The organism is Halochromatium salexigens (assembly GCF_016653295.1).
Classification (GTDB): Bacteria; Pseudomonadota; Gammaproteobacteria; order Chromatiales; family Chromatiaceae; genus Lamprobacter; species Lamprobacter salexigens.
The window spans coordinates 1-57,501 of sequence record NZ_NHSF01000073.1; the positions used below are offsets into that span (position 1 = coordinate 1).

Sequence of the window (57,501 nt, forward strand, 5' to 3'; positions counted from 1 at the left end):
CCACCTCGACGACATAGCGCGCCAGGTGCCCTTCGGGCAGCCAGTCCTGTAACGACAGGGGCAGCTCTAATGGGCGGTCGCGATCGATCGAGCGGAAGTTGGGCATCGGCGTTTGTCCTGAAGGGGGACGACAGTCTACTAAGTCGGCAAGCGGGCGGCAGCAGTCAAGTCCGACGGGCTGCTAGTCCAGCAGACCACCGCCGAGTAGCTGGACGCTCGCGACAGCGAACATGCGTGTTGCTATCCTGATGTCAACTCATCTCATTCTGCGCGAACGGGTGCCTATGGCCACGCAACTCGACCGCATTACCCTGGATCCTGCCGTCATGGGAGGCAAGCCCTGCATTCGCGGTCTGCGGGTGACGGTGGGTACATTGCTCGGACTCATGGCAACGGGGGTTAGCCGGGAGCGCATCCTTGCCGCCTACCCTTACCTGGAGCCTGAGGATCTGGACGCAGCGCTCGCCGATGCCGCTTGGCAACTGGAGGAACGCGAAGAAGATCTGACGGCAGCTCGTCGAGTCACTACGGCGCTTCTGCGCCGACCTTGAGTCCGGTGCTTTGCTGCTGATCGAGCCCGGACGGAGCCGAGTGCGAGTACTTCCTCTTTGATCTCCGCCCACTATAACGAAGACACCCTGGTCCAGCAGACCACGGCCGACTATCTGCAACAGCAGCTCGGCTGGGAGTCGGTGCTGGCCTACAACCACGAGGACTTTGGGCCGGACAGCCTGCTCGGGCGTTTGTCCGACCATGAGGTGGTGCTCACGCGTCCACTGCGCGCTGCACTGGAGCGGCTGAATCCGGGCTTGCCGGAGCCGGCCTACGAGGACGCGGTGCGGCAGTTAACGACCAGGGTGGCATCGCAAGGCATCGTCGCCGCGAACCGTGATAAGTACGCGCTGATCCGTGATGGCGTGCCCGTGGCCTTCCGCAACGCCAAGGACGAGCGGGTGCGAGATCGGTTGCGCGTCATCGACTTCGACGATCCGGACAACAACGACTTCCTGTGCGTGCGCGAGCTCTGGGTGCAGGGCGATCTGTACCGGCGGCGGGCGGACATCGTCGGCTTCGTCAACGGGCTGCCGCTGTTGTTCGTCGAGTGCAAGGCGCTGCACAAGGATCTGCGCACCGCCTATGAGCAGAACTATTCGGCCTATCAGACCGAGATCCCGCACCTGTTCCATCACAACGCGGTCGTGTTGTTCGGCAACGGCCACCAGGCGAAGATCGGCTCCGTCACCAGCCAGTGGGGCCACTTTCACGACTGGAAGCGCCTGGCGGAGGAGGAGCCGGGTGCGGTGGATATGGAGACGCTGCTGAAGGGCGTCTGCGACCGGGTCAATTTCCTGGACCTGGTGGAGAACTTCATCTTGTTCGACGACGCCTCTGGCGAGACGCGCAAGATCCTAGCCCGCAATCACCAGTTTCTGGGCGTGAACCGGGCGGTGCAGGCGGTGCTGGAGCGCGATGCGCTGGCAAGGCGTCTCGGCGTGTTCTGGCACACCCAGGGCTCTGGCAAGAGCTTTTCGATGGTGATGTTCACCCGCAAGGTGCACCGCAAGCTGGGCGGCAACTTCACCTTCCTGGTGCTAACGGACCGAGACGATCTGGACACTCAGATCTACAAGACCTTCGCCGGCTGCGGGGTGGTGGATCACGACCGCGACCCCTGCCGTGCCGCCAACGGCGGTCACCTCCAACGGCTGCTGGGCCAGCACAAGTCTCACGTCTTTTCGCTGATTCAGAAGTTCCACAAGGACGCGGACACCGCCTATTCCGAGCGCGACGACATCATCGTCATCACGGACGAGGCGCACCGCACGCAATACGGCACGCTGGCGCTCAACCTGCGCAACGCGCTGCCCAATGCCAGCTATATCGGCTTCACCGGCACGCCGCTCTTCAAGGACGACGAGATCACCCGCCGCGTCTTCGGCGATTATGTGTCCACCTATGATTTCCAGCGCGCCGTGGACGACCGAGCCACGGTGCCGCTCTACTACGACGCCCGCGGCGACAAGCTGGGGCTAGCCATCGGCGACCTGAACGAGCGCATCGCGGAGACGCTGGAGGCACTCGAAGCGGACGACATCGACGTCGCCCAACGCCTAGAGCGCGAGCTAAAGCGCGACTATCACATCATCACCGCCGGCAAGCGCTTGGACCAGGTGGCGCGGGATTTCGTCGAGCATTACTCGACCGCCTGGGAGACCGGCAAGGCCATGCTGGTCTGCATCGACAAGGTCACTTGCGTGCGGATGCACAAGCTGATCGAGTTCTATTGGCAAGAGCGCATCAAGGCGCTCGACGCAGCGCTCAAGCCCGGGCGTCGCGAAGCTCGCATTTCGCGGCGAGGAGGTCAGGTCTGGGACGAGCAGGAGGATACCGACCTGGCCCGCCAGATCGCCTGGATGCGCGAGACCCGGACTGCGGTGGTGGTGAGTGAGGAGCAGGGCGAGGTGGCCAAGTTTCAGCAGTGGGACCTGGACATTGTCCCGCACCGCAAGCTCATGAAGGAGGGTATGGAGCTGCCGGCGGCGATGCGCGCGAAGCCCCAGTTCCAGCACATGCAGCGCATGGCGCTGGACGATGCCTTCAAGGAGGCCGAGCACCCGTTTCGCATCGCCATCGTCTGCGCCATGTGGCTGACCGGCTTTGACGTGCCGAGTCTGTCCACGCTCTATTTGGACAAGCCGCTCAAGGCCCACACGCTGATGCAGGCCATCGCCCGCGCCAACCGCGTGCACGAGGGTAAGAACAATGGCCTGATCGTCGACTACTGCGGCATCCTTAAGCATCTGCGGCGGGCGCTCGCAACCTTCGCCGGCACTGGACCTGATGGGGACGACGAGACCGACCCGGCCAAGCCCGACGATGCGTTGTTGGAGGAGCTGACAGAGGCGATCGCGTTGGTGCGCGGCTTTCTTAAAGAGCGTGGGGCAGCCTTGGATGACGTCATCGAGAAGACCGGCTTCGCCCGCAACGCCGCCATCCTCGCCTGCAAGGAGGCCGCCAACGAGAACGATGAGACCCGCAAGCACTTCGAGATCCTGTGTCGGCAGGTGCTCAAGACCTTCAAGGCCTGTATCAACGTCGCTGGCATCAATGCCCATCGGCCCGACCGTGATGCCATCAACGTGGTCTACAAACAGTTGCAGCAGGATCGAGAGCAGGCGGACATTACCGACATCATCCGCGAGCTACATCAGCTGGTGGACGAGGCCATCGAGACCAAGCCAGCGCGCGCGGACGAAGAATCCGCGACCTACGACATCAGCCGGATCGACTTCGAGCGGCTGAAACAGGAGTTTGAGCGCTCCCCTAGAAAGCAGACCACAGTCCAAAACCTGAAGAGCGCCGTCGAGCAACGACTCAAGCGGCTGCTCCAGCAGAACCCTCTTCGCACGGACTTTCAGCAACACTACGAGCAGATCGTCACCGATTACAATCGCGAGAAAGACCGCTTGAGCATCGAGCAGACCTTTGAGGCCCTGCTCAGATTGGTGCAGGAGCTGGATGCGGAAGAGGACCGAGCGGTACGCGAAGGCCTGGACGAGGAGTCGCTGGCGGTGTTCGATCTGTTGAAGAAGCCGGACCTCTCGGCAGGCGAGATCAAGCGCATCAAGGTCGTCGCGGTGGAGCTGCTGGAGACCCTCAAGGCTGAAAAGCTACGCGTCGATCACTGGAAAGACAAAGAGGCGACCCGCGATGCCGTTCGCCAGGCGATCCATGACCACCTGTGGAGCGACGACACCGGCCTGCCGGTGGCGCAGTACAGCGACGAGGATGTGCAGAGTCGGGCGGACGACGTCTACCGCCACGTATTCCGCGCCTACCCGATGGTCCCGTCACCCTTCTATCAAGCGCCGGCTGTGGCATAGATCGCGACGGACAGCATGATCCACCGCGAGGCGGTTGCAGTTTGTCTGGAAGAGATAGACCGGTGCATCGACCTGCTCGGAGCCGATCACAGCGATCATTTCGTCCTGACACAAGCTAGTGCTTCTATTGAGACCAGTAAAACGATGTTAACTTGAATTTAGTATCGAAAATTCAGATACTTTGGTCGATGCTAGCACCTCCTTCCAAATCCCGATGAGCGAATACCAATCTTTCGAATTCCAAGCCCTCGACCAGCCCTTGACGTCCGAAGAGATGGCCGAGCTGAGACGCTCGTCGTCACGTGCCGAGATCACGCCCACCCGGTTCTGGAACGAGTACAACTGGGGTGATTTCAAGGGCAACCCGCGGCGTTGGATGGAGCGCTATTTCGATGCCTTCCTCCACGTCGCCAACTGGGGCTCGCACTGGCTGATGGTGCGCCTGCCTCGTGCGCTGATGAGTGTGAGCGAGATTGGTGACTATCTGCTCGAAGACGGGCTGGAAGGCTGGGAGACCGAAGAGCATCTCGTGCTGTCCTTTCGGTCGGAGACGGAAGATCCGGGCTGGGAGGAGGGCAGTGGCTGGCTATCAGCCCTGATTGGTGTCCGCACGAGTCTGATGCGTGGCGACCGTCGCAGTCTTTATCTCGGCTGGCTGGCACAGGCCGGGGGTGGCTATCTGGATGAGTGCTCTGCTGAGCCGGCCGTTCCGCCCGGGCTGGGCGAGCTGGATGCCACCCATCGCGTCTTGGCCGACTTTCTTCGCATCCCGGACGATTTGGTTGTCGCCTCTGCTGAGTCGAGTGCGCCGCTGGAAACGCGAGGCGTCAGTGCAGCGGACATCGCGCGCTGGGTGGCCGAGCGTTCGGTCGCTGAGAAAGACGCCCTGCTCACGGAGCTGATCGTCGGCAACCAACCTCACCGTCTCGCGGTGCTGCGGCAGCGGCTTGAGCGCGAGCTGCATTCGGTCGATGCCGGAGAGGGGACGGATGTGCGCAGGACGGTGGGCGAGCTACTCGCGCGCGCCGATACCATCCGCCAAGAGCGCCAGGCACGCGAAGCGGCGGCACGGGCTGCCGAGCAGACCCGCAAGGCCGCCGAAGCCGCCGCGGCACGCAAGCGCTATCTCGCCGCGCTGCGCGGTCAAGAGGATGCGCTATGGCGCAAGGTCGATGACTTGATCGAGCACCGTCATGCATCCTCCTACCAAGAAGCGGTGGAGCGGCTCAAGGATCTGCGCGATCTCGCCGATGCCGATGACGCGCTCGACGCCTTTTCCGCTCGCCTTCGACGCCTTCGTGACCTACAGAGCCGCAAGTCAGCGTTCATCCGCAGACTTGATCAGGCCGGTTTGGTTGGTAAATGAATCGTCTCAATCTGATGGGTGAGACCGTGCGGGTGCTCGGCATGATCGGCAGCAACGATGAGTGTCTGACCGATATGGCGGTGGAGGTGGAATGGGCTGGGAGAACCTTTGGCGTTCCGCTCTCGAACCTGCAAGGAATCGATGTTGACGAGCACACGGCAGAAGCCATCGCGGATTGGCATTACTGGTTGGCGACCGGTCATCGGCTATGACGTCTGACGCACAGTGATGCGACTCGCTTGACAGACGCTGATGGACATCGACCAGGTCAAGACCTTCCTCGCGGTGGCCGCCAACGGCAGTTTCTCGAGGCCGCCGCGCAGGTGCATGTCACTCAGTCGACCGTGAGTGCGCGCATTCAGAGCCTGGAGCAGCAGTTCGGTACCCGCTTGTTCGTGCGCAATCGCTCTGGGGCCAGCCTCACCCATGCCGGCGAGCGGTTCCTACGTCACGCCAAGACACTGCTGTTGACTTACGAGCAGGCGCGCCATGAGGTCGGTCTGTCGAGCCGCTTTCGCACCAGCCTCACACTGGGCGCGCGCATTGCACTCTGGGACAGTCTGCTGCCGCGCTGGATCGGGCGCCTGCGCGCCAACCGGCCGGATGTGTCGCTGAACACCGAGATCGGCTTCGAGGAGGATCTGATGCGCCGGGTAATCGCCGGCACCATGGACCTGGCGCTGATGTACAGTCCGCGACAGGCCGCTGGCATCGAGGTGGAATACCTCTTCGATGAGACCCTAATACTGGTTGGTCCCGACCCGGAGCGGCGTCAGCTTGACGACAGCTATGTCTATGTCGACTGGGGGCCGACCTTCTTCGCTCAGCATCGTCAGGCCTATCCAGAGCTGGAGCGCCCGGCGCAGACCGCGAATATCGGCTGGCTCGGCCTGCAGCTAATCCTCGCCAACGGCGGGACCTGTTTCGTGCTGGAGCGGGTCGCGGCGTCCTATTTGGACGGCGGCTGCCTGCAGCGCATCACCGATAGCCCCAGCCTGCGGTTGCCGACCTATGTGGTCTATCCATCGGATGGCGCATCAGGCGTCATTGATACTGCGCTCGAGGAGCTGCGTGTGCTCATCGCCGCAGAGCAGACTGAGACTGACCCTCTGGGCTCCTATTATGAGTCAGCCGAGGTTGGCGAGGTCAGCTCGGAGTCCTAACCTCAGGTGAGCAACGGCTCGGTATGGCAGCCTTCCAAGGCGCCATCCGAGAGCCGCGGGGGGCCTGTGCCTGAGCGATAGGCGGCGAGGAAAACGCCCAGGAGATGCAGAATGTCACGCGGCGAGCAACATGAAGTTGGCTGCAGACACTCGTCAGAGGTCGACGAAGGGCTCTGGCCCTCGGCTGACAATCAGCAACAGGTTGAGCGTCTGCGCGCCGCCGTTGGCGAGATGATCTATGTCGCTGAGCTGCGCGAGACCGAGGTCCAGCTCGCCGTGCAGCTTAGCGATCATTCCTATCAGCTACTCGGCGTGATCGAATTTCCGCGGCCGGACCCGGAGCGGGGGCTAGCACCGCATCTGATCTTGCTCGATGACGGGCGCGGGGTTAACCTTGGACGTATCGTGCGCATCAGTTACCAGCCGTTCCAACCAGCCCCGGAGGAGGTGCTGTATCTGGATCGCGAGGCCGATCAGAAACTGCTGTTCGCCGATCGGAGGCTGTCGCAACGCTTCATCTCCGAGCGCAGGCAGTGCTCGGCCAAATGCTCGGGCACTTCGTCGATGCCATCGCCAGCTAAGCTCGAGCAGGCGGTATCGGTTGAGGCGGCAGCGGAGAGGGTGGTAGATGCAGGAGGCGGGGAAGCGCCCAACGGGACCGGCAAAGGTGATTCCAGCAGTGAAGAGGGCTCCTGATTAGGGGTGGGCCGGCGCACGACAGGCCTGCGGCCAGTGAAGCGCAGCGACCAGAATTCATGAGCTCGCGGGGCGAGCCACAACCTTCCTCGCCAACGCACTCGAGAACTCGGTCATTATCCAGGGCAGACCAATGCGGTGAGCACGAAGCCCGTTGAACACCAGAGACAATCTTGAGTTTTTTTTGATAGATGAGTCTGGAGATCAGGGTGCATGGAGGTTGCTTTCAGCATTCGCCATTGAGTGGAATGAGCGGTCAGCGAGCCCTTCTCGGCATCTGAGGCAGGCCGGTTAGCTTGAGAAAACTAGCGCTCGGTTTCCGTCTCACCATCCGCGTCCCGCGTACCCCGCTGGCCAGGTTTTTAGCCCCTTGGCCTTGCTTGCACATTGTTTCGATTTGAACGCGCCCAGGTCCACCTCGAAAACGCTGACCGCCACCTGTCCGCTACCGTGCACGTGGGCGATAACCTTGTCATAGCGCTCGCGGTAGGGTGCCTGCACCGTCGAGCCGCCGAACTGACCTGAATTAGCCAGCACCACGGGCTGGAACATGTGGTAATGAAGCGCCTGGACCATGGTGTCGAAGGTGGGAACGTCCTGGTTAAGGGCGGCGATGACTAGGCAGTCAGACTTGTTGCGCAGGTCGGCTGCCAGGCTGAGGTCGGTGGCGTCGTAGCAGATGGCACCGGCTAGGCGGTAGCGCTCGCCGTCTGGGCCGGCAAGCTCGATGAGGACCTGATGCTCGCCGAGCCCGACGATGCCCATGTCGCGTTCGAGCTTGGTCATATGCCGCTTTGCCTGGTGGACGCGGACGATCTCGCGTTGGCCATCCCGCTCTTGGTGCAACAGCCAGAGGGCTCGGTTGACAAGGCGGCCATCGCCGGTCTCTTGAAACGTGAGACCGACGAACAGATTTGCTTTAAGCACGTCCGACAGGCTGCGCAGCAGTCCGAGGTCGTCGGGATGGACCGACAGCTCGGGGAACACGATCAGGTCTAGGGCGTGACCCGACTTCACGCCGCCGCCGTCGTCGGACGCCGCCCGCTCTGTCTGAAAGTCCTGTGCGACCAGGCGGCAAACGGCAGCGAGATGCGCTCGATGCCGTGCCCGGAAGTCTCGGGACCAGAGGAGCGGGTTCTTGACGTCGAAGTCGCCGGTGCGCGGCAACAGGGTTTGAACTGTGGCGACGCGCAGGCTTTGTTCTTGCGCGCGCACGCCCCGGCTTGCAGGCACTACATAGACGGGCAGCTGCGATTGCACCGCGTAGAGGTCGCGCTGGCGCCGGCGCCGGGCATCGACGACGCGCAGTATCTGCCGAGGGTTGTGCGCGCCAGCAAGGGTTTCAGTCACTCCGTTGCCTAGGCGGAGGCCGGGCCATTGCAGCAGTGTCATGATCAGCTCGGTGATCCAGGGCGAAAGCGGAGCGGGCTCGCCGAGGAGTCCCTCTGGGGTATTTAGCAGCCCGAGGCGGCGCTTGTACCAGGACGACAACAGGCCGCAGTAGTGCGCCGCGTCTTCCCTCAGCAGGTGCCCACGGGCGGTGAAGTCCGGGTCGCCGACGATGCAGGCTCGCAGAATCCGGCCGAGGGCATAGGCCCAGCGCATGTCCGGCAGACACCAGCCGGGCGGTTGGTTGCGGGGGTCGGGCCGATCAGCTGCCTCGACCGCAATGCTGAAGCACGCATCCGGATGCTGTGGGTCGGACCAGCGGTTGCAGGTGACCATCAGGTCAAGCAGCCCCCATGACCCGCGGTCCGCGTCGGGCTCGGCGCGGATCATCGCCTCTAGCAGCGCGGCGGCGAGGCCCAAGATGGCGTTCTCCTGCCGAAATGGGTTGTCCCAGCGCAGCACGACCCGGACCAGCGGAATTGCCTCCGGCCCGAGTGCTGACCAGTCCTTCCAGATACCGGCGCGGTAGCTGGCGGGTTTTAAATAGCGCGGTAACTTGCCGGTCCAACCCCGGCGCTTGTCCGCGTGGGCGTCCCATATGGACCGGAACAGATCGGGGCGCATCTGCGCGACGGCCGTCACCAATGCCGCCCGCTTCGGATGGTGCGGTTGCGCATCTAGGATGTCGTCGGCCCAAATGGCAAAGCGCGCAGAGTCGGCGCCAAGCTGCTGTCCCACCAGGCCGGTAAAGAGTGCTTGCGGCGCATTTTCAGCAGATGGCGTGCGGAACAGCAGGGCATCGTGCAGCAGCTTGTAGTTTGCGAGCAAGGCATCTGCTTTCAGATCGGCGTCGGGCTGGAGCACAGAGGCCAGGAACAGCGCCGCCTGCTGGCGCAGATGCCAGGGCACGGCCTGACCTTCGCCAAGCACCTGACGGGCCAGACGGGCGAGTTGCTGTCGGAAGCCGCCGACATCAGCTGCACGTGGAATCAGCTCCGTATTCCGATAGCCGATGTCGACGGCGGCTGCGCGCAGCAGTTCGGCGACGACATAATCTGCCACCGCTCGCTGCCGCGGCTCGGCGTCGTCCCCCATCGAGCGTTTGACTGCCAGCGCATCCAACACCGGCGTCACCAGCAGTGGACTCGGAAATAGCTCCAGACCGCAGCGCAGCACCGGCACCAGTGCTGGGTTGCGGGACCAGCTGGCAATCAACTTACGTGCCGTGGCCTCCATCTCGTGCTCCAGGACTTGGCGCGATGCGCCGTCCTGCAACGGAACCTCGTCTGCGTTGAGGTCCGGCCCGTCCGTGGCCATGGACTGGCGCAGCCGGAACGACTTGAGCAGCCGGTAGGCGGCGAAGCGCTTTAGCGTGTCGTCGCGGACATCGAGCTTGGGCAGCGCGATGCGGGATAAGTGCAGTGGATTCGCCGGTGGCTTCCCCGCACCTTCTATGACTTCGGACAGCCACAGCAGTCCATCCAGACCCGCCGTTGCATGACGCAGGCTTTCCTGATCCGGCGTCGCGCTGATCAATCCCTGTAGCCAGACCATCTGCGCCGAGGCACTGCCCTGCAGCGCATAGTCGGCCCAGGGGATCACCTTAGTTTTCTCGGCGTTAATGGTCAGCTTGTGGGCCTCGTCCAGCATTGCGCAATAGCGAGCCAGCAAGGCTGTGATTTGTTTGCTGACCCTCTCAGCGACCTCAGCGGGGTCAGTAGTCGCATCCACCTCCACCACCAGCCGAATGTCGTCGACGTACCGGCAATAATCGTGAATCACTAGTGCGCTGTTACCACCGAGCCGCCGGCCCATCCAGCGGTCGAAGCGCAGGAGATAGGCGTTGGACAGGAAACCCGAGGCCGCTAGGCCCTGTGGCAAGCCATCTGGAAGGCCTGCGTCGAACAACTCGGCCTGGGCCTGCGACGTCGGCGACCAATGCCAGTTCATGATGCGGTACATGGCTTCCAGTAGAGCCGGATCGAGCCTGCCGCCATCGCGATGACCCGCGCGGCGGGCATAAAGGCGCCAGATGGCACCGAGCCGCGTCCGGAGGTGTGCGCGGTCGATCCGGTCGAAAAACTCCTTGAGGTCCAGCTCGATGACGTAGATCGCCCGGTCGCTACGGCGCCTGCCGTTGGCCAACCGCGCGGCTTCCGCCGGTCGGGCGAGGAAGCGCCGGTAGTCTTCGAAATAGGCCGTGTAGGTCGCGACGCTGCCCCAGCGGAAGCGGGCCTGCGGCGGCTCGACCTCAGGATCGGACGCATCGGTCCAGTCGCACCAGAGCCGGTTACCATAGCTGAAGACACCCCGGGTGCGAGCGGTTGCGGCATCAGGCTGGTCGGTAGGCCCTTGCAGGGTCTCGACCGCGTCGGCAAAGCAGAGCACCAGCGCCATGGCTAGGCTCTGATCGCGTACGCCAATATGCGCCAACGGGCGTAGTGGCTGCTCCTTAGCGTTAGCGGGTACCCAGTCCGTCGCGCTCGGGTCCTCGGCCTTAGATTCGGGAAAGTCCCAGGTTTGGTTTTTGGGGGCAGGTACCAGCTCCATTGGGGTGGGCTGGAACGTGGGGGCTCGAACTTCACTCGCCCAGTCGTTTAGGTCCGTTTCGATGCTCAGCATCGCCAGGTCCCACGCCAGCACGTCCGCGCACCAGTTCTGGAGCCGACAGTAGCGCTCCGCCTTCTTCCATGCCTGGGCCAGAACGACCTCATCTGCTAGCAGGTCTAGCCGTGGCGTCAAGCGTTCGTAGCGAGGATTAACCGATCTCACGGTCAATTACCCATCAGGATGCAGGGAGCGTAGTACCAAGGGTGCGCCTGGGTGGGCTCGGTCCCGCCTTGCAGCGCCTTTGCGTCATTGTCGCTAACAGTCTGCGCACCGTTGTGCTCGAATCCGTGATCATGCTGCGTACTGGTTCCGATTCTTAAAGGGGATGGTAAGGGCTGGACTCGGGGCGCGACAACGATGTCATCGATTGCTCTTGCAAAATCCAGTGCGACTGTTGATGGGACTCTGTCGGCTTCTCATCGGATCAATCCTGCTCGATCTGGGACTAAAGAGGTCCAATCCTGAGAGAGTGGCAATACCATTCGCAAATGCATTGGGATACGCGAAGACCAGCAGAGCTGGCCGGACCGAGTACCCGCTTTGAATATCAGGAGCGAGGCCGGTAAAGCGACGAGCGAAGGAGGTTCAGATCAAGAAGGCGCCTGCCGCATGGACTGAAGCCGCTCGAGGAACGTATCCGATAGCCACAGACCGCCGCGCCGGCGGAGCTCCTCCAAGACGACAAAGGGATCTTCGACTAGACCTGATTGACCTGCCGCCAGGACGATGCCCACGGTTCCCGTGATTGTCAGCTCCAGACGGCGAGCGAGCAGTCGTCCCGCCATGTCGTCGATGATCAGAAGCTCGCTGCCAAGCCGCTGAGCGAGGGCGATCGCTGCAGCCTCACCGAGATCGACCTCGGCTGCTGCCAGCGTCAGAACGGGGTCGTTCGCCACAGGCTCAGCGATCACAATGAAAGACAGCTGGTCGCGCCAATTTGCATGGATTGCGCCGGCTTGATCCAGCTCTGCGGCGACCTCAGGGGGAATTGCGACACGATCGAAGAGCTTCTGAAGCAAATCGGTTCGCCCGATCTTCAGCAGGCATGACAGGGGTGTCGTGTTGCAGACGATCAACGTCGTTCGGGCGGCACGGCTGCCTGTGCTGCTTGCATATCGTCGATCACTTCTTCCGGCGAGCCGCCCCAAGCCACTTGGCGTCGCGCCAGCAGAGCCTGGAAGGCTAAGCGATCCATGTCGGCGATGGTTCTGGCTTGGCTTGGCCCGAGCAAGCCCTCCTGGACCAAGAATATTGCAAACTCGCGACGAAGCTCCTCTTCAGCGCGGCCAGAGGGGAGCTTCAGCGCATTGAAGGCGTCGTCGGGTATTGGTAGGCAATACATCGATTTTGTGTGCGCAGCGTGAAAGGCTGATAGAAGGTTAGCATGTTTGGCCGTAACCGCTGGTCGCCGGCAATTGCTGGCGGCAGGCGGGAACGCCTTTACCGGGCTCGGGGGCCTGCGTACCATAGACTGATTTGAATCAAGGTGTGTTGGAGTTTTTGATCATGAGCGACACCAAGCATTGCCAGCTGCTGATCCTCGGCTCGGGGCCGGCTGGCTATACGGCGGCGGTCTATGCGGCGCGTGCCAATTTGGCGCCGGTCCTGGTGACCGGCATGGAGCAGGGCGGGCAGTTGATGACCACCACGGAGGTCGAGAATTGGCCGGGTGACCCGGACGATCTGCAGGGGCCGGATCTGATGGATCGCATGCGCCGCCACGCCGAGCAGGTCGGCGCCGAGATCCTGTTCGATCACATCAACAAGGTCGCCTTGGATCAGCGCCCGTTCGTGCTGACCGGGGACTCGGCGACCTACAGCTGCGATGCGCTGATCATCGCCACCGGTGCGAGCGCCATGTACCTTGGGCTCGCGTCCGAGGAGCAGTTTCGCGGCCGCGGCGTCTCGGCCTGCGCGACCTGCGATGGGTTCTTCTATAAGAATCAGAAGGTGGCGGTGATCGGCGGCGGTAATACCGCCGTTGAAGAGGCGCTGTATCTGGCCAACATCGCCGCCGAGGTCACCCTCGTGCATCGCCGCGATGCGCTGCGGGCCGAGAAGGTGCTCCAGGATCGGCTGCTGGAGAAGGCCGAATCCGGCAATGTCAAGATCGCCTGGAACCATGTGCTCGACGAGGTGCTCGGTGATCAGAGCGGCGTGACCGGCATGCGCATCAAGCATGTGCAGCAGGGCACCACCGAGGACATCGATCTGCAGGGGGTGTTCATCGCCATCGGCCATAAGCCGAATACCGGCATCTTCGAGGGCCAGCTCGAGATGAACAACGGCTACATCAAGGTCAAATCCGGCACCGATGGCAATGCCACCGCGGCCTCGGTGCCTGGCGTGTTCGCCGCCGGCGATGTCATGGATCACGTCTATCGGCAGGCGATCACCTCGGCCGGCAGCGGCTGTATGGCGGCCTTGGACGCCGAGAAGTATCTCGACGGGCTGCTGGACGCCTAAGCATCCGCCGGATGAAACGCCAGCATTTTCCAATCATCGCCCTGACCTTGGCGGTGCCCTTGCTAGGGCTGCTCTGGGTGGGGGGCGAACCGCGCGCGGCCGCTCCCGAGGCCGGCCCCCTCTTGCCCTGGCTGACGCTGCTGATCGTCAGCGAGTTCGGCCTGATCCTGGGTGCGGTCGGTGCGCTCCTGGGGGTCCAGCATGGGCGCCAGCAGGGTTGGAGCGGGCGTGATGCGCTGATCACCTTGGGGTGCGCGCTCGCGGCCGTGGCCTTTCTGTTGCAACTGATCCGATGGTGGCCGCTCTAAGCGTCGATGTATCAACTGCGTGTGCATTCTTCCATCGATCAGCTCGCGGCCGCCGACTGGAATCGGCTCGCCGGCGATGATCTGCCGCATCTGCGCCATGAGTTCCTGGCCGCGATGGAGCACCACGGCTGCGTGGGCGAGCGCTTCGGTTGGCTGCCGCGCCATCTCGGGCTCTACGATCAGTCCGAGCAACTGGTGGCGGTTGCGCCCTGTTACCTGAAATTCAATTCCTACGGGGAGTTCGTCTTCGACTGGGCCTGGGCCGATGCCTATCGGCGCGCGGGCCTGGCCTATTATCCGAAGCTGGTGATTGCCTCGCCCTACACGCCGGCGACCGGCCAGCGCGTCCTCACTGGCGAGGCCGCCAACCGCGCCGAGCTGGCGACGGCCTTGGCACGGGGCTCGATCGCGGTGGCCAAGGAGCTGGGCACCTCGGGCGTCCACTGGCTGTTCAGCAGCGAGGAGGAGGCGGGCTGGATGCGCGCCGAGGGCCTGATGCCAAGGCTCGGCTGTCAGTTCCACTGGCAGCGCCAGGGCGAGGCCGATTTCGATGCCTTGCTGGCCGGTTTCAGCGCCGAGAAGCGCAAGAAGATCAAGCGTGAACGCCGTCGGGTGGACGAGGCGGGGGTGCGGATTCGCCGGCTAGCGGGCAGTGAGGCCAGTGCCGAGGAGTGGGCGATCTTCCACCGGCTCTATGAGGACACCTTCGATAAGCGCGGCGGCATCCCGACCCTCTCCTTGCCCTTCTTTCGCGAGATCGGCGCGCGCATGGGCGAGCACACGCTGTTGATCCTGGCCGAGCATGGCGGTGACATCGTCGCCGCCGCCTTCTGCCTGGTCGGCGCGCGCACCCTCTATGGGCGTCACTGGGGCTGCTCGCAGGCGTTCCACAGCCTGCATTTCGAGGCCTGTTATTACCAGGGCCTCGAGCATTGCCTCGACCATGGGCTGACGGCCTTCGAGCCTGGCGCGCAGGGTGAGCACAAGGTCGCGCGCGGCTTCCTGCCGACCCGCACCTGGTCGGCGCATTGGCTGGCCGAGCCTGGGTTTCGCGAGCCGATCGGTCACTTTCTCGACCATGAGATCGAGGCGGTCGAGGACTACATCGGCGAGATGAACGCACGCAGTCCCTACCGGCGCGATGCCGGCTGAGAGGCCGACGTGCCGCCCGACGCACCGATGTCGATGCCGTATCTGCTGGCGCCGAACGATCCCACCGGGGCCTTCCCCGATCCGGCCGAGGCCATGCGCGAGCCCGATGGTCTGCTCGCGGTCGGCGGCGATCTGAGCACCCGGCGCCTGATCAATGCCTATCGGCATGGCATCTTCCCCTGGTATAGCGAAGGCGACCCGATCCTGTGGTGGTCGCCCGATCCGCGCACGGTGTTGCTGCCGACTCGGCTGCATCGCGCGCGCAGTCTGCGCAAGCTGCTGCGCCGGCGTCCGTTCGGAGTCACCATGGATCGCGATTTTCCGGCGGTGATCCACGCCTGCGCCGGGCCGCGCGCCGATAGCCAGGGCACCTGGCTGCTGCCGGAGATGATCAGCGCCTACTGTGCCCTGCATGTGCATGGGATCGCCCATTCGGTCGAGGTCTGGCAGGCCGGGCAGTTGGTCGGCGGACTCTATGGCGTCGCCATCGGCGGTGTCTTCTTTGGCGAATCGATGTTCAGCCGGGTCGATAATGCCTCGAAGGTGGCGCTGGTCCATCTGTGCGAGCATGCCATCGGCTTGGACATCGAGCTGATCGATTGTCAGGTGCTGACCGCGCACATCAGGCGCATGGGGGCGCAGCTGATGGCGCGCGCGCAGTTCATGGCGCGCTTGCAGGCGCTGCGCGATCGCCCGCTCGCGCTCGGCACCTGGGATGATGGTCGGGTCCATTATCCGGGAGGGGAATCCTGATGAACGCGAATCGCAATCTACCGGGCCATCTGCAGCTCTACCTGACCGGCGAGCACGACTGTTCCTATCTCGATGGGCTGCGCGCTCGGACGTTGTTCGTCGACCCGATGGCGCGCATCGATCGGGAGCGCGCGCAATGGCTGCAGCAAATCGGTTTCCGGCGCAGCGGCATGCACTTCTATCGACCGGCCTGTCGCGGCTGTCAACGCTGTGTGCCGGTGCGGATTCCTGTGTCCGCGCTGCGGCTGAATCGCTCACAGCGGCGCACTGCGGCGCGCAACGACAGCGAGGTGCGCATCGCCTTCAAGCCCGCGCAACTGCGCCCGATCCATTATCGGCTCTACGAACGCTACATCCTGGCGCGCCATGGCGATGGCGACATGGCCGACGATGTCTCGATCGAGACCTATATGCGCTTCCTGCTCAGCCCTTGGGGCGGGCAGACCTGGCTGATCGAGGCCTTTCTCGGTGAACGGCTGATGTCGGTGGCGGTGACCGATGTGTTCCCGGATGGGCTCTCGGCGCTCTATACCTTCTTCGACCCGGATCTCTCGGACCGTGCCCCCGGCACCTATGCGGTGCTGACCCAGGCGCGCGAAGCGGCTCGGCTCGGGCTGCGGTCGCTGTATCTGGGATATTGGATCGAGGACAGCCCGAAGATGGCCTACAAGGAGCGGTTTCGACCGATCGAGGCCTGGGACGGCCAGCACTGGCGATGGTTTGAGCGCGGCGAGCCGATCCGCGTCCTATGATATACTTTTTCGGTTCTACAGCGGCGATTGGCCAGGGCGGCGCCTTAACCGATGCCGCGCTCGTTCGCGACATCACGAGACAGATTTCACATACATGGCAAAAGAAGACGTTATTCAGATGGAAGGCGTGGTCGTCGAGACCCTGCCGAACACCGTATTCCGCGTCGAACTCGAGAATGGTCACACGGTCACGGCCCATATCTCCGGCAAGATGCGCAAGCACTACATCCGCATTCTCACCGGCGATAAGGTGACCGTGGAGCTGACCCCGTATGACCTGACCAAGGGCCGCATCACCTATCGCGTGCGCTGAGGTGAGCGACCCAAGCGGGTTCAAGCCAGGCTCTTCTCGGTCTCGAAGCTGAATGTTAGATCATCGTTCTCGCCGAGCCGGACGATCACGGTCCCGCCCCCGCTGAGTTCGCCGAACAGCAGCTCGCTGGCGAGTGGCTTCTTGATGTGGTCCTTGATCACGCGCGCCATTGGTCGCGCGCCCATCTTCGGGTCGTAGCCCTTCTCGGCGAGCCAGGCCCGAGCCTCGGGCTCGACCATGAGCGCGACCTTCTTCTCGGCCAACTGCGCCTCGAGTTCGAAGAGGAACTTATCCACCACGCTGGCGATGGTCTTGGTGTCCAGTGAGGCGAACTGCACGGTCGCATCGAGCCGATTGCGGAACTCGGGCGTGAAGTATGTCTTCAACGCCTCCATGCCGTCGCTGGAGTGATCCTGCTCGATGAAGCCGACCGAACGGCGGCTGGTCTCCTCGGCCCCGGCGTTGGTGGTCATCACCAGCACGATGTTGCGGAAGTCCGCCTTGCGGCCGTTGTTGTCGGTCAGGCTGCCATGGTCCATCACCTGCAGCAGCAGGTTGAACACATCCGGGTGCGCTTTCTCGATCTCGTCGAGCAGCAAGACCGCGTGTGGGTGCTTGGTGACCTCCTCGGTCAGCAAGCCGCCTTGGTCGAAGCCGACATAGCCGGGCGGGGCACCGATCAGCCGCGAAACCGTGTGCCGCTCCATGTACTCGGACATGTCGAAGCGGATCAGCTCCAGGCCCATGATGCGCGCGAGCTGGCGGGTGACCTCGGTCTTGCCGACCCCGGTGGGACCGGTGAAGAGGAAGGAGCCGATCGGCTTGTCCTCGGTGCCGAGGCCGGAGCGGTTCATGCGGATCGCCGAGGTGAGGGCATCGATCGCCTCGTCCTGACCGTAGACCACCATCTTCAGATCGCGATCGAGATGGCGCAGCGACTCGGTATCCGAACTCGAGACCTTGCGCGTCGGGATGCGCGCGATCTTGGCGACGATGGTCTCGACATCGTTCACATCGATGCGCTTCTTGCGCTTACCGGCCGGGCGTAGCTGCACATTGGCACCGGCCTCGTCGATCACATCGATGGCCTTGTCCGGCAGGTGGCGGTCATTGATGTACTTGGCCGAGAGTTCGGCGGCGGCGCGCAGGGCTGGGTTGGTGTAGCTGACCTGGTGATGCTGCTCGAAGCGGGTCTTGAGCCCCTTGAGGATCTCGATGGTCTCCTCGACCGAGGGCTCGTTGACATCGATCTTCTGGAAGCGCCGCGCGAGCGCGCGATCCTTCTCGAAGATGCCGCGGAACTCCTGATAGGTGGTCGAGCCGATGCAGCGCAGCTCGCCCGAGGCGAGCACCGGCTTGATCAGGTTGGACGCATCCATGACGCCACCGGAGGCGGCACCGGCGCCGATGATGGTGTGGATCTCGTCGATGAACAGGATCGCGTGTGGTTTGCGCTTGAGTTCGGCGAGCACCGCCTTGAGCCGTTTCTCGAAATCCCCGCGGTACTTGGTGCCGGCCACCAGGGAGCCGAGGTCGAGCGCGTAGATGACCGCATCATCGAGGATCTCGGGCACCTGACCGTCGACGATCTTCTTCGCCAGCCCTTCGGCGATCGCGGTCTTGCCGACCCCGGCCTCGCCGACCAGCAGCGGATTGTTCTTGCGCCGCCGACAGAGGATCTGCGCGGTGCGCTCGACCTCGCCGGCGCGCCCGATCAACGGATCGATGCGGCCTTGGCGCGCCATCTCGTTGAGGTTGGTGGCGAAGTTCTCGAGTGCGCTGGGCGCTTCCTTCTCATCGCCACGCACCTCGTCCGGTTCGCCCTGGGCCTCGTCGTCCTGATCCTCGCCCGGCACCTTGGAGATGCCGTGCGAGATGTAGTTGACGACATCGAGCCGCGAGACATCCTGCTGGTTGAGCAGGTAGACCGCCTGACTGTCTTGCTCGCTAAACAGGGCGACCAGCACATTGGCGCCGGTGACCTCCTTCTTGCCGGCCGATTGCACATGGAACACGGCGCGCTGGAGCACGCGCTGGAAGCCGAGTGTGGGTTGGGTCTCGCGCTCGTCATTCTCGGCGATCAGCGGCGTGGTCTCTTCGATGAAGGTGGTGACGTCGCCGCGCAGCTTGTCGTTATCGGCGGCGCAGGCCCGCAGCACCTTGGCGGCGGCTGGATTGTCGATCAGGCAGAGCAGCAGATGCTCGACCGTCATGTATTCATGCCGCTTCGCCCGCGCCTCCTTGAACGCCTGGTTTAGCGTGAATTCAAGCTCTTTGCTTAGCATGGACTGTGACCCCGGGACGTGACAAAAACGAAGATGGTTGGTTCGAGACGCATCTCAGGCCTCCTCCATCGTGCACAGCAGCGGATGATGGTTCTGGCGCGAGAAATCGTTGACCTGCGAGACCTTGGTCTCGGCAATGTCGCGCGTGAAGACGCCACAGACGCCGACCCCGCGCGTATGCACATGCAGCATGACTTGGGTAGCCTTCTCGGGCGTCATGCCGAAGAAGGCCTCGAGCACGTGGACGACGAACTCCATCGGTGTGTAGTCGTCGTTGACCAGCAGGACCTTGTACAGCGGCGGCCGCTTGAGGGCGGGCTTGGCTTCTTCGACCGACAGCCCGGAGTCGCCGTTGCCGTCTTCTTGACTCGACAGGCGAATCCGGGCGCGGCGGATGGCGTGGGTGAGTGGGTCTGGCATGGATCGGTGGGACATCGGCCTGGTCAGCATAGGTCAGGGCCGTCGGGGATGACCCGGGCGGCACAAGGTTTGAGTTCGAGAAGCGTCGCGCATCTCACCTTGAGTAGGGATCATGAGGCGAAAAATACAGCCCCGCGAGGGTTGGCGTCTACGTCTCGCGCCGAGGTCGTGGGTGTTCGACGATTGACCAAGCAGTCTAGGCAACTATACTTTCTCGTCACGGCCGCTTCATCCTTTCAGCGGCGGTCGTGCTCATTACAACAAGCTGAACGACCAACCGAAGTGTGCTGCAGTTGCGGAGGAGTCTCAGATGATCACAGGTATCGTCAAATGGTTTAACAATGCCAAGGGCTATGGCTTTGTCAAGCCTGATGGTCGCGACGAGGATGTCTTCGTGCATTTCTCGTCGATCGATATGGACGGCTACAAGACCTTGAAAGAGGGGCAGAAGGTGCAGTTCGAGATCTCGCAGGGGCCGAAGGGGCTGCATGCGGCGACGGTCCAGCGTGCGATGCAGTAGACGCGCGTGCGGTCCCGGCGAGCGCCTCTGGCCGGCCGGGACCGTGGGGCAAACCCGGCTCAGCCCATGTTGGCGATGACCGCATCGCCGAATGCCGAGCAGCTGAGCTTGGTGGCGCCCTCCATCAGACGCTCGAGATCGTAGGTCACGGTCTTGGCCGCGATGGAGCCCTCGATCCCACTGACCACCAAATCCGCGGCCTCGGTCCAGCCGAGGTGGCGCAGCAGCATCTCGCCCGAGAGCAGCAGGGAGCTGGGGTTGACCTGATCCTTGCCGGCGTACTTGGGCGCCGTGCCGTGGGTGGCCTCGAACATGGCCACGCTGTCGGAGAGATTGGCGCCGGGCGCCATGCCGATCCCGCCGACCTGGGCGGCGAGGGCATCGGAGATGTAGTCGCCGTTGAGGTTGAGGGTGGCGATGACGTCGTAGTCCTTCGGGCGCAGCAGGATCTGCTGCAGGAAGGCGTCGGCGATCACATCCTTGACGATGATCTCCTTGCCGGTCTTCGGGTTCTTGAACGCACACCAGGGGCCGCCGTCGAGCAGTTCGGCGCCGAATTCCTCGCGCGCCAGCGCATAGCCCCAGTCCTTGAAGGCGCCCTCGGTGAACTTCATGATATTGCCCTTGTGCACCAGGGTCACCGAGTCGCGCTCGTTGTCGATCGCGTACTGGATGGCCTTGCGCACCAGGCGCTGGGTGCCTTCGCTCGAGACCGGCTTGATGCCGATGCCGGAGCTGTCGGGGAAGCGGATCTTGGTCACGCCCATCTCGCCGCGCAAAAAGGCGATGAGCTGCTCGGCCTGCGGCGAGCCGGCCTGCCACTCGATGCCGGCATAGATGTCTTCCGAGTTCTCGCGGAAGATCACCATGTCGGTCTCTTCGGGCTTTTTCAGCGGGCTCGGCGTGCCCTGGAAATAGCGCACCGGGCGCAGGCAGACATAGAGATCGAGGCGCTGGCGCAGGGCGACGTTGAGCGAGCGGATACCGCCGCTGACCGGGGTGGTCAGCGGGCCCTTGATCGAGACCACGTAGTCGCGCACCGCTTCGAGCGTCTCATCGGGCAGCCAGACATCGTCGCCGTAGACGCGGGTGGCCTTCTCGCCGGCATAGATCTCCATCCAGGCGATCTGGCGCTGGCCGCCGTAGGCTTTGTCGACGGCCGCGTCCAGCACCTTCATCATCACCGGGCTGATGTCGACGCCGATGCCGTCGCCCTCGATGTAGGGGATGATGGGATGGTCCGGGACGACGAGACTGTGGTCGGGGTTGACGCGAATCGGCTCGCCGCTTGCTGGAATCTGGATCTGTTCGAAGGCCATGGCCATGATGCTCCTGTTGATCGAATGACCGGGATATTACCATTGCCGATGTTTTGAAAGTGAGGCCAATCATGATGACGAGGATGATGCGGGAGGACGCGCGCAACGGCGGCACGAGAAGAGCGCCGAGCCTGCTGGCGCGGGTGGGTGTCGTGCTCGTCCTGTCGGTTGCGTTGCTGTCATGTGCAACGGCGCCGGAAACCGGTCGGCGGCAGCTGCTGTTGGTGAGCCCGAACGAAGAAACCGGGCTGGGCGTACAGGCCTTCCAGCAGATCAAGCAGCAGCAACCGGTGGTGACGCGGGGTCGGGATGTGGCGATGCTGCAACGGGTCGGCGATCGCATCAGCAAAGTGGTGTCGTTACCGAATGCGCGCTGGGAGTTCGTGTTGTTCAAGGAGGATGCGCCGAATGCCTTTGCACTGCCAGGCGGTAAGGTCGGGGTGAATACGGGCATTTTGCCGATCACTCAGGATGAGGCGGGGCTGGCGACGGTGATCGGGCATGAGATCGCGCACGCGGTCGCACGCCATGGAGCAGAGCGGATGTCGCACGGGATGTTGGTCGAGTTGGGCGGTGCTGGACTCTCGGCGGCCTTGGGTTCGGAGCCCGGAGCGAATCGCGACCTGATCATGCAGGCCTACGGCGTGGGCTCCCAGCTCGGGGTGATGTTGCCCTATTCACGCACCCAGGAGCTGGAGGCCGATGAGCTGGGGTTGTTGTACATGGCGCGCGCAGGCTATGACCCACGCGCGGCGATCGGGTTTTGGCAGCGGTTCGTGGCCTACAACGCCCAGCGCGGTGGCGCGCCGCCGGAGTTCTTGAGTACGCATCCCTTGGATCAGCGGCGCATTGCCGAGCTGGAGCGCTCGCTGCCGCAGGCAGTGGCGGAGTATGAGCGGGCTCGGGCGCGTTGATCGCCTGGGGCCTTGGTGCCGCGATTCGGATTGCAAACAGCTTCTTGAGGAATGAGTCATGCGTTGGCTGGCGTTGCCCCTGGTGCCCCTGGTGCTAATAATCGTCTTGGCGGGGCTGGCTTACGGGCTCTGGCCGCGTGAGTCGGCGTCTCGCAGTGAGGGATTCGATGCCTCGGCCCTGGCGGCCGCGCTGGCCGAGATGGACAAGGGAGCTGGTGCTGGTGCCGATGGCGAGGAAGCTGAGCCTGGCGAGACACTGACACTGGAATTTCCCCGCGATCACGGTGCGCATCCGGGTGCGCCGGCAGAGCTATGGGAGCTGACGGCGGTGCTGCGCGATGCGCAGGAGCAGCCGGTCGCGGTGCGTTTGTCGCTGGCGAGGCTCAAGCTGGCAGCAGCGGCTGATGGGCGGGCATCAGCCTTCGCGGCCGATGCGCTGTTGGCTGGAGAATGGGTGGTCGTGGCCGGCGAGGACGCTATGGCGCTGCCGGGGCTACCGGTCCGCGCCCAGCGGCTGAGTCGCACAGCGCTGGGGCTTGCGGGTGCGGGCGCGGATGAGGCCGGCGGCGAGCGCGTCTGGATCGAACGCTGGGCGCTGTCACGCACGGCCGAGGGTGGACTCGCGTTGCATGCCGAGGCCGACGGGATTGCGCTGGAGCTATCACTGTCATCGCTCAAGCCGCCTGTGGTGTTGAACCGGGAAACGCTGGCGGGTGCGCCGGAGCAGGGCACATCGGCGGTCCAGTTCTACAGCCAATCGCGCTTGGCGGCCTCGGGCACGCTACGAGCGAAAGGGCGCGAGCAGGCGCTGCAGGGTGTGGCCTGGCTCGATCATGGCTGGGACGCCTTGGCCGAAGCGCTGGCGGGTGGGCGCGGGCAGTTGGTTGCGAATCGGTTTCAGTTACAGCTCAACGATGGCTCGGAGCTGGCGTGCCTCCATCTTCGCCGGCGCGGCGGTGGTGGCACGCCGATCCCAAGCTGTGTCTTGATCGGCACCGATGGCGAGACGCAGGTGTTACGGCGTCGGGAGCTGACGTTGGCGCCGACCGAGGCCGGTTGGGTCACCGAAGGCGGGGTTGAATATCCGCTGGGCTGGCGGCTACTGATCCCCGCGCACGGGCTGGAGCTGGAGGTCGAGCCCCTGTTTGGCGCGGCATCTGGCGGCATTGCGTCTGGCGGCGCTGCAGCGCGGGCGCTGTCTTCGGCCTCGATCGCGGAGGCGAGCTGGGCGTGGCGGGGAGCGGTGCGCGTGAGCGGTCGGCGCGAGTCGGAGGCGATCAGCGGCAGTGGTCAGATGGACCTCAACGGCTATGGAGACGGCTCACCGCGTGGAACCTAACTCCGCCTGGAACCTGATTGGGCATCGACGGTCAGTGTCGTACATTCGCAGTGTTGAGGAGGGCCTGGTGTTTAGGAATCTGTTCATGGGATCTCGGCGTCGACGCATCGTCTGCAGCCTGTCGCTCATCTCGATCACGGGCTTGGTCGCGTGCGACGGTGCTCAGCCGGTCGACGTCACCAAGGCCGAGCCGGGGCCGATCCCAGCGTCGCCGCAGCGCTCGGGTGATGCCCAGGCGGGTTACGATGCCTTGGTCAATCGCGCGGTGGTGACCTGCGGTTTACCCTATGACGCCTATGCCGCGAGTCGCGGCGCGCCGGCGCCCGAGTACGCGCTGGCAGGCCGACGCGGTCGCAATGCCGAGCTGCCCTATGCGCTCACCGCGTTCACCGCCGAGAGCGGTGTCGAGCTGGTGACGAGCAATTGCCTGGGCTGCCACGCGGCGCCGCTGAATGGCGAGTTGGTGATCGGCCTCGGTAACGAATTCCTCGACTTCACCGCTGACCCGGTGATGGCGGTCGAAGGCGCTGGCGCCTATGTCGAGGGTGAGGCCGAGGTGGCCGAATGGCAGCGCTGGGCCGATCGGCTCGGCGCCATCGCGCCCTGGTCGATGACCGACACCATCGGTGCCAATCCCGCGCAGGCGATCACCTTGGCCTTGATGGCGCACCGCGATCCAGACACCCTGGCCTGGTCCGACGAGCCGCACGTGCCCTTGCCCTCGACCGAGGTCTTGCCCGCGAGCGTGCCGCCTTGGTGGAACGTCGGCAAGAAGCACGCGATGTTCTATAACGGCGAAGGGCGCGGGGATCATGTCGGTTACATGATGCTGGCCTCGACGACCTGTACCGATTCGGTCGCCGAGGCGCGCGAGATCGATGCCTGGTTCCAGGATGTGCGCGCCTATTTGGCCACCCTGGAGGCGCCGGCCTATCCCTATCCGGTCGATACCGAACTCGCGGCCCAGGGGGAGCGCCTGTTCAAAGCCGAGTGTACGGAGTGCCACGGTCGCTACGGTGAGCATGAGCGCTATCCCAATGAGCTGGTGGCGCTCGATGAGGTCGGTACCGATCCGGCGATGGCCGAGGCGGCCTATCAGCATGCGGATCGCTTCGCGCGCTGGTTCAACGCGTCCTTTTATGGGCGCAACGCCGATGCGCAGCCGGGGCTCGGTTATGTGGCGCCACCGCTGGATGGCATCTGGGCCACGGCGCCTTATCTGCACAATGGCTCGGTGCCGAGCCTGGCCGCGTTGCTCGAGAGCAGCGAGCGACCCAGGTACTGGCGGTTCGAGAGCGCACACCCCGACTATGACCAAGATGCCCTGGGCTGGCGCTATCAGCGCCTCGAACAAGGGCGCGAGCCGTTCGCCAGCCTGGAGGAGCAGAAGTGGGTCTACGATACGACCCGCCGGGGGTACGGCAATCAGGGCCATGACTTCGGCGACCTGCTCGATGATGACGAACGTCGCGCGCTGCTCGAGTATCTCAAGACGCTCTGAGCGCGAGGTCTGTCACTGGCGTGATCGCGCGACGGGATCAAAAACCGCTTGCACTCGCCCGCATTCGTGTCTATAGTAGGCGGCTCAGTTGCGGGGTGGAGCAGTCAGGCAGCTCGTCGGGCTCATAACCCGAAGGTCGCAGGTTCAAATCCTGCCCCCGCTACCACTCATTTCTCCCTGTGCCGCAAACGCCAGGGCCTGACTGGCGTCATCGATCCCCACGCATATACAAGACGGCGAGGCGCAATACAATGCGCCTCGCCGTTTTTTATTGGTTGTTGGCTTGCTGGTGTAGAGTCTCAACCGAAGCGACCATGTACTCGACCGCAGCCTTGATTTGTTGATCGGTCAGGCGCTCATTACCGCCGCGTGGTGGCATTTTGTACTTCCCATCCTCACCCTTGATACCGTGGAGCGGACTCTTAAACAGGGTTGGCACGCCTTTGGCGATCCGCGGCTCCCAGTTTGGGTAATCAGTCACTGCTGGCGCGTCTGCAACGCCCATGAGATGGCAGGCGCGGCAGGTGCCCATCCAAATTGAGCGTCCCTCGGCCAGCACTAGATCGGTAAATCTCGGCATCTCGAAACCGGCGGCTGGCTCGGACGGACCGGGATTACATCCCTGTAAGAGGCCGCCGCCGGCAAGGACAACAAGGCCAAGCGCGCTGGGTTGACAATGGTCATGATGTCTTTCATGTCAGGAGCAAATCAATAGCTCAAGCTAGCATGCCACATGCGGACCGATCCCGGATGAGCAAGCGGATTTTAGTGCTGAGCTGATTGCAGCGACGATGGTCTCGAGTGACCGTCGTTTTTCCAGTCTGTGTGCCGCTCCACGATCGAGCCCTTCAGAACGCTCCCAGCCTGACCTGGAGATCTCCGATGTCGATCCCTTCTCGCCGCCCCGATGACGGCGCACCCTTACGACGATTCCTGTTAGTCCTCGGGCTGACGATGGGCCTTGTCGCTTGCGGCGCCGAACTTGGTTTCGACACCGAGACACCGAGTGAGTCGGCTGCCGAAGCGGCCGATGATTCGCCGATGGAGCATGCGGCGAAGCACCTGGATCCGAAATATGTCTGCCCGATGCATCCGCAGATCATCCGTGATGAGGAAGGCACCTGCCCGATCTGCGGCATGGATCTGGTCGAGAAGCTGATGGACCCGATGACCGGCAAGTATCCAGAGGTGGCTTTGACATCGGCGGTGGTGCAGACGCTCGGGGTGCGTACCGCGCCGGTCGAACGTGGCACGCTCTGGAAGTACATCAAGACGGTGGGTCGCATCGCCTATGACGAGACGCGGCTTGCGCATGTGCATCCGCGTGCACCGGGCTGGATCGAGTCGCTGAGCTTGCGCGCCGAGGGTGAGCCGGTGCAGGCGGGGCAGGAACTCGCCGAACTCTATGCGCCAGCGATCCTGAACGCGCAGGTGGATTTCTTGCTGGCGCAGGATCGCAATGCGGCCGATCGGCGTCGGGTCAGTGCGGACAAGGCGCGCAATATCTTGCGGTTGCTCGATGTGCCGGATGATGTGATCACGGCGATCCAGCGCGATGGCGAGGCGCGCAACCGGGTGCCGATCCGCGCACCGATCGATGGCATCGTCACCCAGATGGTCGCGCGTGACGGGATGTATGTGACCGAGGCGAGCGAGATGTTCACCATCGCCGATCTGAGCCAGGTCTGGGTGATGGTCGATATCTATGAGTCCCAGATCGATTGGCTGAGCGAGGGGCTGTCCGCCGAGATGCGAGTGCCGGCGCGCCCGGGGCGGACCTGGGAGGGCGAGGTCGATTATCTCTATCCGGAGCTGGACCCGGTGTCGCGGACGCTGCAGGTGCGGCTGGTGTTCGAGAATCCGGATCGGGTGCTGAAGCCGAATATGTTCGCCGATGTGGTGATCTATGGCGGGCCGAAGCGCGAGGTGCTGAAGATTCCGGCCGAGGCGCTGATCGTCACCGGGGAGCGGGAGTCGGTGGTGACGGTGCTCGGGGATGGGCGCTTCCAGCCGGTCGATGTGGTCACCGGGATGCAGCGTGGCGATGAGGTCGAGATTCTGTCTGGGCTCGATGAGGACGATGAGATCGTCGTCTCTGGGCAATTCTTGATCGATTCGGAGTCGAATCTGCAGGCGAGCTTTCAGCGGATGTCGGGTGCGCAGTGATGAAAGGCGTCATCCTGTGGTCGATTCGCAATCGCTTCTTGGTGCTGATCGCGGCGGTGATGCTGACCGGGTGGGGCATCCTGGCGGTGAAGCAGACGCCGCTGGATGCCATCCCGGATCTGTCCGATGTGCAGGTGATCATCAAGACCCGCTTCCCGGGGCAGGCGCCGCGGGTGGTCGAGGAGCAGGTGACCTATCCGATCACGACGACGATGCTCTCGGTGCCGGGTGCGAAGGTGGTGCGCGGCTTCAGCTTCTTCGGCGATTCGTTCGTCTATGTGATCTTTGAGGATGGGACGGATCTGTATTGGGCGCGGGCGCGGGTGCTGGAGTATCTGAATCAGGCGGCGGCAGAACTGCCGGACGGGGTGGAGCCGCGTATCGGGCCGGATGCGACTGGGGTTGGCTGGGTCTACAGCTATGCGTTGGTGGATCGCACCGGGCAGCATGATCTGGCGGAGCTGACCAGCCTGCAGAACTGGTTCCTGAAGTTCGAGCTGCAGTCGGTGCCGGGTGTCTCGGAGGTGGCGACGGTCGGCGGCATGGTGCGCCAGTACCAGATCGTCGTCGATCCTTCGAGGCTGCGTGCCTATGGCATCCCGCTGCAGCGGGTGATGGAGGCCGTGCAGGGTGCCAATCGCGAGGTCGGTGGCTCGGTACTGGAGCTGGCCGAGGCCGAATATATGGTGCGCACGCGCGGTTATCTGACCTCGCTCGAGGATATCGAGCTGATCGCGGTCGATAGCACCGAGGATGGTACGCCGGTGCTGCTGCGCGATATCGCGCGAGTGCAGATTGGCCCGGAGATGCGTCGAGTGGTGGCGGATCTGGACGGCGAGGGCGAGATCACCGGTGGCATCATCGTGATGCGCTCGGGCGAGAACGCGTTGGCGACGATCGAGGCGGTGAAGGCGCGGCTGGACGAGCTGAGCGCGGGGCTGCCCGAGGGGGTCGAGATCGTCGAGACCTATGATCGCTCGGAGCTGATCCTGGCCGCGGTCGACAATCTGCAGACCAAGCTGATCGAGGAGTTGATCGTCGTCGCGTTGGTCTGCGTGGCCTTCCTGCTGCACCTGCGCTCGTCGCTGGTGGTGATCATCAGCCTGCCGCTTGGCATCCTGGTGGCCTTCATCATCATGCAAGCGCAGGGCATCAACGCCAACATCATGTCGCTCGGCGGCATCGCGATCGCGATCGGGGCGATGGTGGACGCGGCGATCGTGATGATCGAGAACGCGCACAAGCATCTGGAGCGCTACGAGACCGAGCATGGCCAGCGTCCGCGTGGTGAGCAACATTGGCAGGTGATCGGCGAGGCGGCGGGCGAGGTCGGCCCGGCGCTGTTCTTCTCGCTGCTGATCATCACGCTGAGCTTCCTGCCGGTGTTTACGCTGCAGGCGCAGGAGGGGCGCTTGTTTGCGCCGCTGGCCTTTACCAAGACCTATGCGATGGCGGCGGCAGCAGGGTTGGCGGTGACTCTGGTGCCGGTGCTGATGGGGTATCTGGTGCGCGGGCGGATTCCGAACGAGACGCGCAATCCGCTCAACCGGGTGCTGATTTGGCTGTATCGGCCGCTGCTGCGTGCGGTGCTGCGCTGGCCGCGCTCGACCATCCTGGTGGCCTTGCTGGTGTTGGTCAGCACCCTGATTCCGCTGTCGCGGCTTGGCTCCGAGTTCATGCCGGATCTCTACGAAGGCGATCTGATGTACATGCCGACGACGCTGCCGGGGCTGTCGATCGGTAAGGCGCAGGAGCTGTTGCAGCAGACCGATCGGCTGATCGCGACCCTGCCCGAGGTCGAGCGGGTGTTCGGCAAGATCGGCCGCGCCGACACCGCCACCGACCCGGCGCCGCTGACCATGATCGAGACCTTGATCCAGCTCAAGCCAGAATCCGAGTGGCGCGAGGGGATGACCGTCGACAAGTTGATCGAGGAGCTGGATGCGACCGTCGATCTGCCGGGCCTGACCAATGCCTGGGTGATGCCGATCAAGACCCGCATCGACATGCTCGCAACCGGCATCAAGACGCCGGTTGGGGTCAAGATCGCCGGGCCGGATCTAGCCGAGATCGAGCGCATCGGGCAGGCGGTGGAGCGCGCGGTGCTGCAGGTGGAGGGCACCAGCTCGGCGTTCTCAGAGCGGGTCGCCGGTGGTCGCTATGTCGAGATTCGGCCTGATCGGCTGGCGGCAGCGCGGGTTGGGCTCAACGTCAGCGACATCAATCGTGTCGTCGCAGCGGCGATTGGCGGCGTGAACCTGACCCAGACCGTCGAGGGCTTGGAGCGCTACCCGGTCAATCTGCGCTTCCCGCGCGAGCAGCGCGACAGCGTGCAGGAATTGCGCGAGCTACCGATCGTCACCCCAACCGGCGCGCAGATTCCGCTGGCACAGGTCGCCGAGGTGGTGATCACCGACGGCGCGCCGATGCTCAAGAGCGAGAACGGGCGCCTCAACGGCTGGACCTTCGTCGATATTCGCGGGCGCGATCTCGGCAGTTGGATCGAGGAGGCCAAGCAGGTGGTGAGCGCGGAGGTCGAGCTGCCGCCTGGCTATTCGCTGGCTTGGGCCGGTCAGTACGAGTACATGGAGCGCGCTCGCGAGCGGCTGAATCAGGTGGTACCGGTAACCTTGGCGATCATCTTCCTGCTGCTCTATCTCGCTTTCCGCAGCGGCGGAGAGGCGCTGTTGGTGATGTTGTCGCTGCCGTTCTCATTGGTCGGTGGCTTCTGGCTGATCTACCTGCTCGGCTATAACCTCTCGGTGGCGGTTGCGGTGGGTTTCATCGCGCTGGCCGGCGTTGCCGCCGAGTTCGGCGTGGTGATGTTGGTGTATCTCGACAATGCGCTGAAGCAATGGCGCAAAGAAGGCCGGCTGACCAGCGTCGATGAGCTCAAGGGCGCGATCGAGGAGGGTGCGGTGCTGCGCATCCGGCCCAAGGCGATGACGGTGGCGACCATCTTCGCGGGTCTGCTGCCGATCATGCTGATTGGGGGCATCGGCTCGGAGGTGATGCGCCGCATTGCCGCGCCGATGGTCGGCGGTATGATCACCGCGCCGCTGCTGAGCCTGTTTGTGATCCCGGCGATCTATCTGTTGTGGCGGCAGCGGGGGCTTCGTAAGGGCTAGAGGAATCACGGCTCTGTCCGCTGGCGTCTTTGGGCAGGTGCACGGACCTGTCGGGAAGGGTCGTCGGGTATGTTGGCGTGCACGGTAGTCACTTACACTAACGTCGCTGCCAGCGTTTTGAGTTGTAGTCTTAACAGGACTACAATAGAGACTCACCCATTGGACGGAGAGAAACCATGCCGAGCTCAGAGCGCGACGTCGCACTCACGGAGCTGGGAGCAAGACGGGTCGAGAGCTTGGCTGTGGCGGCTCTATTTCATGCGCTATCAACCATCAGCGGCATCGCGCTCATGCTCGACCAGTCGATCGGAGTAGGCGAGACAGGCCAGCGCGTCCTACCGCTTTAGCCATGGATGCCCTTCTAACAGGGTGTCCGGCGGCAAAGCTCGCTCAGTCTTGTTAAGCTCTCCACATGAAAGCCGAGCCGGTCCTGTCGTACCGCCAGCAATTGACCGCTTCCTTGTTCAAGGAGGTGCGCGTCTGGCGACTATCGCAGCCGCTCGCTGGCAGTCAGCATCCGTTCAAATACCGCTTGGCGCTGGTGAGCGGTGATCAATGCGTGCTGCGCTACGACAACGAGCGCGGTAAAGGTGATCACAAACATCTCGGCGATCAGGAATTCGCGCTGACCTTTTCATCAATGTCGCAGCTCCTGATCGATTTCGATCGCGATATCCAACGCTGGAGAGAGGTTCATGAACAGGTTGATGATTGAAGTCGCGAGCGAGGAGGAAGCGCGCGCCCAAGCCATTGCCTCGCTCGAATGCGGTACACCACAGCCGCCGCGCTACCTGTTCAGGACGCAAGAGGATCTTCTCGATACGCTGAATAGCCATCGGTTTGCCATCCTCAAGGCCCTAGCGGGGGCTGGTCCAATCGGGGTCCAAGAGCTGGCACGGCAGGTCGGGCGAGACCTGAGTGAAGTGCATGAAGACGCCCGGCAGCTGAGCGCGATCGGGCTGATCGACAAGACCGACGGCGGTAAGCTGCAGTTTCCGTATGACGCCATCGATATACACCTCGGCTGGCAGGCAGCAGCCTGATCAAGGCTGCAGCCAACCTGCGCAAGCTGACACAGACGGCCGAGAATCTCGAGTGCTACCCGGTCAATCTGCGCTTCCCGCGCGAGCAGCGCGACAGCGTGCAGAAGTTGCGCGAACTGCCAATCGTCACCCCAACCGGCGCCCAGATTCCGCTGGCGCAAGTCGCCGAGGTGGTGATCACCGACGGCGCGCCCGTGCTCAAGAGCGAGAACGGGCGCCTCAACGGCTGGACCTTCGTCGATATCCGCGGGCGCGATCTCGGCAGTTGGATCGAGGAGGGCGCCGTGCTGCGTATCCGACCCAAGGCGATGACGGTGGCGTCTCCCGGCGTCACTGCGAGGACGACATCGCCGCGGCTTACGGTTGCTAAGGTCCATCACGGAGTGTGTCCGCCTCATAAGACTCTACGGCGTTGAGTGCCGAGGCTTCGTCATGGAACGGCTCCGGTGCAACGAGGCTTCGTAAGGCTTCTTCGACCAATCGATCAAAGGGTACGCTGCGGGTCTGTGCAAGTGCGTGGGCCTGTCGGGAAAGGTCGTCGGGGATGTCGGCCTGTACGATCGTCATTTTGGTTCTGGAATTCGGATGATGGTGGAATTTGGGTGACGGAGTTTGGGTGACAGTATAGGGAATTGGAAAAAGGGGGAAAGTCAAGTTACGCATTGCGTATCGCGTTGCTCGATCAAATCGCACAGGGGCTCGATCCCGAAGAACGACTCAAGGGGCTTGATCCGGGCTACCACACAAACCTTAGGAGTCCGATGCAGACCACCGCATGGGTGCGTAACTTGAGCTTGTCCCCGTAAAGGCCTTCCAGGGTTTTACGATAAACGGTGAGCTGAGCGTTTGCGTCGCTCAGCAGCCGTTCGACCTCGGGTCTTGCTCTCAGGGTCTCGCGCGGCATGCTCGCGATCGCCTCACTGTCGAGACCCGGCAGGTCGCCAACCTTCAGATGCTTAAACTCGATCACATGATCGAGCAGGGCATATTGGCGCCGATCCGGGCGCACGATCAGTGACAGATCGCAGTAGCCGCGGGCGATGGCGGTCTCCGAGTCCATGATGTAGGCGATGTCATTGAACAGGGTGACCAGAAACGCGGTCTTGACCACCAACTCGTTCGACCAGCGCAGATCACGGTTATCAAAGACGGGTAGGTAGCGCTGCTCGATGAAGTCGCATAGGGGCTCGAGTTCGCCGGCGGCATAGAAGCGATCACAGACCGCGCGCCGTTCACGGTCGAGATCGTAGCCCGGTAATAGCGCCTCCTGAATCCGCTCCACATAGAGCTTGCGCACCACCAGATTCGGGATACTCAGTTGCAGCTTGCCCAGCGGATCGCGGCCGCTGTAGGTGAGCACGCCGAAGAAATACAGCAGGGAGGCGAGAAAGCCCTCGGTCTGCGGGGCATGCAGCATGCGCTCGACGCCGAAGCGCTGTTCGAGCTCATCGATGGTGATGGGGGCAGCGGTATCGAGTGCAGCGCTCACCATCGCCTCACCGCGCGGCAGGCGGGCGATGTACTCGATGCGGTTACGGTCCATGGCGAGATTGTTATCCAGCATCGCCCGCGGGTAGTCGCACCGGTCGGCGAGATGCTTGAGGAAATAGAGCGCCAAGGTCGGGTTGTAGATCTGCCCACCCGCGGGCTCGAGCGAGAAGTTGTAGCCGTTGTAGAAGGTGCGCATCAGCTCGAGCGCCTCCTCGGCTTGTTCCAAAGCCTGCTCCGGTGGCAGCTTGCAGTCGCTGACGACCTGCTCGAGCACCGTGCGAATCTCCGCCTCATGGAAGCCGCAGAGGTCGGCGTACTCGGGCTCGCGGGAGATGTCCTCGACCACGTTGTAGCCGCTGGTGATGTCCGCCAGTACCACCGGCGAGACGCCGGTGATGAAGACCCGATCCAGTCCACGCCCCTCGGCGGCGTCCTTGATCGCCTTGAACAGGGTCTTGATCGCTCCCTCGCCACCAACCAGCTCCTGATAGCGGCCCTCGCCCTGCTGATGGCTGGCCAGCACCTCGTTGGCGAAGTTGTCGTATTCGTCGATCAGCAGGTAGAGCCGGTGTGGCGTCTGGGAGATCGCGGCGAGCAGCGATTGGAAGGAGGCAATGGCGTTGTCTTCCCGCACCACGACCTCGCTGGCGAGCTGAGGCCGGTACTTGGCGACCGTTGCCCGGATCTGCACATTGACGTGCTGATGCAGTGATGCGCGGATCGCCTCGGCATCGCCCATCGGGTCGACCAGCGAGAAGTTCCATTTCATGATGAAGTAGCGGTTGTGCCGTTCGGTGGGCGCTTGGCCGATCTTCAGCCCGCCGAATAGCTGCTCAAACTGCGTTGCCTTGGCTAGATCGTAGTAGTTCTCCAGCGTCGAGAGCCACAGCGATTTGCCGAAGCGGCGCGGGCGCAGCAGCAGGAGCTGCTTGCCGCCGTCTTCGATCCGGCGGATGCGATCGGTGCGGTCGATGTAGAGATAGCCCTCTTCGATCAGGGCCTGGAAGTTGGCGAGGCCGTAGGGAAAGCGCATGCTGCCGGCTCGTGCGGGTGGAGAGTGGAGCTGATGCGATTGTCCGAGCGCCGGCGGTGGAGCGCAAATCGGTCAGAACTGCTTGACCTTGATATTCATCGTCTGGATGCGATAGGCGATCTGGCGCGGGGTCATGTTGAGCAGGCGCGCGGCCTTGGCCTGGACCCAACCGGCTTGCTCGAGCGCGGCGATCACGCGCTCGCGCTCATCGATGTCCGGGTCGTCGAAGTCGATCGCGTTGTCGGCGCCACCGGCCCCTGAACCAGCCGCCGAGGACAACCCGGCGCGCGGTTCCGACAGGTTGCCGACATCGAGCCCGGTCAGGTCGATCACGTCGCGGTCGATGATCCCGCACTCGCTCATCACCGCCGCGCGTTCCATGCAGTTCTCGAGTTCGCGCACGTTGCCGGGCCAGTCGTAGCGCATCAATACGCGCAGCGCGCTGTCGGTGATGGTCAGTTCGCGGCCCTGTTGCTTGGCGATCTTGGCGACCAGGAATTGGGCCAGCTCGGGCACGTCCTCGATGCGCTCGCGCAACGCCGGCATGACGATGGGCATCACATTGAGCCGGTAATAAAGGTCTTCGCGAAACTCGCCGGCCTTGACCTCCTGCTCCAGATTGCGATTGGTGGCCGCGATCACCCGCACATCCACCTTCATGGTGCGGCTGCCGCCGACGCGTTCGAACTCGCCTTCCTGGAGCACGCGCAGCAGCTTGGCTTGGAACGCCGGGCTGATCTCACCGATCTCATCCAGGAACAGCGTGCCGCCGTCGGCCTGCTCGAAGCGGCCCTTGCGCTGGTTGACCGCGCCGGTGAAGGCGCCTTTTTCGTGACCAAAGAGTTCGGATTCGAGCAGGTTGTCGGGCAGCGCGGCGCAGTTGAGCTTGACGAAGGTGCTCTGCGCGCGCGGTGAGTTGTAATGGATGGCGTTGGCGATCAGTTCCTTTCCAGTGCCGGATTCGCCCCGCACCAAGACCGTGGTGTTCCATTTGGCGACCTGGCGCACCTGCTCGAAGACCACGCGTATGCGCTGGGTGTGGCCGATAATGCTATCGAAGCCGTGTGTGCCCTTGACGTGTCGGCGCAGCGCATCGCGTTCCTCGCGCAAGGCCCGGCGCTCGGCCTCGACCGAGCGCGCCAAGAGCACCGCCTGGCCGATGAGATTGGCGACCATCTCGGCAAACCGCGCCCGCTGCCGTAGGTGCTCATCGCGCACCGGCGGCTGGATGGCGAGCACGCCGGCGGCGGGGCCATCACCGATGCGAATCGGCACGCCGATGAAGGGTAAGTCGCGGTTGAACATGCCGAGCTTGTCGAGGAAACGCGGCTCATCGCTGACCCGTTCCAACAGCCACTCACGATTGGTCTCGAGGATGTGCCCGATCACGCCCTCGCCGCGGTGATAGCGCACCTTCTCGAAGGGGGCCGCATCGTCGTCGTGCAGGGCACTGATCAGCAGATCGCCAGACTCTTCGTCGAGCAGGCTGACCATACCCAGATAGAGGCTGCCACGCTCATGCAAGGTCTGGAGCATAGTGCACAGGATTTCGCGCAGCTGCAGCGAACGGCTCAGGATGCGGCTAACCTCGAACAGCGCTGCGAGCTGCGCCTCGAGTAAGTCGGCCCGGGGCGTATCCGGGCGCGTCTCCGAGCGCGGCGCGTCGGGTAGATCCTTATCGTACATCGGAGCTTGGTCTGCGTTAATCACGGGGGAAGACGTTGGTCAAGGTCACGCGCACACGGCAGCCATCGCTATACTCCGGGTCGATCTCGATGCTGCCACCATGCTGGTTGGCGATCTCCTGCGCCAGGGGTAGGCCCATGCCAGCGCGGCCGCGTCGGTTACGCCAGCCAATGTAGAAGGGCTCGAAGGCCTTGTAACGATCGCCAGTCGGGAAGCCGGGGCCGCTATCCTGGATGCACACCTCGACCGCGTCCTCGAGCGCACGGGTGTTGATATGCAGCTCACGCTGGCTACGTCCGCCCTCGCGCGTCGCTTGCAGGGCATTATCGATGAGGTTCTTGAACAGCGAACGCAGCTCGGTCTGGCGCGCGGTGATCTCGGGCAGGACGTGCGCGGGACGCCAATCGACGGTGACACCAGAGGAAAGCAGAGCATCGGTTTCGAGCGCGAGCACATGGCGCACCAGTTCGTTGACGTTGACGCTGACGCCAGGCTCGATGATCTCATCCGGGAGGGCCGCCTGCAGTGTTCTCAGTGCCTGCTCGCTGGTCTCGGTGATCTGCGCCAGGGTCGGGGCGAAGCCCTCCAAGGTGCCGGCACCATTGGTGAACATGACGCTGGCCGCGCGCAGTAGGTTGAGCGGGGTCTGGATCTGATAGCTAGCCGCGGTCAGCGCCTCGCGCATGCCTTGGGCGAGACGTTGCTCGGCGATGCGCGCGCGCAGATGCTCCAGATGCGCACGTTCGATCTCGCGATGGCGGGCGGTAACGTCGGTTGCCAGCAGCAACAAACGCGCATCGCCGCGCTTGCCGCGACCAAAGTAGCCGCGGGCGCTGCCATCCTGCTCGCTGATGCGGGTACCGGAACAGGAAAACCACCGTGGCCCAAGGCTACCAGGGACATCAAGACTGACCTCGACATTCTTGAAGTCGTCGCCCTCGCCGGTGACCGATCCCATGCGTTCGACCGGGTCGAAGCCGGCCTGCTCGCGCAGCGCCGCGCGGATGAGCGGCAATGGCTCGTGCCCGCGCAGATCCCCGAACAGCTTTTTGTACTCCATGTTGTCGAGGATGATCTTGCCCTCGGCATCAAGCAGTACGACTACCGTCGGTGCGGCATCGAGCACGTTTTCGATGCGCGTCTTCTGCTGCCTGAGCGCGGAGGCGAGTTCATGCTCGCGCGTCACGTCCCGATGCATGCCGAGGAAATAGGCAATCTCGCCGCTACTATCAAGCACTGGTGAAATGGCCAGCTCGGCGAGATATTCATCGCCACCCTTGCGCTGGTTCACGAGGGTGCCGGTCCAGGTCTTCTTGCGCTGGATGGTGCGCCAGAGCTGACGGTAGATGCTGTCGGGGGTGGCGTTGCTAGAGAGGATTGACTGGTTCTTGCCCAGCACCTCGTCGCGGATATAGCCGCTGAGATGCTCGAAGGCGGCGTTGACATACAGGATGTTCGCGCTGGCATCGGTGATCGAAATCGCGACCGGCGCTTGCTCGACGGTCTCGAAGTACAGCCGCGGCGGCAGTGGATCGGTGGCATCACCGGCCATCAGGCGCAGGGCCGAGAGGACCTCGAGTGGCGTGCCCGCCGGTGGCTGGCGCAGGAAGGTCGCGATGGCATTGCGCACGAGCGGCTCGACGTTCTCGGAGGCGCTCGCCGAGGCAGTACTAAGCGAGGCGGCGGGCGAGGGCGCGCTCGGGGTCGACGGTTGCGACTGAGATGCGCTGCTTTCCGGCGATGATCGAGCCATGGGTTTCTCCTCTTTCGTGAGCAGTAGTCGTTGTTGTGCCATCGGGCATCCGCGGTCGGCACACGATTATCTGCAGTATTTATGCCGTCACGCCTTGGCATGCGTCTATCCCACTGCTCGGCTGGAGACACGCCGCTCTATCGAGGTCGGAACAGACCAGTCTTGTCGGGTTTGCGACAATGTGCTGCGCTGCAATATCTCGGCTGTATCGTCCGCAACAGTCCCACCGGCTGTCGATGACAGGCCTTGGTCGCGTCGGGGCAAGGCCTTTATCGCTGAAGACGGTTGCCAAAGACCGTCTTAGCACGGTTTAGGGGCCGGGTGATGGAGCAACTCTGTCGCCACTGGCGAGACAAGCCCGGTACTGGCATTCGATTTGCTTTATTTCACGCACTGCCCTGAGCCGGAGCGCCTTGCTGAAGCCCAATGACCGAGTCTTTAATGCTCATCCTTGCGACCGCGCTGGTGAACAACGTGGTGTTGGTCAAGTTCCTCGGCCTCTGCCCGTTCATGGGCGTCTCCGGGAAGCTTGATACCGCGCTTGGCATGGGGTTGGCAACCACCTTCGTGCTGACCCTGGCGGCCGCGGCCAGTTGGCTGTTGGAACATTGGGTGCTGGAGCCGCTGGAGATCGGCTTTCTGCGCATCCTGACCTTCATTTTGGTCATCGCGGCAGTGGTGCAGTTCACCGAGATGATGGTGCGCAAGCTCTCGCCGATGCTCTATCAGGTGCTCGGCATCTTTCTGCCATTGATTACCACCAACTGCGCGGTGCTCGGTGTGGCGCTGCTCAATGTGCAGGAGCAACACAGCTTTGTCGAGAGCCTGCTGTACGGCTTCGGCTCGGCGCTCGGTTTCACGCTGGTGATGGTGTTGTTCGCCGGGCTGCGCGAGCGCCTGGCGCTGGCGCAGGTGCCGGCGACCTTCGCCGGGGCGCCGATCGCCTTTATCGTCGCCGGGCTGCTGTCGCTGGCCTTCATGGGCTTTGCGGGGTTGGCCTGAGGTGCGCATCGATCACTGACTTTTATCCTGGAGCATGTCGACATCATGGTTTCTGCAATCCTGAGCTTGACCACCCTTGGCCTGGGGCTCGGCGCACTGCTCGGTGTCGCCGCGCGGTTCTTGAAGGTCGAGGAGAGCCCGCTGGTGGCCGAGATCGAGGAGCTACTGCCGGGTTCGCAATGCGGTCAGTGTGGCTTTCCGGGCTGCGCGCCGGCGGCGGTGGCGATTGCCGAGGGCAAGGCGCCGGTGACCCTGTGCCCCCCTGGTGGCCGCGCGCTCGCACAAGCGTTAGCCCAGCGGCTCGGCGTGTCGGTGGACCTGAGCGCCGTTGCCGAGGAGGCGCCGCAGGTGGCCTATGTGCATGAACGGCTCTGTGTCGGCTGCACCAAGTGCTTCAAGCGCTGCCCGACCGATGCCATCGTCGGCGCTAAGGACCAGATCCACGCGGTTTTCGAAGATGCCTGCGTCGGCTGCAGGGACTGCGCCGAGGTCTGTCCGACCGAGTGCATCGAGATGCGTCCCGCCACGATCACCCCGAGCAATTGGGTGTGGCCGAATCCCTTGGCCGCCTGACCATCACGATCCGTCCGCTCCTGACGAGAGAGCCCCAATGCGTCTATTCACCATCCGCGGCGGTGTCCATCCCGAGGATCGCAAAGCCCTCTCGGCCGGTCGGCCCATCGAGGTGCTGCCGATACCGAAGCTACTGCACATCCCGCTGCAGCAGCACATCGGCGCGATCGCCAATCCCCTGGTGCAACGGCGCCAATATGTCGCCAAGGGTGAGCGCATCGCCCATGCACAGGGGGCGGTCTCGGCGCCGATCCACGCGCCGACCTCGGGGCGCATCGTCGGGCTTGGACTCTATCCGGCGAATCATCCCTCCGGCCTCTCGGTGCGGACCATCACCCTGCAGCCGGATGGCAAGGATCGTTGGCACAAGCGCATCGAGGGAGTTGCTGATCCATTCGCGCTGGAGCCGGCCGAGATCGCGCAGCGGGTCGCCGATGCTGGCGTGGTCGGCCTGGGGGGTGCCACCTTTCCATCTGCGGTCAAGCTTGGGCTCGGCAAGCGCTACGCACTCTCGACGCTGGTCATCAACGGCTCCGAGTGCGAGCCCTATCTGACCTGCGACGATCAATTGATGCGCGAGCAGGCCGAGGCCATCGTCGATGGCGCGCGGTTGATGGCGCGCGCGCTCGGGGTCGAGCGCATCTTGTTCGGCATCGAGGGCAACAAGCCCGAGGCACTGGCGGCGGTGCAGCAAGCCACGGCCGCGTTCGATGGGGTTGAAGTGGTTCGGTTGCCGATGCGCTATCCGATGGGTTCGGAGAAGCATCTGGTGCAGACGCTGACCGGCAAGGAGACGCCGGCGCGCGGCCTGACCGCCGACATCGGTGTGGTGGTGCACAATCCAGCGACCGCCTTTGCTGTGTACGAGGCGTTGCGCTTCGGTCAGCCGCTGGTCTCGCGCGTAATCAGCGTCACCGGCGGGGCGATCAGCGCACCGAAGAATCTACGGGTGCTGATCGGCACCAAGATCGAGGATCTGGTCGAGCACTGCAGCCGCTTCCGCGAAGAGCCGGCGCGGCTGATCGCCGGCGGGCCGATGATGGGCCAACCGATCCCGGAGCTGCGGGTGCCGGTGATGAAGGGCACCAACGGCATCCTGGCGCTGACCGCCGCCGAAACCGGCCGGCGCGAGCCAGCCCCTTGCATCCGCTGCGGCAGTTGTGTGCAGGCCTGTCCGTGTGGGTTGCTGCCGCTGGCGATGGCGGCCCAAGTGCGCGCGGGCGATCTCGATGCGGCAGTCTCGAGCGGTCTGATGGACTGCATCGGCTGCGGCTCCTGTGCCTATGTCTGCCCGGCGCATCTGCCGCTGGTGCAGTGCTTCAATCATGCCAAGGGCGAGCTGGCCGCGCGCGGCCGAGCCAAGCAGAAGCAGACCGAGACCAAGCGCCTGGCCGAGCATCGCGCGCAGCGGCTGGAGGCGCAGAAGCGCGCCAAGCGTGAGGCGATGGCCAAGCGCAAGCGTGAGGCGGACCTCAAGAAGCAGGCCGAAGCCGCCGCAGATAGCGAAGGAGCGGCCGCATCGACGCCGGCAGCGGCCGTCGAGGAGGTGGAGACGTGCTAGCACCCACCCTGGTCGCCAGCCCGCATGCGCATGCGCCGGTCAGCATCGAGCGCACCATGCGACTGGTCATGCTGGCCTTGCTGCCGGCGACGCTGCTTGGCCTTTGGCAGTTCGGCTGGCCGGCGATCGTCCTGTTCGCGGTGACCCTGGGCGCCGCGCTGCTGTTCGAGGCGCTGGCGCTGCTGCTGGCCGGCAAGCCGCTCAAGCCGAGCCTGCTGGATGGCTCGGCGCTGCTCACCGGTTGGCTGCTGGCGCTGACCCTGCCGCCCTGGGCGCCCTGGTGGATCGGCGTGGTCGGCGCCTTCGTCGCCATCATCGTCGGCAAGCAGGTGTTCGGTGGGCTCGGCCAGAATCTGTTCAATCCGGCGATGGTCGCGCGGGTGGTACTGCTGGTCTCGTTTCCGTTGGAGATGACGCAGTGGGTCGGCCCCCAGCCGCTGTTCTTCGCGCAGACGCCGGGCCTCGGCGATGCGCTGACGATCAGCCTCGATGGGCTGAGTGCGCCCTGGGATGCGATGAGCGGCGCCTCGATCCTCGGCCAGGTCGATCTGGCGCTACAGCAGGGCAGCGACCTGGGCGCGGCGATGCCGACCCTGTTCCCGCCACTCGGTGCGCTGTTCGGCGGCATCCCCGGCAGCCTCGGCGAGACCTCGGCGTTGCTGCTGCTGCTCGGCGGGCTGTTCCTGCTGCGCAAGGGCGTGATCGACTGGGTGATCCCGGTCGCCGTGCTGCTCGGCGTCGCCGTTCCCGCCAGCCTGTTGCACCTGCTCGACCCGACGCGCTTCGCCGGCCCGCTGCTGCATCTGCTCGCCGGTGCGACCCTGTTGACCGCGTTCTTCATTGCCACCGATCCGGTCACCTCACCGGTCTCGCGGCTGGGGCAGGCGGTCTTTGGCGCCGGCATTGGCCTGCTGATCTACCTGATTCGCACCTTTGGCGCCTATCCCGAGGGCGCGGCCTTCGCCATCCTGCTGATGAACGCGGCAACGCCGATGGTCGATCACTATCTGAAGCCGCGCATCTTCGGCCGCGACCGGCGCGGGCAAGCGCTGCCGGTGGCCGGGGATGCCGCCGGGGAGCGCAAGCGATGAGCGAAGACCGAGGGACGTCCCGAACCTTGTCCCGCATGCGGCCTTGGGTGTTACCGAGACTCGATCGCGATGGGGTCGGTTATCAAACGCTGCTGCTCGGCGGCTTCGCGCTGGCGGCCTCGGCGCTGCTGGTGGTTGGCAATCTGCTGACCAAGGGGCCGATCTCCAAGCGCGAGGCCGAGGACTTGCGGGCCTCGCTCGAGCAGGTCATCCCGGCCGAGCGGCACGATAACGATCTGCTGGCGAATCCCCTGATGATTCCGCGTCAGAGTGCGAGCCAGAGCCCAGATTCGAGCCCGAACTCCAACCGTGCCAGCAGCCGTCATGGTGACGACAGGATCACCGTCTACCGCGCGTTGGAAGGGCTGGACGTGACCGCAGTCGCCTTCGAGACGGTCGGCCAAGGCTATGCCGGCCCGATCCGCGTGCTGCTCGGCATCGGCGCCGATGGGCGCATCCTCGGCGCGCGGGTGCTGGCGCACAGCGAGACACCCGGCCTCGGCGACAAGATCGAGATCAGTCGCGACGATTGGATCACCGCGTTCGATGGCCGTGATCTGACCGACCCGCCACCCGAGCGCTGGGCGGTGAAGAAGGACGGCGGCGTCTTCGATCAGTTCAGCGGCGCGACCATTACCCCCCGCGCGGTTGTCGCCGCGATCAAGAGCGGGCTCGAGACCTTCGCCGCGCAGCGTGATGCGTTGACGGCTTCTGCCGTGATCACGGTCGAGACCAGCGAATGATGGCGGTTGTGCCCAAGCACTGCGACCACAGGCGCGCTCGATACCTGTCTGGCGTCACCTTTCTGACTGGTTAACTGGAAGCTCCCGCGATGACTGCAGACCTTGACGAAACCGCGCGCGAACGCACCCCCTGGGGGCGCATCGCCCGCGACGGCCTTTGGGACAACAACGTGGTGCTGGCGCAGATGCTCGCGCTCTGCCCGCTGCTCGCGGTCACTGGCACCGCGACCAATGGCCTCGGGCTGGGGCTCGCATCGCTGGTGGTGATGCTCGCCTCGGGCCTCCTAGTCTCGAGTCTGCGCGGATTGATCACGCCGCAGGTACGCATCCCGGTGTTCGTGCTGATCATCGCGACCCTGGTGACCCTGGTCGATCTGGCGATGAATGCCTGGTTGCACGACCTGCACAAGGTGCTCGGGCTGTTCATCCCGCTGATCGTGACCAACTGCGCCATCCTCGGTCGCGCCGAATCCTTTGCCTCACGCAACTGGGTGGCGCCAGCGGTGTTCGACGGGCTGATGATGGGCGTCGGTTTCACACTGGTGCTGGTCACGCTGGGCGCGGTGCGCGAAGTCATCGGCTCCGGCACCCTATTCGCAGATGCCTCCTTGCTGCTCGGTGAGGCGATGGGCTTCCTGGAGACGACGCTGATCCCTGACTATCGCGGCTTCCTGCTGATGATCTTGCCGCCGGGCGGCTTCCTCGCGCTTGGCTTCCTGCTCGCGGGACAGCGATTGCTGAAGCGTCTGCCGCTGCCGAAGAGGCGTGCGGCGATCGACTCCGGCCCTGTTGCAGCACCCTGATGCAGCACCCTTGATTAAGCAATTCGGAGCGGATTCTACCCATGCAGATTGGTGTCGCTTACGCAGACAAGTTCAAACGCACCTGGCTGACCCTCGACGTCCCGAACGGTAGCACGGTGCGCGAGGCGATCGAACATTCCGGCTTACTGCGCCACTATCCGGATATCGACCTTGCGATCCAGCGCGTCGGCATCTTCGGCAAGCTCAGCAAGCTCGATGCGCCGGTCAACGAGGGTGATCGCGTCGAGATCTATCGCCCGATCACCGTCGATCCCGAGACCGTCGAGCGGCGGGATCAGTGAGAACGACTTCGCGTCAAGGCATGAAAGAAGCGTCTAGGCCGTCAAGCTCGCAAGCCACTGGCGCTGCCGCTCTTTGCGACGACGCTGTTCGAGGGCCTGATGGATGCGCGCGCGGACCTGCTCGAACGGCAGCGTCTTGGCGGGATGAATGGCCTCGCAGAGCAGCAGGTGAAAGCCGAGTTCGGACTCGAGCACACCACTGAGCTGGCTGGTCTCTAGCTCGAACAGGGCGGCGTCCAGCGCTGGATAGAGCTGGCCGGGGCTAAGCGTGCCAAGTTGGCCGCCTTCCATGGCCGTGGGGCATTCGGAGCCTTTGCGCGCTTCATCGATGAAGGCGTCGAGCAAGGCCGCTGGGTCATTGGCCTGCGCGCGCAGGCGCTCGCCGATGGCCTCGATGCGCGCGCGCGCGACAGCGCGGCGGTTTTCGGGATAGTCGTCGTTGATGGTGATCAGGATGTGGCGCGCGCTGCGGGTCTCGGGGGTGTCAAAGCGCTCGCGATGTAGCTCGTAGAAGAGCCGCTCATCGGCGTCGGTGATCGGCGCATGGCGGGCGCCGACGCGCTGCATCACGGTATCGAAGATCAGTTCGCGGCGCAGGGCCTGGCGAAGCTGGCGGCTGTCGAGGCCGTTCCGCTCGAGATCGGCCTCCAGCTCGTGCTGGCTGTCGTAACGCTGCTTCACTGCTTGATAGGAGCGCTGGAGGAGCTGGGTGTCCGGGATCAGCACAGCGCGCGCCTCGGCACTGTTCAGCACCTGCTCTTCGAGCGCGAAGCTGCGCTGGGCCTGGCGCTGGGCTTCGGCCAACTCGTCGCGAGACAGGGCCGGGATATTGCGCTGGAACCGGGCGGTCGCGGTGCGCAGGAGATGGTAGCGGTAGCCCTCGGGCTCGCTTGCCGGTTGATCGGAGGCGGTTGAATGGGGGGCGATGGCCTGCGAGGCACTCATGGGCTTTGCTCCGCGATGGCTGATGGGTTGGGGCTGTTGACTTTCTCCAGCGCGGACTCCGGCACCTGCAGCAGGCTGCAACCGGGGAACAGCACATGGTAGGCGACCTCGCCGCTCTGTTCGGCCGTGGCTGGTCCGCGCAGCACCTTCATGATCTCGCCCACCCGGCCTTGCTCGACCAGCACGCGCCCACCACGGCCAAGCGCGATGCGGGCGCTGACCTTCTCGCGCGACTCGAACCGGCTCGGGGTCCAGGGGTCGCTGGCCGGCTGCAGCTCCTCCTCGCGACAGCCGACGATACGGTCGCCGTCGAGGAAATGCACGCTGTAGATGATCTGGTCTTGCAGGAAGCTGCCGACATCGCGCACATAGCCCGTGCTGCCGCGGCGCACCAGCAGCGCACCGGTCGGCTGGCCTGGAAAGGTGCCGTCGTTGCGCACATTGCGCAGCACCCGGACCTCATCGCCGTAGTCGTAACGCGGTTGCATCAGCGGGGCTGCTCCGTCAGCGAAGTGGGCGCGTTGCGGCTGGCGAGGAGCTGATCCAGACCGACATTGACCTGGCGCGGCTCGCGCATCTTGAAGACGCGGAAGACCTTTTCGGTGCGCGCATCGGAGCCGACGAAATCCTGGTAGGCACCGCGCAGCAGATCGGCATAGAGACGGTAGCGGGCGGCGGCGCTGTCCGGTGGCTCATCGATCTCGGCGAGATAATCGTGGAAGCGTTGCAGGATGTGCAGTCGATTCACCTGCACGATGGCCGGCACGAAGGTGACGCCGAAGTAGTCGAGGAAGTCTTCGGCGGTCTCGAGTTCGTCGAGATCGCACTCGAAGGTCTCGAGCGAGTCCGGGAGCGAGCGAGACAGCGCATCGGTCTGTGGGTCGGTGCTCGCGGCAAGCGTTAGCGGTGTGTTGAGGTCGGCCATGGCAGTCTCCGTTCTCTGAGGGTCAGCTGGGATCGCGTGTGGGCTCGCGTGCGTTCGGGCGCTGTGCTCGGACGCGGGTCGGCATCCATCCGTGTGCATCGCTTCGGCATCACCGATCGAGCAGATGGACATTGCCGCCGGCGCTGGCGATCTCCTCGCGCCGCACGGCCTTCTCGGCCCAACTCAACAGGTCGCGCGTGCCGAGTTGGTCTTTTTGGTCGAAGGCCCGCACCGGCGCCAGGCGTTCGATGGCGGCTTGTGGCTCATCTTGGCGCAGCAGCAGCCAGGCCGCGCCCTTGAGCGCCAGGAGCAGGAAGCGGGTGCTGGTCATCGAGCGCTCCGCCGCCTGCTCGAGAGCGGTCTGGGTGAGCTGGCGCCAATCCTCATCCAGGCCGAGCTGACGGCTGCTGAGCAGGATGGCGCGATCGGCCATCATCACCGCCTCGGCATAGCGATGGCGGTAGTAGAAGAAGCGATAGAGCGCGACGATGACCGAGAGATGCTCCGGTGCCTGGAGATGAGCCCGCAGCAGGGCCCACTCGGCGCTGTCCACCGAGGTCAGTTCCAGATCATCCTCCGATGACCCGTCGAGCGCCTGTGAGCGGTACTGCTGGCCACTCTCGTCGAGCAGTTGCTGTACCTCGGTCGGTAGCGGCGTCTCGAAGTACATCGCCTCGTTGTCGAGATCGAGCAGGTCCATGATGATGCCTGGGATGATGCTTGGGTCTCGTCGTTAGCTCAGACCAGCCGCGTCTGGCCGGACAGCGGCAGGGGTAAGCGGTCTTCTGTCTGAGTGGCCGGGTCGAGCGCCGTCTGCTCCAGGAACCGGCGCAGGTCGGTGCTCGCCGGCGAGCGTTTGGTCTTGGTGACGAAGCGACGCAACTGTGGCAGCACCCGCTCGGCCTGGGCGGCATCGATGTCGAGATGCAGCAACTGCTCGTAGGCGAGGCGGATCGCCTGGCGGCCGGAGTGCTTGCCGAGCACCAGGCGATGCTGGCGCCCGACCTCGGCCGGGTCGATGCCCTGATAGTTGTTCAGATCCTTGAGCAGGCCGTCGACATGGATGCCGGCCTCGTGGGTAAAGGCGCCATCACCGACCAGGCTCTTGTGCCAGCCGACCGCATGGCCCGAGGCCTGGGCGACGAGCTTGGACAGCGCCTCGAAGCGGGTCAGATCGACGCCGGTGGGCAATCCATGCACATGCTTGAGCCCCATCACCACCTCTTCCAGCGCGGCATTGCCGGCGCGCTCGCCGAGGCCATGCACGGTGGTGTTGACATGGGTGGCGCCGGCGCGCACCGCGGCCAGGGTATTGGCAGTGGCCAGGCCAAGATCGTCATGGGCGTGCATCTCGATCTCGCAGTCGCAGACGCTGGCCAGGTCGCGGATGCGCTCGAAAGTTCCAAAGGGGTCGAGCAGGCCGACGGTATCGGCGAAGCGCAGGCGCCGGGCGCCGGCCCGTTGCGCCGCCTCGGCGACCTGCTTGAGCCAGTCGGGATCGGCACGCGAGGCGTCCTCGCAGCCGACGCCGACCTCGAGGCCCTGCTCACGCGCGATGCGCACCTCCTGGGCGATGCAGTCGAGCACCCAGGCGCGGTCGCGACCGAGCTTGCGCGCGATCTGCTGATCCGAGACCGGGATCGAGAGGTCGACCAGATCCACGCCGAGGCCGACGCAGGCATCGATATCGGCGCTGCACATGCGCGCCCAGACCATCAGCCGGGCGTCGAGTCCGAGCGCGGCGACGGCGCGGATCGAGTCGCGCTCGTCCTCGCCCATGGCCGGGATGCCGACCTCGAGCTCGGGCACGCCGAGGGCATCGAGCCCGCGCGCGATCGCCAGTTTCTCCTCGCGCGAGAAGGCGACCCCAGCCGACTGCTCGCCATCGCGCAGGGTGGTGTCGTTGATGCAGACCCTGGGGGCTGTGAGGGCGTCAGTGAAGGGCATCGGATTGGGCTCCGGTACGCGGTGCGATCACTTCAGGAAAGCAAACGCCGGGCCAGACTCTTGAGCAGCGCTGCCGCAATCGCTGGGCTGCATCGATAACCGACTGATTTTAAGAGTGATAGGTGGCTCTTAATCGGCCGCGAGCGCAGGCATCGGACTTGGCGCTGGTCTTGAGGCTGTTTGCGGATTGAGCGATCCGCGACGAACCCGCTGGAGGCTTGTCGGACAGCCGACAGCCGACAGCCGACAGCCGACGGGCAACGGACGAGGGCAACAGCCGACAAGTGAGCGGCGATCGCCGACCGGCAACCGGCAACCGGCAACAGCCGCGCTCAGGCCACGTCTTCAGTCTCTCTCTCGGCGAGTGGCAGCAAGAGCGTGAACGTGGTCCCAACGCCAAGGGTCGAGCGCACCGACAGCCCGGCACCAGAGCGCTGCACGAACTCACGCACCATGAACATCCCCAGTCCGTGGCCGATGTGTTGCGTCTTGGTCGAGAACAGCGGCTCGAAGATGCGCGACAGTACCGCCTCCGTCATGCCGCTGCCGCTATCGGTGACGTGGATAGCGGCATGGTCGCCCGCAGCGAGATCACCGACCGCCAGCGGCGGTTCGCCGGTCCAATGCTCGCGTCGGCCGATGACGCTGAGTGTGCCTCCGTCCGCCATCGCATCGCGTCCATTGAGTGCCAGGTTGAGCAGCGCCGCCTGCAGGAAGCCCGCATTGGTGAAAGCGCTGAGGTCAGGCTCGATGTGGAGATTCCAATCCAACGTTTCGGGCAGCATCAGCCGCAGGATGTCGGCGAGTTCCGCCAGTGGCTTCTCGAGCACCGTCGCGCGCAGCGGAACCCCGCCCGCTCGACTCAGCGCGAGCATCCCCGAGGTGATGACCTTGGCCTGGCCGAGCACGCTGTTCATGTCGTCGATGACCTGCTGGCTATCGTCCTCAAGACCAGCACGCTCGACCGAGGCGTTCAGGTAATAGAGATTGGCGTCGAGCACGGCGAGCACATTGTTGAAATCGTGCGCCACGCCGCTGGCCAGATGACCGATGGTTTCGCGCTGCTTGGCGCTGACCAGATCGCGCGCGAGCTGCGCGCCATGCTCGATGGCGGCGATGCGCTGGCCGATGAAACGCAGTAGCTCGCACTCGGCGCGACTGAGCGTGTTGCGTGCCTGGGTATCCCAGAGTTGGGTCAGCAGCCAACGCTGTTGCGCCGCATCGCCCGGAAAGCGCGAGGCGAGCACGACCGCACTGGCGTAGCCATGCGCGCTGAGCGCGGTTGGCAGCGCCGAGCCGCGAATCAGTTGCGGCTGATCAAGCGCGTTGCAGGGCTTGGCGAAGAGCGCTTCCGTGGCGGCTTGCGCGGTTTGTTCGGCTGACTTGGTGGTTGGAAGGTGCGCCAAGCATTGATAGGACGTTTCAGGCCCGCGCCAGCCGGTCTCGGCGACGCCCATGCCGAACGCGTCCTTGGCGATGGCGAGGAGCGCGGCGATTTCCTCGCTGGCGTCGAGCCCGCGGTTGCTGAGATCGACCAGGCGCTCCAGGTTCTCGGTATAGTGTTGCAGGGCCTGCTCGGCGGCGCGGCGTTGGGTTTCGGCGTGTTGCACATCGGTGATATCCAGCGTGCTGCCGCGATAGCCCACTAAGCTGCCATCGGGGCCGAGGATGGGCTGGCCATCAACACTGGTCCACAGGCGGCGACCATCGGCGGCGCGCACGGGAACCTGGAAATCGCGCCAGGATTGGTGCCTCGCCATGAGCGCGAAGGCCTGCGTCTTGATCTCGGCGTACTCGGGCTCGGGGATCAGTTCATAGAAGGCCTTGCGACCGATCAGAGCCTCGGGTGGATAGCCGAGCAGCGACTCGGCGACGGGGTTGACATAGGTGTAGAGGCCAGCGGTATCGATCTCCCAGGTCATCATGCGGCTCTGCAGCGCCAGCGCATCATAACGCTCGGTGCTGGCCCAGAGTTCGCCAAGGACGCGCTTGCGTTCCAGCGCGCCGACGAACACGCTGGCGAGCACGCGCAAGAAATGCACTTCGCCCTTGAGCCAAGCGCGTTCCTGATGCACGGCATCCAGACCGATAAAGCCGATCAAGCGTTGCTTGCGCCGCAGGGGCACCAAAATCAGCGACTGGATGTGCTGGCGTTCCAGCTGTTGGCGAAGAGGGGCCCAGTCCTCGGGCAGATCGGCGATCCTGGGGATGACGACCATGTCGGATTCCGCGAGGGCATCCATCAGAACCGCGAAATCTGCGACCGGCACGGCTTGCAGCGTCGCGATCATCGGTTCAATCCCGTCCGCGATCCATTCATGGGTATTGCTGCACGTCTTGCCGTCGCGGTCGATTTGGAAGATATAAGCACGCTCGGAGCCGGTGAACTGTCCGACTTTCGCGAGCGCATCCTGGACCAGCGTGTCGAAGGGTTTGTCCGAAGGATCGATGAAGGTCGTGGTCAGCGCCACCAATTCGCGCTCAAGGCGTTCGCGGGCGATCAGATCCAGCTCCGCCTGCTTGCGTTCGGTGATCTCGGCGGCGACACCGACGAAACGGCAGGGCTGACCGTTGGCGTCATGGACCAGGAAGCGACGGTCGGCGATCCATTTGACTTCGCCATGAGGAGTGACGATGCGGTATTCGACCATCTCGGGGCCGCTGCCTGCTGTGGCCTCCGTGTGACTCCAGACCGCGCGATCGCGATCAGCGGGATGGAGGCTCTCGCGCCAGAGATGATAATCAGCACGGATCGCCGCCACCGGCCGTTCCCAGATCGCCTCGAAGGCGGGGCTGACATAGGTGAGTTGATCCTGCTCAAGATCGAAGACCCAGAAGACTTCCTCGATGGTCTCGGTGATCTCGCGCAGTTGCGCCTCGTTGGCGCGCAGGCGTTCGATCGCATGGCGGCGCTCGGTATCGTCGCGCTGGATGCCGATGTAATGACTGATCTTGCCTTGGGCATCGACCACCGGCGTGATGCTGACCGAGTTCCAGAATAGGCTGCCGTCCTTGCGGTAATTGCGAAACGTCGTCTGGCATGACTCGCCGGCGGCGAGTGCGGTACGCATGGCGCGGCGCGCCGGCTGGTCGCGATCCGTGCCCTGGAGAAAGCGGCAGTCTTGGCCCTGCACCTCGTCGCGGCTGTAGCCGGTCAGATCCTCGAAGCCTTTGTTGACGAAGCGGATCGCATGGTCGCCATTGCCGAGGCGTTCGGCGATGACGATACCGGTTTCGGCTTGCGAGAGGGCGTCGAGCAGGACCCGATGGTCGCGGTGTAGCTTGAGGCTAGTTAGAGCGACGGCTGCGAGCGAGGCCCCATGGTCGAGCAGGGCGCGGGCAAAACGCCCAGGGGTTCCCGGCTCGGGTGCGGCGATCGCGAGCACGCCGAGGACACGGCCATTTTGACCGCGGATCGGTTGACACCAGCACGCGCCTGGAAGGCCTTGCGCGGGGTAGTGAAGCCGTGGTTGAGCATCGGTGGCGTTGTTGAGGTCGGCAGTGGCGCTGAACTCGGCGGTTTCGAAGGCATGCCGGTAGGCGAGGGCGCCCTGTTGCTCAGCAAGGCGTGCGTTCAGCAGCGCGATCCCGCCGGCATCCAGGCCGGGAGCAGCCAGCACCTCGAGGGTTTCCGCCGGGGTCGCCACCACCAGATTGCAATGATGTCCGGGCAAGTGTTGGGTCATGCGCTGACACAGGTGCTCGGCGATCCGATGCTCGTCGGTCTCGGCCGCGATGAGTTCGCCAAGGATCTCGGCCTGGAAGGCGCGCAGCGCGCGCTGCTCGCGCTGTTGGTCACGCTCCTCGGCGAGGGCGCTGAAGCTCGCCTGCAGACGCTCGCCGAGGGTGTTCATGGCGCGTGCGGCGGCCACCTCTTCCTTGATCGGGCTCAACGGTGGAGGAGGCATGGGTTGCCCCGACTCGATCAACGCCGGGAACGACTCGGCCCTGGCGAGCACCGATTGCAACGGCGTCGCCAGACGGCGGCTGAGCCAGTACGCGGCGAGAATGACCAGCGCTGCCCACACCAATAACACCAGCAGCCAGCGCTGCAGCCATGCATGAACCTGCTCGATCAACAACCGGGCGCTGAGTTCGATCTCGAGCGCGGCGAGCTGGGTTGCATCCGTCAACGGCACCCTGAGACTGTAGCGTACCTGGTTCCAATCGAGTGGATCGGTAGCTCGCGCGTTACCATGGCCCACTGGCAAGAGATGCGCTTGGCGGGCAATGCTCGCGGGCGCGTCGTCGCTGGCGGCGGCCGCCTTTGGCAGCAGCCGTACCACCGGGTCTGCGGTGGGCGGTAAGTGCTCGGCAAGCAGCTGCTGCAACTGCGTTTCGGACGCCGTGCGTGGTGGCGAGTTGGCGACGTCCTCGGGCAAGATCTCGGCGGCGAGGGAACCGAAGAGGTGCAACTGGTCGAGCAGCTCACGCTCCAACCGGTGATGGAAATCATGCGTGCCGATAAAGGTCAGGACACAGGCTGGAAACAGGGCCGTGGCGTTGAAGAGCACGAGCAGAAGCCGACGAATGGACAGGCTGGGCGGGCGACGACGAAACAACGCGACGACGAGGAGCACGCATTCGGCAAGCAGCGCGGCGACGATACCGTTCACCGCGTGCTTCAGGAGAAGCACCAGCGTCGGCATGACCTCGACATTGCCCCAGAGCTGGTCTTGGAGCAACGTCAGTGGTGCGCCAAGGACTAGCCAGTAGAGGCCGATGAGGAGCGGCAAGAAGGGGGGCTCGCGCTCGCGCCGCCGGGCCTGCGCCAACAGGATAGAAACGAAAGCGATCTGAGTCCCTAGGAGCAGCACCTCATAGGGCTGTTCCTGGAGCAGCAACATGATGCCGGCCTGAAAGGCGGCAACCACGAGCCCAGCCGGTAATCCAAGCCATACCAGCGTCAGTAACACGGCCACCAGCCCGAACGGGAATTGCAGGCCGTAGAGCAGCGGTAGCGTGAAATAACTGCCCGCCGCCGTTGCGGCCAACAGCATCAGTAGCGACAGTATCCAAGACGTTTGGGGTCTTGGTTGCAATGGCAAAACATATCCCCTAGCTAATATGCACCGTGGTCGATCGGCGACAGACCTTTAGAGCCAGAGTTGAAGATTCCGGCGACTAGGAGGGATGTTCGCGACCATGACGCGCAGGGGCCTAGTATCGCCGAAAGTCGCGGCTCGATGAAAGCGAGCCGCACCTGATGATGCCGATTGTTTGATGCCGGTCGTTGTGATGAGACTGGGATGTCTACGGCGCTTCTGCGCGGAGGTGAATCTGTCCAACCGTCTCGCGCCATCCAGGCGGGGGCATCCGATGGCCGAGCCCGGTGAGGACCGCATGCGGTTGTTGTGGCTCTGGGGCCGCTGGCAGTGCCGTCAGTCGGGGGGCGATCGCCTCCAGTGAGACGACCTCGCGCGCGGCTCCCAGCGCGATGGCTTCGCGAGGCATGCCGAAGACCACCGAGCTAGCTTCATCCTGCGCCATCGTCAGCGCGCCAGCCTCGCGCATCGCCAGCAGGCCGGCGGCGCCGTCCTTGCCCATCCCGGTCAGCAGCACGCCGGTGGCCTTGCGCCCGACCAGCCGAGCGGCGGAATGAAACAACACATCCACCGACGGGCGATGACGGTTGACCTCCGGGCCCGCATCCAGACGGGTCACATAGTCGCTGCCATCGCGGTCCAGCTTCAGGTGCTGGTCGCCGGGCGCGATGTAGGCATGTCCGCGCAGTAGGCGCTCGCCATCGATGGCCTCCTTGACCTGGAGCTGGCTGGTGCGGTTAAGCCGCTCGGCGAAGGAGCGCGTAAAGCCCGCGGGCATGTGCTGAACGATCAGCAGCGGTGGCGTGTTGGCTGGTAGTTGCTCGAGCACCTCGCGAATGGCCTCGGTGCCGCCGGTGGAGGCGCCGATGAGCAAGCATTCATCGCTGGCCGGCATGCTCCGCGCGCTTGCACAAATCGGCTTCGGCAAGCGGATCGGCGCCGATATGGGGCGCGGGTTTGGTGAGAGCGGTTGTGAGCGTGCCGCAGCGCGGATTTTATTGGCGATCGCCGAACTCTCTGCTATCAAGCCATAGCGAAGGCCGATGTGGGGCTTGGCGATCACATCCCGCGCGCCTAGATCCAAGGCGCGCCGGGTTTCCTCGGAGCCTGGGTGGGTTCTTGAGGAGATCATCAGTACCGGCATCGGGCGCAGCCGCATCAGGCGTTCAAGGAAATCGAGACCGTCCATGCGCGGCATCTTGATGTCGAGCGTCAACACATCGGGATCATGTTGCTTGATCAGCTCCCGCGCCATGAGCGGGTCCGAGGCGACGGCAACAACTTCCATATCCGGTTGGGCGTTGATGATCTCGCAGAGAAGATCGCGAACAGTCGCCGAATCATCGACGCAGAGCACTTTTATCTTGGGGGCGTTCAGCATGGTCGGTCTCCTCGATAACCTGATGTCTGTCATCTCTGTCAGCGAACCCGTGGGCACTTGTTCGCTCTCGATGACGCATAGACTAAACGCGTGCGATAAAGGCTTGGGTAAAGACTTGTGAAGTTAGCTGGCAAGTTGTTTTGGAAACAGGTCCCGCGCTTGGGGCGCGAATTGCTCGATCGGCACCGGGCGGCCGAACAGATAGCCTTGTAGGCCATCGGCGCCCATCTCGATGAGCCGATCGCGTTGCGCTTCGGTCTCCACGCCCTCGGCGACCACCTGCAGGTTGAGGCTGTGGGCCATGTGCAGCATGGAGGCGATGAGATTGGCGGATTTCTCCGAGTCGAACATCTCGGCGACAAACGAGAGGTCGATCTTCAACGCATCATAGGGCAGCTCGGCGAGGGCGCGGATGCTCGAATAGCCGATGCCGAAATCATCGATAGCCAGCGAGGCGCCGCCGAGACGCAGCTGGGTGGTCAGCGCGCGCATCTGTTGTAGATTCGGCAAAACCGCTGTCTCGGTGAGTTCGATCATGATGCGGCTGCTGCCGGCAAAGGCATCAACGAGGTGTTTGACCATCGCGGTCGCGCCCTTGCCCTCGATGTTGGCGGCGGACAGATTGAGCGCGAGGAACTCGAGCCCGAGCGGTCTGAGTTGCGGCTCGAGTTCGATCAGGCGTTCGCTGAGCACGCGCGTCAGGTCCATGATCAGGCCGGATTGCTCGGCGAGCGGGATGAAGGCGCCGGCCTCGAGCATGCCGCCCTCGGGCAAGGACAAGCGGGCCAACACCTCGGCACCGACCGGCTGCAGGGTGCGCGCCGAGAGGATGGGTTGAAAGTAGGGCTTGATGCGGCCCGCGCGCAGAGACACACAGAGCGCCTCGCGACTGAGTTCAGCCTGGGCCTGAGCTGGAAACTGGGCCCTTTGCGGACGTTCTGGTGGGCCGCGCCGAGACAGCACGTCGGGAAGCTCACGCACCAGATTGGCCTTGTTCACGGCGCCGTACACGGTCAGCCCATTCCCTTGGGCGATGCGCCGAGCGGTATCGAGCAGTTCGTCGCCCTGGCCCGAGAGGAACACGAGCGGCACGGTTGGGTAAAACCGGGCCAGCCAACCGAGGACGTCGACACCGGTTTCAGTGCCGAGATTGAGATCCAGTACAATGACATCGGGCACCTGGCGGCCTAGATCGTCGCGTAGCGCGCCACTCGTGGTCTGGAAGCGCACCTTGTGGCCGAGCAACCCGGCAAAGCGGCATAGGGTTCTTTCCATACGTGGGTCATCATCCAAGCAACTCAGGATCATTGGACTCACCTCTCTCGGAACGATGTCTAGGCCCTTGATACGTTCGCTGGTGGCCATGGGTGAAGCTCAGGTCATCTCAATCTTGACAGTAGCACTGAGATTAAAACAGCTGCCGCGAGCGCTTGGTAAAGAGTTGTTAAGAGATCAGCGGGCGCTCCTGGTTAGGCGCGAGCATTCGGGTTAGGCGGGAGCATCTGGTGCATGCTCTCCTTGAGGGTGCCGAGATCGATGGGTTTGCGCAGAATCGGCACCGGCTCACCGCGGCTGTTGAGCGGTGGTTCCCAATGGGCCTGTTGACCGGTCATCAAGATGACTGGAAGGCTTGGAAACTGCTCGCTCAGGCGCGCGAACAGGTCGAGGCCGTCCATCACCGGCATGGCGATATCGGACAGCACGAGATCGATTGTTCCCTCCATGGTTGCCAGCTGCCGCAGGGCGTCCTGGCCGTGGCTTGCCGTCGCGACCGAGAAGCCTTCGATCTTTAGCAGGCGTGAGAGCGCGTCGCGCACCCGGCGGTCATCCTCGACCAGAAGCACGCGCCGTGATTCCGGCGCGCTCAGCGCTGGCGGTGCATCGAGTGCCGCCGGGGTTTGCGCCCTGTGTGTATCAGGCGGTGCTTGGGGCGTCGCCTGTGCGGGCAGCAGGAGGCGGAAACAGGTCCCTTGGCCAGCGTCGGAGTCGACCCAGAGGCCCGCTTGGGTGCGGACCACGAACTCACGGACCATAAACAGGCCGAGCCCATGACCTCGACGTTTGGCCTTGGTCGAGAACAGGGGCTCGAAGATACGCTCAAGCAGCTCCGGCGCAATGCCGTTGCCGGTGTCGGCAACGCGGACCTCGATGCACTCCGATGCCGGTATGCTGCCGATCCGGGGCTGGCGGGCGGTGTCCGCGTGTACGGGCCGGGCGGCAATGGTCAGCGTCCCTTGCTCGCTCATGGCGTCGCGGGCATTGAGCGCCAGATTGAGCAGGGCCGACTGCAGGAAGGCGCGATTGCTGTAGGCCTGCAATCCTGTCTCGACATCGATCTGGAGCTGAATCCGGGGAGGAAGAACCTGACCAAGGATTGGCTGGAACTCGCCGATGGTGCTGGCGAGGTCGATCGACTCAAGTGGGATCTTGCCCGACCCGCTGATGGTGAGCATGCCCGAGGTAATGATCTTGGCCTGCCCGAGGGCACTGCGGGTCTCGTCAATGACTTGACCGATCTCGGGGTCGGCGGCGGCCTGCTCGCCGAGTCCATCGGCAATGAAGAAGAGATTGGCGTCGATCACGCCGAGCAGATTATTGAAGTCGTGCGAGACACCGCTGGCGAGATGGCCGATGGTTTCGCGCTCGCGCGACTGGACCAGGTTCTCTTGCAACTGATCGCGATGGCGCACGGCGGCGATGCGTTGAGCGATCAGGCGCAACAGCTGACGCTGCCCAAGTTCCAGCGGCGGGATGGCGGTTGCATGCGCAAGCGTGAGCAAGAGTTGCTCTTGATCGCCGTCCGGGGTTGTGCAATCGATCACCACCCCGATCATGGCCGGGTGCGTGTCCCAGTGAGCGCCAGAGGAGGGCGCTTCGGTAGCCTCGGCGCTCGCGATGATGACGGGGTTGCCAATCTCGGCGGAGGCTTCGGCCACGAGCGCCGGCGGTGGTGCCTGGGGCGGAGTGGGCCCATCAGGTACCGCGCGGAGCAGACGACAGCGCGCGTCCGCCTCTAGTCTCCAGGCGGCGGCGCTGTCGAGCCTCAGGCTGCGGCGCGCAAGCCGCAGCAGCGCCTGAATCTGCTCCATGTAGGGCACCGAGAGATTGACCAAGTCGAGCAGGGATTCGAGCTGCTCCGCGTAATCCGTCAGCTCCTGCTCGGCGGCGCGCTGTCGCTCGCGGGCCTCGTGGAGATCCGTGATGTTCTCAATCATCGCCAGCGCGATGGGCTCCTCCTCGGTGCTGGAGGGCAATAACGACACCCGCAGATCACCCCAGAGCACCTGACCATCGGCATGCAGGTAACGACTGGTGGTGCGATAGGCGTCGCGCTGCCCCTTGAGCACTTCGTTGAGTTCGCCGAGGGCGCCGTGCAGGTCGTTAGGATGGGTGATGTCGTCGAGTCGCATGTAGGTCAGGATCTCGGCCTCGCGGCCCAGAAACCGTGTCAGCGCCTGGTTGACCATCAGCGGGCGTCGATTCTGACCGATCAACGCGATCCCGATCGGTGTGTTCTCGAAGATCGCGCTCAGTCGGGACTCGCTGTGGGCAAGGCGTTGCAGGGTTCGTTGGCGCTCGGTGACATCCTTGGTCGTGCCGCGATAGCCGAGAAATGGCCCGTCCTCGGTCAGGATAGGGCGGCCGTCGCTCGACAGCCAGAGTGGGTCGCCAGCGCGACTGCGAAAGGGGATGATGAGTTCCTCGAATGGCTGCCGTCGGGCCATGAGGTCGG

At 64.0% G+C, this 57,501-nt stretch carries 47 protein-coding genes and 1 tRNA gene (1 of these 48 only partly in view); 29 read left to right on the top strand and 19 right to left on the bottom strand.

The window, feature by feature from the left end:
- Positions 1 to 248 precede the first annotated feature (248 nt).
- The 6 genes from CCR82_RS15905 (at position 249) to CCR82_RS15930 (ending at position 7,109) form a co-directional block, all read left to right on the top strand.
- A complete protein-coding gene (locus tag CCR82_RS15905) occupies positions 249 to 551 on the top strand; it encodes a DUF433 domain-containing protein (protein ID WP_338073193.1) in 303 nt (100 codons plus the stop codon).
- Between the two features lie 57 nt (positions 552 to 608).
- Positions 609 to 3,884, top strand: a complete 3,276-nt coding sequence (locus CCR82_RS15910) for a type I restriction endonuclease subunit R (protein WP_201246796.1) — start codon at positions 609 to 611, stop codon at positions 3,882 to 3,884.
- A gap of 214 nt (positions 3,885 to 4,098) precedes the next feature.
- Complete coding sequence (locus tag CCR82_RS15915) at positions 4,099 to 5,250, top strand: hypothetical protein (RefSeq protein ID WP_201246797.1); 1,152 nt, start codon at positions 4,099 to 4,101, stop codon at positions 5,248 to 5,250.
- Positions 5,247 to 5,462, top strand: a complete 216-nt coding sequence (locus CCR82_RS15920; RefSeq protein ID WP_201246798.1) for a calcium-binding protein — start codon at positions 5,247 to 5,249, stop codon at positions 5,460 to 5,462. Before CCR82_RS15915 ends, CCR82_RS15920 begins: the two co-directional genes overlap by 4 nt.
- Positions 5,463 to 5,489: 27 nt before the next feature.
- Entirely contained in the window at positions 5,490 to 6,413 is a 924-nt protein-coding gene (locus CCR82_RS15925) for a LysR substrate-binding domain-containing protein (RefSeq protein ID WP_201246799.1), read from the top strand.
- Between the two features lie 111 nt (positions 6,414 to 6,524).
- Positions 6,525 to 7,109, top strand: coding sequence for a hypothetical protein (locus CCR82_RS15930; protein ID WP_201246800.1), 585 nt, complete (start codon positions 6,525 to 6,527; stop codon positions 7,107 to 7,109).
- Between the two features lie 324 nt (positions 7,110 to 7,433).
- On the opposite strand, the gene CCR82_RS15935 is transcribed toward CCR82_RS15930, so the two are convergent.
- The 3 genes from CCR82_RS15935 to CCR82_RS19430 all read right to left on the bottom strand — a co-directional run bounded on the left by CCR82_RS15935 (position 7,434) and on the right by CCR82_RS19430 (position 12,576).
- Positions 7,434 to 10,895: a hypothetical protein gene (locus CCR82_RS15935; RefSeq protein WP_201246801.1), complete on the bottom strand. Its 3,462-nt coding sequence runs from the start codon at positions 10,893 to 10,895 to the stop codon at positions 7,434 to 7,436.
- A gap of 803 nt (positions 10,896 to 11,698) precedes the next feature.
- Positions 11,699 to 12,184: a PIN domain-containing protein gene (locus CCR82_RS15940; RefSeq protein WP_201246802.1), complete on the bottom strand. Its 486-nt coding sequence runs from the start codon at positions 12,182 to 12,184 to the stop codon at positions 11,699 to 11,701.
- Positions 12,181 to 12,576, bottom strand: coding sequence for a UPF0175 family protein (locus CCR82_RS19430; protein WP_420827342.1), 396 nt, complete (start codon positions 12,574 to 12,576; stop codon positions 12,181 to 12,183). Before CCR82_RS19430 ends, CCR82_RS15940 begins: the two co-directional genes overlap by 4 nt.
- Before the next feature lie 38 nt (positions 12,577 to 12,614).
- Here CCR82_RS19430 and trxB point away from each other — a divergent pair, with 38 nt between their 5' ends.
- The 6 genes from trxB to infA all read left to right on the top strand — a co-directional run bounded on the left by trxB (position 12,615) and on the right by infA (position 16,852).
- On the top strand, positions 12,615 to 13,574 hold the full coding sequence (gene trxB / locus CCR82_RS15950; RefSeq protein ID WP_201246804.1) for a thioredoxin-disulfide reductase: 960 nt from the start codon (positions 12,615 to 12,617) through the stop codon (positions 13,572 to 13,574).
- 11 nt (positions 13,575 to 13,585) lie between these two features.
- The gene (locus CCR82_RS15955) at positions 13,586 to 13,882 is read left to right on the top strand and encodes a hypothetical protein (RefSeq protein WP_201246805.1); all 297 of its coding nucleotides are present in this window, start codon (positions 13,586 to 13,588) and stop codon (positions 13,880 to 13,882) included.
- Between the two features lie 6 nt (positions 13,883 to 13,888).
- Positions 13,889 to 15,034 carry a GNAT family N-acetyltransferase gene (locus CCR82_RS15960; protein WP_201246806.1) on the top strand — a complete coding sequence of 382 codons (1,146 nt, stop codon included), beginning with the start codon at positions 13,889 to 13,891 and terminating at the stop codon, positions 15,032 to 15,034.
- A 33-nt stretch (positions 15,035 to 15,067) separates the two neighbouring features.
- Entirely contained in the window at positions 15,068 to 15,787 is a 720-nt protein-coding gene (aat, locus tag CCR82_RS15965; protein WP_201246838.1) for a leucyl/phenylalanyl-tRNA--protein transferase, read from the top strand.
- Entirely contained in the window at positions 15,787 to 16,539 is a 753-nt protein-coding gene (locus tag CCR82_RS15970) for an arginyltransferase (RefSeq protein ID WP_201246807.1), read from the top strand. The genes aat and CCR82_RS15970 overlap by 1 nt, the downstream gene beginning before the upstream one ends.
- Positions 16,540 to 16,633: 94 nt before the next feature.
- Complete coding sequence (gene infA / locus CCR82_RS15975; protein WP_200346353.1) at positions 16,634 to 16,852, top strand: translation initiation factor IF-1; 219 nt, start codon at positions 16,634 to 16,636, stop codon at positions 16,850 to 16,852.
- 20 nt (positions 16,853 to 16,872) lie between these two features.
- Here infA and clpA read toward each other — a convergent pair whose 3' ends face one another.
- Both clpA and clpS read right to left on the bottom strand, forming a co-directional pair.
- Positions 16,873 to 19,137, bottom strand: coding sequence for an ATP-dependent Clp protease ATP-binding subunit ClpA (gene clpA / locus CCR82_RS15980; protein ID WP_201246808.1), 2,265 nt, complete (start codon positions 19,135 to 19,137; stop codon positions 16,873 to 16,875).
- A 54-nt stretch (positions 19,138 to 19,191) separates the two neighbouring features.
- Positions 19,192 to 19,557, bottom strand: a complete 366-nt coding sequence (gene clpS, locus CCR82_RS15985; RefSeq protein WP_201246809.1) for an ATP-dependent Clp protease adapter ClpS — start codon at positions 19,555 to 19,557, stop codon at positions 19,192 to 19,194.
- A gap of 310 nt (positions 19,558 to 19,867) precedes the next feature.
- Here clpS and cspD point away from each other — a divergent pair, with 310 nt between their 5' ends.
- Positions 19,868 to 20,077, top strand: coding sequence for a cold shock domain-containing protein CspD (gene cspD, locus CCR82_RS15990; protein ID WP_201246810.1), 210 nt, complete (start codon positions 19,868 to 19,870; stop codon positions 20,075 to 20,077).
- A gap of 59 nt (positions 20,078 to 20,136) precedes the next feature.
- On the opposite strand, the gene icd is transcribed toward cspD, so the two are convergent.
- Entirely contained in the window at positions 20,137 to 21,396 is a 1,260-nt protein-coding gene (icd, locus tag CCR82_RS15995) for an NADP-dependent isocitrate dehydrogenase (RefSeq protein ID WP_201246811.1), read from the bottom strand.
- A gap of 71 nt (positions 21,397 to 21,467) precedes the next feature.
- Between icd and CCR82_RS16000 the strand changes: the two genes are divergently transcribed.
- From CCR82_RS16000 to CCR82_RS16015, 4 genes are all read left to right on the top strand, one after another.
- Positions 21,468 to 22,310, top strand: coding sequence for a M48 family metallopeptidase (locus tag CCR82_RS16000; RefSeq protein WP_242513542.1), 843 nt, complete (start codon positions 21,468 to 21,470; stop codon positions 22,308 to 22,310).
- Positions 22,311 to 22,368: 58 nt separating this feature from the next.
- Positions 22,369 to 23,649, top strand: coding sequence for a lipocalin-like domain-containing protein (locus CCR82_RS16005; protein WP_201246812.1), 1,281 nt, complete (start codon positions 22,369 to 22,371; stop codon positions 23,647 to 23,649).
- Between the two features lie 85 nt (positions 23,650 to 23,734).
- Positions 23,735 to 25,150, top strand: a complete 1,416-nt coding sequence (locus CCR82_RS16010) for a c-type cytochrome (protein ID WP_201246813.1) — start codon at positions 23,735 to 23,737, stop codon at positions 25,148 to 25,150.
- Positions 25,151 to 25,239: 89 nt separating this feature from the next.
- Positions 25,240 to 25,316: transfer RNA gene (locus CCR82_RS16015), tRNA-Met, on the top strand.
- 102 nt (positions 25,317 to 25,418) lie between these two features.
- Here the strand turns inward: CCR82_RS16015 and CCR82_RS16020 are convergent.
- The gene (locus tag CCR82_RS16020) at positions 25,419 to 25,730 is read right to left on the bottom strand and encodes a c-type cytochrome (protein WP_276570591.1); all 312 of its coding nucleotides are present in this window, start codon (positions 25,728 to 25,730) and stop codon (positions 25,419 to 25,421) included.
- Between the two features lie 302 nt (positions 25,731 to 26,032).
- Here CCR82_RS16020 and CCR82_RS16025 point away from each other — a divergent pair, with 302 nt between their 5' ends.
- The 5 genes from CCR82_RS16025 (at position 26,033) to CCR82_RS16045 (ending at position 31,903) form a co-directional block, all read left to right on the top strand.
- Entirely contained in the window at positions 26,033 to 27,316 is a 1,284-nt protein-coding gene (locus tag CCR82_RS16025) for an efflux RND transporter periplasmic adaptor subunit (RefSeq protein WP_242513543.1), read from the top strand.
- Positions 27,316 to 30,444: an efflux RND transporter permease subunit gene (locus CCR82_RS16030; protein WP_207191026.1), complete on the top strand. Its 3,129-nt coding sequence runs from the start codon at positions 27,316 to 27,318 to the stop codon at positions 30,442 to 30,444. Before CCR82_RS16025 ends, CCR82_RS16030 begins: the two co-directional genes overlap by 1 nt.
- Before the next feature lie 412 nt (positions 30,445 to 30,856).
- The gene (locus CCR82_RS16035; RefSeq protein ID WP_201246816.1) at positions 30,857 to 31,159 is read left to right on the top strand and encodes a toxin-antitoxin system TumE family protein; all 303 of its coding nucleotides are present in this window, start codon (positions 30,857 to 30,859) and stop codon (positions 31,157 to 31,159) included.
- Complete coding sequence (locus CCR82_RS16040; protein ID WP_201246817.1) at positions 31,152 to 31,487, top strand: HVO_A0114 family putative DNA-binding protein; 336 nt, start codon at positions 31,152 to 31,154, stop codon at positions 31,485 to 31,487. The genes CCR82_RS16035 and CCR82_RS16040 overlap by 8 nt, the downstream gene beginning before the upstream one ends.
- 26 nt (positions 31,488 to 31,513) lie before the next feature.
- Positions 31,514 to 31,903, top strand: a complete 390-nt coding sequence (locus CCR82_RS16045; protein WP_242513546.1) for a hypothetical protein — start codon at positions 31,514 to 31,516, stop codon at positions 31,901 to 31,903.
- A gap of 320 nt (positions 31,904 to 32,223) precedes the next feature.
- Here the strand turns inward: CCR82_RS16045 and CCR82_RS16050 are convergent, their stop codons facing one another.
- The 3 genes from CCR82_RS16050 to nifL all read right to left on the bottom strand — a co-directional run bounded on the left by CCR82_RS16050 (position 32,224) and on the right by nifL (position 37,450).
- Positions 32,224 to 34,011: an AAA family ATPase gene (locus CCR82_RS16050; RefSeq protein ID WP_201246818.1), complete on the bottom strand. Its 1,788-nt coding sequence runs from the start codon at positions 34,009 to 34,011 to the stop codon at positions 32,224 to 32,226.
- A gap of 72 nt (positions 34,012 to 34,083) precedes the next feature.
- Positions 34,084 to 35,697: a nif-specific transcriptional activator NifA gene (gene nifA, locus CCR82_RS16055; RefSeq protein ID WP_201246819.1), complete on the bottom strand. Its 1,614-nt coding sequence runs from the start codon at positions 35,695 to 35,697 to the stop codon at positions 34,084 to 34,086.
- 16 nt (positions 35,698 to 35,713) lie between these two features.
- On the bottom strand, positions 35,714 to 37,450 hold the full coding sequence (nifL, locus tag CCR82_RS16060; RefSeq protein WP_201246820.1) for a nitrogen fixation negative regulator NifL: 1,737 nt from the start codon (positions 37,448 to 37,450) through the stop codon (positions 35,714 to 35,716).
- Positions 37,451 to 37,876: 426 nt separating this feature from the next.
- On the opposite strand from nifL, the gene rsxA reads away from it, so the two are divergent.
- From rsxA to CCR82_RS16095, 7 genes are all read left to right on the top strand, one after another.
- Complete coding sequence (gene rsxA, locus CCR82_RS16065; RefSeq protein WP_201246821.1) at positions 37,877 to 38,452, top strand: electron transport complex subunit RsxA; 576 nt, start codon at positions 37,877 to 37,879, stop codon at positions 38,450 to 38,452.
- Between the two features lie 45 nt (positions 38,453 to 38,497).
- Positions 38,498 to 39,025 carry an RnfABCDGE type electron transport complex subunit B gene (locus tag CCR82_RS16070; protein ID WP_201246822.1) on the top strand — a complete coding sequence of 176 codons (528 nt, stop codon included), beginning with the start codon at positions 38,498 to 38,500 and terminating at the stop codon, positions 39,023 to 39,025.
- A 37-nt stretch (positions 39,026 to 39,062) separates the two neighbouring features.
- Positions 39,063 to 40,586 carry an electron transport complex subunit RsxC gene (gene rsxC / locus CCR82_RS16075; RefSeq protein WP_201246823.1) on the top strand — a complete coding sequence of 508 codons (1,524 nt, stop codon included), beginning with the start codon at positions 39,063 to 39,065 and terminating at the stop codon, positions 40,584 to 40,586.
- Positions 40,580 to 41,677, top strand: a complete 1,098-nt coding sequence (locus CCR82_RS16080; protein WP_201246824.1) for an RnfABCDGE type electron transport complex subunit D — start codon at positions 40,580 to 40,582, stop codon at positions 41,675 to 41,677. Before rsxC ends, CCR82_RS16080 begins: the two co-directional genes overlap by 7 nt.
- 35 nt (positions 41,678 to 41,712) lie before the next feature.
- The gene (gene rsxG / locus CCR82_RS16085) at positions 41,713 to 42,420 is read left to right on the top strand and encodes an electron transport complex subunit RsxG (protein ID WP_201246842.1); all 708 of its coding nucleotides are present in this window, start codon (positions 41,713 to 41,715) and stop codon (positions 42,418 to 42,420) included.
- An 89-nt stretch (positions 42,421 to 42,509) separates the two neighbouring features.
- Positions 42,510 to 43,223, top strand: coding sequence for an electron transport complex subunit E (gene rsxE, locus CCR82_RS16090; protein ID WP_201246825.1), 714 nt, complete (start codon positions 42,510 to 42,512; stop codon positions 43,221 to 43,223).
- A 41-nt stretch (positions 43,224 to 43,264) separates the two neighbouring features.
- Positions 43,265 to 43,525, top strand: coding sequence for an RnfH family protein (locus CCR82_RS16095; protein ID WP_201246826.1), 261 nt, complete (start codon positions 43,265 to 43,267; stop codon positions 43,523 to 43,525).
- A 33-nt stretch (positions 43,526 to 43,558) separates the two neighbouring features.
- Here CCR82_RS16095 and nifM read toward each other — a convergent pair whose 3' ends face one another.
- From nifM to CCR82_RS16140, 9 genes are all read right to left on the bottom strand, one after another.
- The gene (gene nifM / locus CCR82_RS16100) at positions 43,559 to 44,470 is read right to left on the bottom strand and encodes a nitrogen fixation protein NifM (RefSeq protein WP_201246827.1); all 912 of its coding nucleotides are present in this window, start codon (positions 44,468 to 44,470) and stop codon (positions 43,559 to 43,561) included.
- Positions 44,467 to 44,958, bottom strand: coding sequence for a nitrogen fixation protein NifZ (locus CCR82_RS16105; protein ID WP_201246828.1), 492 nt, complete (start codon positions 44,956 to 44,958; stop codon positions 44,467 to 44,469). Before CCR82_RS16105 ends, nifM begins: the two co-directional genes overlap by 4 nt.
- Positions 44,958 to 45,395: a nitrogenase-stabilizing/protective protein NifW gene (locus tag CCR82_RS16110; RefSeq protein ID WP_201246829.1), complete on the bottom strand. Its 438-nt coding sequence runs from the start codon at positions 45,393 to 45,395 to the stop codon at positions 44,958 to 44,960. The genes CCR82_RS16105 and CCR82_RS16110 overlap by 1 nt, the downstream gene beginning before the upstream one ends.
- A 109-nt stretch (positions 45,396 to 45,504) precedes the next feature.
- Complete coding sequence (locus tag CCR82_RS16115; protein ID WP_201246830.1) at positions 45,505 to 46,095, bottom strand: hypothetical protein; 591 nt, start codon at positions 46,093 to 46,095, stop codon at positions 45,505 to 45,507.
- Positions 46,096 to 46,133: 38 nt separating this feature from the next.
- A complete protein-coding gene (gene nifV / locus CCR82_RS16120) occupies positions 46,134 to 47,342 on the bottom strand; it encodes a homocitrate synthase (protein WP_201246831.1) in 1,209 nt (402 codons plus the stop codon).
- Positions 47,343 to 47,674: 332 nt separating this feature from the next.
- Complete coding sequence (locus CCR82_RS16125; protein ID WP_201246832.1) at positions 47,675 to 52,342, bottom strand: PAS domain S-box protein; 4,668 nt, start codon at positions 52,340 to 52,342, stop codon at positions 47,675 to 47,677.
- Between the two features lie 253 nt (positions 52,343 to 52,595).
- Entirely contained in the window at positions 52,596 to 53,768 is a 1,173-nt protein-coding gene (gene cheB / locus CCR82_RS16130) for a protein-glutamate methylesterase/protein-glutamine glutaminase (protein WP_201246833.1), read from the bottom strand.
- 123 nt (positions 53,769 to 53,891) lie between these two features.
- Complete coding sequence (locus tag CCR82_RS16135; protein ID WP_338073194.1) at positions 53,892 to 55,133, bottom strand: EAL domain-containing response regulator; 1,242 nt, start codon at positions 55,131 to 55,133, stop codon at positions 53,892 to 53,894.
- A gap of 104 nt (positions 55,134 to 55,237) precedes the next feature.
- On the bottom strand, positions 55,238 to 57,501 hold the 3' portion of the coding sequence (locus CCR82_RS16140) for a PAS domain S-box protein (RefSeq protein WP_201246835.1). 1,702 nt of this gene lie beyond the right edge of the window; only the last 2,264 of its 3,966 coding nucleotides appear in the window; its start codon lies beyond the right edge, outside the window — the gene reads right to left on this strand; it ends in the stop codon at positions 55,238 to 55,240.

What these genes read in the sequence shown, in the direction of transcription:
- CCR82_RS15905 (WP_338073193.1), top strand. Translation starts at nt 249, where the DNA reads ATGTCAACTCATCTCATTCTGCGCGAACGGGTGCCTATGGCCACGCAA.
- CCR82_RS15915 (WP_201246797.1), top strand. Translation starts at nt 4,099, where the DNA reads ATGAGCGAATACCAATCTTTCGAATTCCAAGCCCTCGACCAGCCCTTG.
- CCR82_RS15920 (WP_201246798.1), top strand. Translation starts at nt 5,247, where the DNA reads ATGAATCGTCTCAATCTGATGGGTGAGACCGTGCGGGTGCTCGGCATG.
- CCR82_RS15930 (WP_201246800.1), top strand. Translation starts at nt 6,525, where the DNA reads ATGTCACGCGGCGAGCAACATGAAGTTGGCTGCAGACACTCGTCAGAG.
- CCR82_RS15935 (WP_201246801.1), bottom strand. Translation starts at nt 10,895, where the DNA reads ATGGCGCTGGTGCTCTGCTTTGCCGACGCGGTCGAGACCCTGCAAGGG.
- CCR82_RS19430 (WP_420827342.1), bottom strand. Translation starts at nt 12,576, where the DNA reads ATGGTACGCAGGCCCCCGAGCCCGGTAAAGGCGTTCCCGCCTGCCGCC.
- trxB (WP_201246804.1), top strand. Translation starts at nt 12,615, where the DNA reads ATGAGCGACACCAAGCATTGCCAGCTGCTGATCCTCGGCTCGGGGCCG.
- CCR82_RS15955 (WP_201246805.1), top strand. Translation starts at nt 13,586, where the DNA reads ATGAAACGCCAGCATTTTCCAATCATCGCCCTGACCTTGGCGGTGCCC.
- CCR82_RS15960 (WP_201246806.1), top strand. Translation starts at nt 13,889, where the DNA reads ATGTATCAACTGCGTGTGCATTCTTCCATCGATCAGCTCGCGGCCGCC.
- aat (WP_201246838.1), top strand. Translation starts at nt 15,068, where the DNA reads ATGCCGTATCTGCTGGCGCCGAACGATCCCACCGGGGCCTTCCCCGAT.
- CCR82_RS15970 (WP_201246807.1), top strand. Translation starts at nt 15,787, where the DNA reads ATGAACGCGAATCGCAATCTACCGGGCCATCTGCAGCTCTACCTGACC.
- infA (WP_200346353.1), top strand. Translation starts at nt 16,634, where the DNA reads ATGGCAAAAGAAGACGTTATTCAGATGGAAGGCGTGGTCGTCGAGACC.
- clpA (WP_201246808.1), bottom strand. Translation starts at nt 19,137, where the DNA reads ATGCTAAGCAAAGAGCTTGAATTCACGCTAAACCAGGCGTTCAAGGAG.
- clpS (WP_201246809.1), bottom strand. Translation starts at nt 19,557, where the DNA reads ATGCCAGACCCACTCACCCACGCCATCCGCCGCGCCCGGATTCGCCTG.
- cspD (WP_201246810.1), top strand. Translation starts at nt 19,868, where the DNA reads ATGATCACAGGTATCGTCAAATGGTTTAACAATGCCAAGGGCTATGGC.
- icd (WP_201246811.1), bottom strand. Translation starts at nt 21,396, where the DNA reads ATGGCCTTCGAACAGATCCAGATTCCAGCAAGCGGCGAGCCGATTCGC.
- CCR82_RS16000 (WP_242513542.1), top strand. Translation starts at nt 21,468, where the DNA reads ATGATGACGAGGATGATGCGGGAGGACGCGCGCAACGGCGGCACGAGA.
- CCR82_RS16005 (WP_201246812.1), top strand. Translation starts at nt 22,369, where the DNA reads ATGCGTTGGCTGGCGTTGCCCCTGGTGCCCCTGGTGCTAATAATCGTC.
- CCR82_RS16010 (WP_201246813.1), top strand. Translation starts at nt 23,735, where the DNA reads ATGGGATCTCGGCGTCGACGCATCGTCTGCAGCCTGTCGCTCATCTCG.
- CCR82_RS16020 (WP_276570591.1), bottom strand. Translation starts at nt 25,730, where the DNA reads ATGCCGAGATTTACCGATCTAGTGCTGGCCGAGGGACGCTCAATTTGG.
- CCR82_RS16025 (WP_242513543.1), top strand. Translation starts at nt 26,033, where the DNA reads ATGTCGATCCCTTCTCGCCGCCCCGATGACGGCGCACCCTTACGACGA.
- CCR82_RS16030 (WP_207191026.1), top strand. Translation starts at nt 27,316, where the DNA reads ATGAAAGGCGTCATCCTGTGGTCGATTCGCAATCGCTTCTTGGTGCTG.
- CCR82_RS16035 (WP_201246816.1), top strand. Translation starts at nt 30,857, where the DNA reads ATGAAAGCCGAGCCGGTCCTGTCGTACCGCCAGCAATTGACCGCTTCC.
- CCR82_RS16040 (WP_201246817.1), top strand. Translation starts at nt 31,152, where the DNA reads ATGATTGAAGTCGCGAGCGAGGAGGAAGCGCGCGCCCAAGCCATTGCC.
- CCR82_RS16050 (WP_201246818.1), bottom strand. Translation starts at nt 34,011, where the DNA reads ATGCGCTTTCCCTACGGCCTCGCCAACTTCCAGGCCCTGATCGAAGAG.
- nifA (WP_201246819.1), bottom strand. Translation starts at nt 35,697, where the DNA reads ATGTACGATAAGGATCTACCCGACGCGCCGCGCTCGGAGACGCGCCCG.
- nifL (WP_201246820.1), bottom strand. Translation starts at nt 37,450, where the DNA reads ATGGCTCGATCATCGCCGGAAAGCAGCGCATCTCAGTCGCAACCGTCG.
- rsxA (WP_201246821.1), top strand. Translation starts at nt 37,877, where the DNA reads ATGACCGAGTCTTTAATGCTCATCCTTGCGACCGCGCTGGTGAACAAC.
- CCR82_RS16070 (WP_201246822.1), top strand. Translation starts at nt 38,498, where the DNA reads ATGGTTTCTGCAATCCTGAGCTTGACCACCCTTGGCCTGGGGCTCGGC.
- rsxC (WP_201246823.1), top strand. Translation starts at nt 39,063, where the DNA reads ATGCGTCTATTCACCATCCGCGGCGGTGTCCATCCCGAGGATCGCAAA.
- rsxG (WP_201246842.1), top strand. Translation starts at nt 41,713, where the DNA reads ATGCGGCCTTGGGTGTTACCGAGACTCGATCGCGATGGGGTCGGTTAT.
- rsxE (WP_201246825.1), top strand. Translation starts at nt 42,510, where the DNA reads ATGACTGCAGACCTTGACGAAACCGCGCGCGAACGCACCCCCTGGGGG.
- CCR82_RS16095 (WP_201246826.1), top strand. Translation starts at nt 43,265, where the DNA reads ATGCAGATTGGTGTCGCTTACGCAGACAAGTTCAAACGCACCTGGCTG.
- nifM (WP_201246827.1), bottom strand. Translation starts at nt 44,470, where the DNA reads ATGAGTGCCTCGCAGGCCATCGCCCCCCATTCAACCGCCTCCGATCAA.
- CCR82_RS16105 (WP_201246828.1), bottom strand. Translation starts at nt 44,958, where the DNA reads ATGCAACCGCGTTACGACTACGGCGATGAGGTCCGGGTGCTGCGCAAT.
- CCR82_RS16110 (WP_201246829.1), bottom strand. Translation starts at nt 45,395, where the DNA reads ATGGCCGACCTCAACACACCGCTAACGCTTGCCGCGAGCACCGACCCA.
- CCR82_RS16115 (WP_201246830.1), bottom strand. Translation starts at nt 46,095, where the DNA reads ATGGACCTGCTCGATCTCGACAACGAGGCGATGTACTTCGAGACGCCG.
- nifV (WP_201246831.1), bottom strand. Translation starts at nt 47,342, where the DNA reads ATGCCCTTCACTGACGCCCTCACAGCCCCCAGGGTCTGCATCAACGAC.
- CCR82_RS16125 (WP_201246832.1), bottom strand. Translation starts at nt 52,342, where the DNA reads ATGCTGTTGGCCGCAACGGCGGCGGGCAGTTATTTCACGCTACCGCTG.
- cheB (WP_201246833.1), bottom strand. Translation starts at nt 53,768, where the DNA reads ATGCTGAACGCCCCCAAGATAAAAGTGCTCTGCGTCGATGATTCGGCG.
- CCR82_RS16135 (WP_338073194.1), bottom strand. Translation starts at nt 55,133, where the DNA reads ATGGCCACCAGCGAACGTATCAAGGGCCTAGACATCGTTCCGAGAGAG.